At 43.5% G+C, this 57671-nt stretch carries 50 protein-coding genes and 1 pseudogene; 35 read left to right on the forward strand and 16 right to left on the reverse strand.

The annotated features are described in order from the left end of the window. Positions 1 to 457 (reverse strand): winged helix-turn-helix domain-containing protein (locus Xenpb_RS12725; protein ID WP_255523134.1); only part of this gene is annotated, 457 nt, incomplete at its 3' end. Positions 458 to 588: 131 nt separating this feature from the next. Here Xenpb_RS12725 and Xenpb_RS12730 point away from each other — a divergent pair. Then, the gene (locus tag Xenpb_RS12730; protein ID WP_255523135.1) at positions 589 to 783 is read left to right on the forward strand and encodes a hypothetical protein; all 195 of its coding nucleotides are present in this window, start codon (positions 589 to 591) and stop codon (positions 781 to 783) included. Positions 784 to 948: 165 nt separating this feature from the next. Here Xenpb_RS12730 and Xenpb_RS20035 read toward each other — a convergent pair whose 3' ends face one another. Further along, entirely contained in the window at positions 949 to 1398 is a 450-nt protein-coding gene (locus tag Xenpb_RS20035; protein WP_255523136.1) for a transposase, read from the reverse strand. 52 nt (positions 1399 to 1450) lie between these two features. On the opposite strand from Xenpb_RS20035, the gene Xenpb_RS20040 reads away from it, so the two are divergent. Both Xenpb_RS20040 and Xenpb_RS12740 read left to right on the forward strand, forming a co-directional pair. Further along, positions 1451 to 1585 (forward strand): hypothetical protein, encoded by a 135-nt coding sequence (locus Xenpb_RS20040; protein WP_255523137.1) that lies wholly within the window; start codon positions 1451 to 1453, stop codon positions 1583 to 1585. Positions 1586 to 2142: 557 nt separating this feature from the next. Further along, positions 2143 to 2679: a hypothetical protein gene (locus Xenpb_RS12740; protein WP_255523138.1), complete on the forward strand. Its 537-nt coding sequence runs from the start codon at positions 2143 to 2145 to the stop codon at positions 2677 to 2679. Positions 2680 to 2735: 56 nt separating this feature from the next. Here Xenpb_RS12740 and Xenpb_RS12745 read toward each other — a convergent pair whose 3' ends face one another. Further along, on the reverse strand, positions 2736 to 3101 hold the full coding sequence (locus Xenpb_RS12745; protein WP_187654673.1) for a DUF1090 family protein: 366 nt from the start codon (positions 3099 to 3101) through the stop codon (positions 2736 to 2738). 210 nt (positions 3102 to 3311) lie between these two features. On the opposite strand from Xenpb_RS12745, the gene Xenpb_RS12750 reads away from it, so the two are divergent. Both Xenpb_RS12750 and gorA read left to right on the forward strand, forming a co-directional pair. Next, positions 3312 to 4154, forward strand: a complete 843-nt coding sequence (locus Xenpb_RS12750) for a 23S rRNA (adenine(2030)-N(6))-methyltransferase RlmJ (RefSeq protein WP_187654674.1) — start codon at positions 3312 to 3314, stop codon at positions 4152 to 4154. Between the two features lie 150 nt (positions 4155 to 4304). After that, positions 4305 to 5657, forward strand: a complete 1353-nt coding sequence (gene gorA / locus Xenpb_RS12755; RefSeq protein ID WP_187654675.1) for a glutathione-disulfide reductase — start codon at positions 4305 to 4307, stop codon at positions 5655 to 5657. Positions 5658 to 5942: 285 nt separating this feature from the next. Here the strand turns inward: gorA and lsrK are convergent, their stop codons facing one another. Next, the gene (gene lsrK / locus Xenpb_RS12760; RefSeq protein ID WP_187654676.1) at positions 5943 to 7535 is read right to left on the reverse strand and encodes an autoinducer-2 kinase; all 1593 of its coding nucleotides are present in this window, start codon (positions 7533 to 7535) and stop codon (positions 5943 to 5945) included. 73 nt (positions 7536 to 7608) lie between these two features. Further along, positions 7609 to 8619 carry a transcriptional regulator LsrR gene (lsrR, locus tag Xenpb_RS12765; protein WP_222942969.1) on the reverse strand — a complete coding sequence of 337 codons (1011 nt, stop codon included), beginning with the start codon at positions 8617 to 8619 and terminating at the stop codon, positions 7609 to 7611. Positions 8620 to 8918: 299 nt separating this feature from the next. Here lsrR and lsrA point away from each other — a divergent pair, with 299 nt between their 5' ends. The 6 genes from lsrA to lsrG all read left to right on the forward strand — a co-directional run bounded on the left by lsrA (position 8919) and on the right by lsrG (position 14784). Further along, positions 8919 to 10436 (forward strand): autoinducer 2 ABC transporter ATP-binding protein LsrA, encoded by a 1518-nt coding sequence (gene lsrA / locus Xenpb_RS12770; protein ID WP_187654744.1) that lies wholly within the window; start codon positions 8919 to 8921, stop codon positions 10434 to 10436. After that, a complete protein-coding gene (lsrC, locus tag Xenpb_RS12775; RefSeq protein WP_187654677.1) occupies positions 10433 to 11443 on the forward strand; it encodes an autoinducer 2 ABC transporter permease LsrC in 1011 nt (336 codons plus the stop codon). The genes lsrA and lsrC overlap by 4 nt, the downstream gene beginning before the upstream one ends. Next, the gene (lsrD, locus tag Xenpb_RS12780; protein ID WP_187654678.1) at positions 11443 to 12483 is read left to right on the forward strand and encodes an autoinducer 2 ABC transporter permease LsrD; all 1041 of its coding nucleotides are present in this window, start codon (positions 11443 to 11445) and stop codon (positions 12481 to 12483) included. The genes lsrC and lsrD overlap by 1 nt, the downstream gene beginning before the upstream one ends. A gap of 29 nt (positions 12484 to 12512) precedes the next feature. Continuing rightward, complete coding sequence (gene lsrB / locus Xenpb_RS12785) at positions 12513 to 13532, forward strand: autoinducer 2 ABC transporter substrate-binding protein LsrB (RefSeq protein WP_187654679.1); 1020 nt, start codon at positions 12513 to 12515, stop codon at positions 13530 to 13532. A 66-nt stretch (positions 13533 to 13598) separates the two neighbouring features. After that, complete coding sequence (gene lsrF / locus Xenpb_RS12790; protein WP_187654680.1) at positions 13599 to 14483, forward strand: 3-hydroxy-5-phosphonooxypentane-2,4-dione thiolase; 885 nt, start codon at positions 13599 to 13601, stop codon at positions 14481 to 14483. Between the two features lies 1 nt (position 14484). Beyond that, entirely contained in the window at positions 14485 to 14784 is a 300-nt protein-coding gene (gene lsrG, locus Xenpb_RS12795) for a (4S)-4-hydroxy-5-phosphonooxypentane-2,3-dione isomerase (protein ID WP_187654681.1), read from the forward strand. A 132-nt stretch (positions 14785 to 14916) separates the two neighbouring features. Here the strand turns inward: lsrG and mobB are convergent, their stop codons facing one another. After that, positions 14917 to 15441 (reverse strand): molybdopterin-guanine dinucleotide biosynthesis protein MobB, encoded by a 525-nt coding sequence (gene mobB / locus Xenpb_RS12800; RefSeq protein WP_187654682.1) that lies wholly within the window; start codon positions 15439 to 15441, stop codon positions 14917 to 14919. After that, on the reverse strand, positions 15438 to 16040 hold the full coding sequence (gene mobA / locus Xenpb_RS12805; RefSeq protein WP_187654683.1) for a molybdenum cofactor guanylyltransferase MobA: 603 nt from the start codon (positions 16038 to 16040) through the stop codon (positions 15438 to 15440). The genes mobB and mobA overlap by 4 nt, the downstream gene beginning before the upstream one ends. A 180-nt stretch (positions 16041 to 16220) precedes the next feature. On the opposite strand from mobA, the gene Xenpb_RS12810 reads away from it, so the two are divergent. The 5 genes and pseudogenes from Xenpb_RS12810 to tnpA all read left to right on the forward strand — a co-directional run. After that, on the forward strand, positions 16221 to 16490 hold the full coding sequence (locus tag Xenpb_RS12810) for a YihD family protein (protein ID WP_187654684.1): 270 nt from the start codon (positions 16221 to 16223) through the stop codon (positions 16488 to 16490). Between the two features lie 37 nt (positions 16491 to 16527). After that, positions 16528 to 17517: a serine/threonine protein kinase gene (locus Xenpb_RS12815; protein ID WP_099114128.1), complete on the forward strand. Its 990-nt coding sequence runs from the start codon at positions 16528 to 16530 to the stop codon at positions 17515 to 17517. Positions 17518 to 17534: 17 nt separating this feature from the next. Further along, positions 17535 to 18158 carry a thiol:disulfide interchange protein DsbA gene (gene dsbA, locus Xenpb_RS12820; RefSeq protein WP_187654685.1) on the forward strand — a complete coding sequence of 208 codons (624 nt, stop codon included), beginning with the start codon at positions 17535 to 17537 and terminating at the stop codon, positions 18156 to 18158. A gap of 396 nt (positions 18159 to 18554) precedes the next feature. Beyond that, entirely contained in the window at positions 18555 to 21377 is a 2823-nt protein-coding gene (gene polA / locus Xenpb_RS12825) for a DNA polymerase I (protein WP_187654686.1), read from the forward strand. A gap of 113 nt (positions 21378 to 21490) precedes the next feature. Next, positions 21491 to 21745: pseudogene (gene tnpA, locus Xenpb_RS12830) on the forward strand (IS200/IS605 family transposase); the annotation flags it as partial. Positions 21746 to 22271: 526 nt separating this feature from the next. Here tnpA and yihA read toward each other — a convergent pair. Together yihA and Xenpb_RS12840 are read right to left on the reverse strand one after the other, a co-directional pair. Next, a complete protein-coding gene (gene yihA / locus Xenpb_RS12835; protein ID WP_187654745.1) occupies positions 22272 to 22895 on the reverse strand; it encodes a ribosome biogenesis GTP-binding protein YihA/YsxC in 624 nt (207 codons plus the stop codon). 102 nt (positions 22896 to 22997) lie between these two features. Further along, on the reverse strand, positions 22998 to 23891 hold the full coding sequence (locus Xenpb_RS12840) for a LysR family transcriptional regulator (RefSeq protein ID WP_187654687.1): 894 nt from the start codon (positions 23889 to 23891) through the stop codon (positions 22998 to 23000). Positions 23892 to 24080: 189 nt separating this feature from the next. Between Xenpb_RS12840 and Xenpb_RS12845 the strand changes: the two genes are divergently transcribed. The 4 genes from Xenpb_RS12845 to Xenpb_RS12860 all read left to right on the forward strand — a co-directional run bounded on the left by Xenpb_RS12845 (position 24081) and on the right by Xenpb_RS12860 (position 28093). Then, positions 24081 to 25040, forward strand: coding sequence for an AEC family transporter (locus Xenpb_RS12845; RefSeq protein ID WP_187654688.1), 960 nt, complete (start codon positions 24081 to 24083; stop codon positions 25038 to 25040). 284 nt (positions 25041 to 25324) lie between these two features. After that, positions 25325 to 25891, forward strand: coding sequence for a peptidylprolyl isomerase A (gene ppiA, locus Xenpb_RS12850; protein ID WP_187654689.1), 567 nt, complete (start codon positions 25325 to 25327; stop codon positions 25889 to 25891). A gap of 289 nt (positions 25892 to 26180) precedes the next feature. After that, positions 26181 to 26756, forward strand: coding sequence for an aminodeoxychorismate synthase component II (locus tag Xenpb_RS12855; RefSeq protein WP_099114132.1), 576 nt, complete (start codon positions 26181 to 26183; stop codon positions 26754 to 26756). Positions 26757 to 26875: 119 nt separating this feature from the next. Continuing rightward, positions 26876 to 28093, forward strand: a complete 1218-nt coding sequence (locus Xenpb_RS12860; RefSeq protein ID WP_187654690.1) for an aspartate aminotransferase family protein — start codon at positions 26876 to 26878, stop codon at positions 28091 to 28093. An 81-nt stretch (positions 28094 to 28174) separates the two neighbouring features. On the opposite strand, the gene crp is transcribed toward Xenpb_RS12860, so the two are convergent. From crp to Xenpb_RS12875, 3 genes are all read right to left on the reverse strand, one after another. Next, on the reverse strand, positions 28175 to 28807 hold the full coding sequence (crp, locus tag Xenpb_RS12865; RefSeq protein WP_004240730.1) for a cAMP-activated global transcriptional regulator CRP: 633 nt from the start codon (positions 28805 to 28807) through the stop codon (positions 28175 to 28177). Between the two features lie 492 nt (positions 28808 to 29299). Further along, positions 29300 to 30169 carry a phosphoribulokinase gene (locus tag Xenpb_RS12870; RefSeq protein WP_099114134.1) on the reverse strand — a complete coding sequence of 290 codons (870 nt, stop codon included), beginning with the start codon at positions 30167 to 30169 and terminating at the stop codon, positions 29300 to 29302. 78 nt (positions 30170 to 30247) lie between these two features. Then, entirely contained in the window at positions 30248 to 30466 is a 219-nt protein-coding gene (locus tag Xenpb_RS12875) for a YheU family protein (protein WP_047964418.1), read from the reverse strand. 137 nt (positions 30467 to 30603) lie between these two features. Here Xenpb_RS12875 and Xenpb_RS12880 point away from each other — a divergent pair, with 137 nt between their 5' ends. Further along, entirely contained in the window at positions 30604 to 31209 is a 606-nt protein-coding gene (locus Xenpb_RS12880; protein ID WP_187654691.1) for a LysE family translocator, read from the forward strand. A gap of 16 nt (positions 31210 to 31225) precedes the next feature. Here Xenpb_RS12880 and murP read toward each other — a convergent pair whose 3' ends face one another. Together murP and murQ are read right to left on the reverse strand one after the other, a co-directional pair. After that, on the reverse strand, positions 31226 to 32677 hold the full coding sequence (murP, locus tag Xenpb_RS12885) for a PTS N-acetylmuramic acid transporter subunit IIBC (protein WP_187654692.1): 1452 nt from the start codon (positions 32675 to 32677) through the stop codon (positions 31226 to 31228). A 26-nt stretch (positions 32678 to 32703) separates the two neighbouring features. Next, positions 32704 to 33615 (reverse strand): N-acetylmuramic acid 6-phosphate etherase, encoded by a 912-nt coding sequence (murQ, locus tag Xenpb_RS12890; protein ID WP_187654746.1) that lies wholly within the window; start codon positions 33613 to 33615, stop codon positions 32704 to 32706. Between the two features lie 508 nt (positions 33616 to 34123). On the opposite strand from murQ, the gene Xenpb_RS12895 reads away from it, so the two are divergent. From Xenpb_RS12895 to Xenpb_RS12910, 4 genes are all read left to right on the forward strand, one after another. After that, positions 34124 to 37594 carry an inverse autotransporter beta domain-containing protein gene (locus Xenpb_RS12895; RefSeq protein WP_222942970.1) on the forward strand — a complete coding sequence of 1157 codons (3471 nt, stop codon included), beginning with the start codon at positions 34124 to 34126 and terminating at the stop codon, positions 37592 to 37594. A 445-nt stretch (positions 37595 to 38039) separates the two neighbouring features. After that, positions 38040 to 41540, forward strand: a complete 3501-nt coding sequence (locus tag Xenpb_RS12900; RefSeq protein ID WP_187654694.1) for an inverse autotransporter beta domain-containing protein — start codon at positions 38040 to 38042, stop codon at positions 41538 to 41540. A gap of 367 nt (positions 41541 to 41907) precedes the next feature. Next, the gene (locus Xenpb_RS12905) at positions 41908 to 45381 is read left to right on the forward strand and encodes an inverse autotransporter beta domain-containing protein (protein WP_187654695.1); all 3474 of its coding nucleotides are present in this window, start codon (positions 41908 to 41910) and stop codon (positions 45379 to 45381) included. Between the two features lie 1391 nt (positions 45382 to 46772). Continuing rightward, positions 46773 to 47663 (forward strand): LysR family transcriptional regulator, encoded by an 891-nt coding sequence (locus Xenpb_RS12910; protein ID WP_187654696.1) that lies wholly within the window; start codon positions 46773 to 46775, stop codon positions 47661 to 47663. 211 nt (positions 47664 to 47874) lie between these two features. Here the strand turns inward: Xenpb_RS12910 and Xenpb_RS12915 are convergent, their stop codons facing one another. Beyond that, positions 47875 to 49830 (reverse strand): ABC transporter ATP-binding protein, encoded by a 1956-nt coding sequence (locus Xenpb_RS12915; RefSeq protein WP_187654697.1) that lies wholly within the window; start codon positions 49828 to 49830, stop codon positions 47875 to 47877. A 175-nt stretch (positions 49831 to 50005) separates the two neighbouring features. Here Xenpb_RS12915 and kefG point away from each other — a divergent pair, with 175 nt between their 5' ends. The 4 genes from kefG (at position 50006) to slyD (ending at position 53325) form a co-directional block, all read left to right on the forward strand. Then, positions 50006 to 50566, forward strand: coding sequence for a glutathione-regulated potassium-efflux system ancillary protein KefG (gene kefG / locus Xenpb_RS12920; RefSeq protein WP_187654698.1), 561 nt, complete (start codon positions 50006 to 50008; stop codon positions 50564 to 50566). Between the two features lie 2 nt (positions 50567 to 50568). Further along, positions 50569 to 52392 carry a glutathione-regulated potassium-efflux system protein KefB gene (gene kefB / locus Xenpb_RS12925; RefSeq protein ID WP_187654699.1) on the forward strand — a complete coding sequence of 608 codons (1824 nt, stop codon included), beginning with the start codon at positions 50569 to 50571 and terminating at the stop codon, positions 52390 to 52392. 14 nt (positions 52393 to 52406) lie between these two features. Beyond that, on the forward strand, positions 52407 to 52610 hold the full coding sequence (locus tag Xenpb_RS12930) for a YheV family putative zinc ribbon protein (protein WP_099114146.1): 204 nt from the start codon (positions 52407 to 52409) through the stop codon (positions 52608 to 52610). 172 nt (positions 52611 to 52782) lie between these two features. Further along, the gene (gene slyD, locus Xenpb_RS12935; protein ID WP_187654700.1) at positions 52783 to 53325 is read left to right on the forward strand and encodes a peptidylprolyl isomerase; all 543 of its coding nucleotides are present in this window, start codon (positions 52783 to 52785) and stop codon (positions 53323 to 53325) included. Positions 53326 to 53478: 153 nt separating this feature from the next. Here the strand turns inward: slyD and Xenpb_RS12940 are convergent, their stop codons facing one another. Continuing rightward, positions 53479 to 53697 carry a SlyX family protein gene (locus Xenpb_RS12940; protein ID WP_099114148.1) on the reverse strand — a complete coding sequence of 73 codons (219 nt, stop codon included), beginning with the start codon at positions 53695 to 53697 and terminating at the stop codon, positions 53479 to 53481. A 249-nt stretch (positions 53698 to 53946) separates the two neighbouring features. Between Xenpb_RS12940 and fkpA the strand changes: the two genes are divergently transcribed. The 6 genes from fkpA (at position 53947) to rpsL (ending at position 57618) form a co-directional block, all read left to right on the forward strand. Beyond that, entirely contained in the window at positions 53947 to 54711 is a 765-nt protein-coding gene (gene fkpA, locus Xenpb_RS12945) for an FKBP-type peptidyl-prolyl cis-trans isomerase (RefSeq protein WP_187654701.1), read from the forward strand. A 550-nt stretch (positions 54712 to 55261) separates the two neighbouring features. Then, a complete protein-coding gene (locus Xenpb_RS12950; RefSeq protein ID WP_187654702.1) occupies positions 55262 to 55981 on the forward strand; it encodes a transcriptional regulator in 720 nt (239 codons plus the stop codon). Positions 55982 to 55998: 17 nt separating this feature from the next. Beyond that, positions 55999 to 56394: a sulfurtransferase complex subunit TusD gene (gene tusD, locus Xenpb_RS12955; RefSeq protein ID WP_187654703.1), complete on the forward strand. Its 396-nt coding sequence runs from the start codon at positions 55999 to 56001 to the stop codon at positions 56392 to 56394. 15 nt (positions 56395 to 56409) lie between these two features. Then, positions 56410 to 56769 carry a sulfurtransferase complex subunit TusC gene (gene tusC / locus Xenpb_RS12960; RefSeq protein WP_187654704.1) on the forward strand — a complete coding sequence of 120 codons (360 nt, stop codon included), beginning with the start codon at positions 56410 to 56412 and terminating at the stop codon, positions 56767 to 56769. A 19-nt stretch (positions 56770 to 56788) separates the two neighbouring features. Then, positions 56789 to 57076, forward strand: a complete 288-nt coding sequence (tusB, locus tag Xenpb_RS12965; RefSeq protein WP_187654705.1) for a sulfurtransferase complex subunit TusB — start codon at positions 56789 to 56791, stop codon at positions 57074 to 57076. Positions 57077 to 57243: 167 nt separating this feature from the next. Next, positions 57244 to 57618, forward strand: a complete 375-nt coding sequence (rpsL, locus tag Xenpb_RS12970; RefSeq protein ID WP_010848548.1) for a 30S ribosomal protein S12 — start codon at positions 57244 to 57246, stop codon at positions 57616 to 57618. Positions 57619 to 57671: the final 53 nt, after the last annotated feature.

Genomic DNA, 57671 nt, shown 5'->3' on the forward strand with positions numbered 1-57671 from the left:
TGTAGGCCTCAATAAATTGTTGCTGTTTATCCGCATCAAATTTATGAGGGACGCCCATCGGTTTCTTATAGCTGAACCCCTGACGGTGAAGCCATTTCGTCATTCCGGCCACAGTGAAAGCAATTTGCCAACGTGTCCAGACATAGGCCGCAATTTGTGCGGTGGTATGCATCAAATTGACGGTCAGATACTCAACTAATTCTGTCGTTTGTTCGGCAGACAAACGGCTTTCAGAGCCCCCATTTTCAGGGGTGAGCTTTTCCTCAGAGAAATAATCTTTCAGATGACGACTGACGGTACTTTCATGAATACGCAAGGCCTGAGCAATCATCTGGGCTGTCCAGCCCTCGGAAGCTAAAAGAACGGCCTTGATACGGTCGCGTACCCGTCCATCACGAGTCGTATCATGCATTAATTCGAGGGCGTGTTTTTGGTCTGACGTCAGATGAATTTTCATGGGCATCAACATGATCTAATTTAAGTAAAAAATCAAGCATCTTCAATTACGATGGGTATAAAGAATATTCCTCTGAGAATGAGGAGTATTTAGAAAATAAAGCAATTAAATCTAAAATTGTAGATTTAATTGTGAAAGCCAAAGAGTGTGATGAAAATCAGCTTATTGATAAGGCATTCTTTTTACTTTTTGACAATACAGGATGCCAAGAAGATTTTGAGATTTTAAATGAAATCATTTCTCCCTTGTTTGATAAGAAAATTATTACCAAGGAATTGATCGAAAAGAATTTAGGTGAAAACTCTCCATTAGCAAGATGGTATTAATTACATTCAATATGATGATTTTTTAGATTAATATTCAGGCTGGAAGTTCTTTTCGATTCTCCGGCCTTATTCTTTTTTAAGAGTAGCTCAGTCCCTACTCTTAGTTGCTTGTGTAGTCACCAATCAGTTCCCGCATTCGTAGCTTAATCGTAAGCGTATGGGGAATTACACCTTGCTCATCGCAATCTCCCATGGCAGAAGTTTCTCTAAATCGGGGACTGGCTGGCAGAGTTCATCCAGACAGGTCATGGCATAATCAAAAGGGATCAATCCATTGGTTTTTGCCGTTTCAATGACACTGTAGAGGATAGCACTCGCCTGTGCGCCACATGGGGTATGGCTCGCTTTCCGGCCAATGACAAACGGTTTGATCGCTCTTTCCGCTGGGTTATTGTCAATCGACAGACGTCCATAGTCCAGATAGCGGATGAGTTTTGGCCATTGGTGACTTGTCTTGCTGGGCGCAGTGACTGCTTTGGCCGTAGGTGCTCTGGTGGTCGCTACTGGCGGCGCGGCACTGGTTGTTGTCGCAGTCGGTTCGATTTCCATTACCAAGGAAACCGATAGTGAATTCCTTATAGATGATATTACATATCTGTTTGAATATGCTATCAAGAAATTAAATGAAAAATATCTTGTTTATATATTTTCTATTGATGAATCAAAAATGGTTACCTATGAAGATCATGTAAATAAAGAAGTAACAGAATATCATACGCTTGGGGAAGCTATAAATCATTTGGAACTAAAAGGTATAAATATACAAAAGATGAAAGGCATGAAAGGAGTTTCACCATTTTAAAAATCGAGGAATTTTTACATCAATCACACTAATATGTATATATTACCAGTGTTTTTCTTAAAAATCCTACATACTTGATCCCGTCAAAACTATCAATAAATCACGTTAGCAATCATTTTCTTCATTTATTATTTGTTAACCATATTTTTCTATTTGAAATCAAAAAAATCGCTAGTACACTTACTATACTTTTTCGCTATCCAGAGTCTTTTTTATCGCGCTCTTGAAGGTTGAAAAACAGTAATAAATATCAGTTTTTATCTTGTAAAACCGCACTTAAGATACCAAGTAATAATTGTAAAACAGTTGCTTATAAGTGATGTGGAGCTGTCTCCACAATTCAAGATATACCTTTGTGACATAATGTAAACTTTGGAAAATATCAGCCTGCTGCTAAAAGGTTGAGGGGAGTTTTTTCTGGTTATGTTTGTCACGATGTCATAACAGAAGGGAGTAGTGATAACTGATGTTGCAAATCTAGCAAGTTAATTAGTTGATTTTCAAGGTTAAAATTCCATAGCCGTTTTCTCATATCAGATTTGATTATGAAGGGGGGAATGATGTTTTTCCATGTTGTCAACAAAAATAAGATTATCGTATTTGCTTTAATATTGGGAATTTCTATTTTATTTTTATCTTTTAATAACAGTCGATTAGGGATTATTGGTTACGCTGATAAACATTGCCAGAAGAATACCGCCTGTTTGATTGATATCAACAAAATTACCCCCTTTGACTGGGATAAAATGTACATCATTGATAAGGGCATGAAGCCTGAGGATATTGAGAATATCATCGGTGCGACATTTAATGAGAAGGCCAGTCTTTTTTATAAAATTATCTTTGTCAGAGATAAAAAGGTAGTTTATTCAGATGAATATCGTCCTTCGGATGAATCTTACAAGAAAAAGTTTATCAAGCCTAATTTTCATTATCCAGTTGAAAGAAAGGGGGATTATTTTAGTCACTATGCTGTCTCGAAAAATAATTCTATTCTTTCAGTAGAAATTGAACATAAGCCACTTGTGAGTGATAAGGTTTACTACAAAATTTCTCCTTCTAATGTGCAGCAAGTTAAGGGAAGGGATACGTAATTTTATCTGGCTTCTTTAGTAAAATGAGCAAAGTTACAAGATGAGGTGCAGGTTTGCTATTTCTGTTTGGCCTGCACTTTTTTTCCTATCTTTATTGTGCTGTTTTTAATGGATTTGCGAGGTGGTTTTTTGTTGTTTTTCCGCTTTAATGGCGCAGTGTTATCAGCCAAATTATCTTTTACCGCTTCAGATTTATTAGTTTTATCTTTTAGGCGTTTTTCCAAAGCACACATGTCTTTTATATTTTCTAAAGTTCGGGTTAGTCCTTTTATCAAGCGCTCGTCTTTATCTGCCTGAGCATATTGAAGCCGCCTTTCCAATGTTTGCTTTTTTATCTCACATCCTGCTTTATTTGGGGTCGCATAGGCAACACTCATACAGAAAACAATCAACACAAATATGATCAATGTTTTCGACATCATGAATTATTCCCAAGGTTATTGAGAGCGTTTATTCGAAATTTTATACTCTGATCTCGATTTGATCCTGAAAATTCGGCTGGTTCTACGCTGCGGGAGTGGCAGGAGGAGGCTTTTATCTTTTTTGTTGAGAATGAGGCTATAATGCCCCCTTTAGTTGTCTGGTAGGGCATCAGGCAAGTTATCAATATTCTGCTCTCGGGGTTAAATTGAATGTTAAGTTATCGTCACAGCTTCCATGCCGGCAACCATGCTGATGTGCTTAAGCACACGGTGCAAAGCCTTATCATTGAGTCACTTAAAACAAAAGAAAAACCTTTCCTATATCTGGATACGCACGCGGGCGCAGGCCGTTATCAATTGAGTGGAGAACATGCCGAGCGTACAGGGGAGTATCTGGAAGGTATTGCCCGTATTTGGCAGCGTGATGATATTCCTGAGGAATTGTCGGCTTACATTAAGGCAGTGAAGGCACTGAACCCAAATGGTTCGCTACGCTATTATCCAGGTTCTCCGTTGATTGCCCGTCATTTATTGCGTGAATATGATGAGCTTAATCTGAGTGAATTGCATCCCAGTGATTTTCCTTTGTTACGCACAGAATTTTCCCGTGACAGTCGTACCCGTGTCCTGAGGGAAGATGGTTTTCAACAGCTGAAATCAAAATTGCCACCAAAAAGCCGTCGTGGTTTTGTGCTGATTGACCCGCCTTATGAACTGAAATCAGATTATAAAAATGTCGTTTATGGCATTCAGGAAGGGTATAAGCGCTTTGCTACAGGTACTTATGCGCTGTGGTATCCCGTTGTACTGCGCCAACAGATTAAACGCTTAGTGAAGGATCTGGAAGCGACAGGTATCCGCAAGATTTTACAAATTGAACTTGGTGTGCGCCCTGACAGTGATCAACGTGGTATGACGGCTTCAGGCATGATTGTTATTAACCCACCATGGAAATTAGAACAGCAGATGAAGGCAGTATTGCCGTGGCTGCATCAGGTACTGGTTCCTGAAGGTATAGGACATACCTTAGTGGAGTGGATCGTACCTGAATAAGGGAAAGTTCAACGTGGCGTTATGACTCAATAGCCGAGGCCTATGGCAGTGAAAGCTAGAATCGTCCACAGACAGTGATAATTTTTTGTAATAATAGGCGCCAGGTTGAACTTAGCAGTAACTTAATTGATTAGACGGAAGTGACCTAAGATGAGTAAACATTACGATTATATTGCAATTGGTGGCGGCAGTGGCGGCATTGCTTCCATTAACCGTGCAGCCATGTATGGGCAGAAATGTGCCCTGATTGAGGCAAAAGCATTAGGTGGAACATGTGTTAATGTGGGTTGTGTGCCGAAGAAAGTGATGTGGCATGCTGCGCAAATTGCCGAATCTATTCATCAATATGGTCCCGACTATGGTTTTGATACTACCGTTAATCATTTTGATTGGAAAAAACTGGTTGCCAGCCGCACTGCTTATATTGATCGCATTCATCAGTCATATGAGCGTGTATTGGGCAACAATAAGGTAGATGTCATTCAAGGTTTTGCTCGTTTCGTCGATGCGCACTCCGTTGAAGTTAATGGTGAAAAAATTACGGCTGACCATATCCTGATTGCAACAGGTGGTCGTCCGATGTGTCCGAATATTCCCGGTGCGGAATACGGTATTGATTCAGATGGTTTCTTCGAGCTGGATGAGATGCCGAAACGTGTTGCTGTGGTGGGTGCTGGTTATATCGCCGTTGAAATCGCGGGTGTTTTGAATGCGCTGGGTAGTGAAACTCACCTGTTTGTTCGTAAATATGCCCCGCTGCGCTCTTTCGACCCTATGATTGTGGATACCTTGCTGGAAGTCATCAAAAACGAGGGGCCGACACTGCATACGGATGCAATATTAAAATCCGTGATGAAAAACAGTGATGGCAGCCTGACCGTTCAGTTACAGGATGGCAGAGAGCAGACGGTTGATACGTTGATTTGGGCGATTGGGCGTGAACCGATGACGGATAATCTGAATCTGGCTGCAACAGGTGTTGAGCTGAATGAGAAAGGTTATATCCAGGTCGATAAGTATCAGAATACCAATGTTAATGGCCTTTATGCCGTTGGCGATAACACTGGTGCGATAGAATTGACCCCAGTCGCCATCGCGGCAGGGCGTCGTTTATCTGAACGTCTGTTTAATAACAAACCGGAAGAGCATCTGGATTACACCAATGTGCCAACGGTGGTCTTCAGTCATCCGCCAATCGGTGTTGTCGGTTTGACGGAGCCGCAGGCAAAAGCACAATATGGTGACGATCAGATTAAGGTTTATACATCGTCCTTTACCGCAATGTATACGGCTGTGACACAACACCGTCAGCCATGCCGCATGAAGCTGGTTTGTGTGGGTAAAGATGAGAAGATTGTGGGTATCCACGGGATCGGTTTTGGTATGGATGAAATCCTGCAAGGTTTTGCGGTTGCGCTGAAAATGGGGGCAACGAAAAAGGATTTTGATAATACGGTTGCTATCCATCCGACCGCGGCGGAAGAGTTTGTCACCATGAGATAATGGGATTATTTAAGAGTAATCTCCATTTGATTGTTACTCGAATATCGCTTTCTCTGAAAACCATTCCCCTGCAATTGTAGAACATGCAATTAAAGGGGAGATGTATTGGTGCATTTTATTCGAATAGATGAGCAAGCTGCCAAGCTTGCTCTATTTGCCGATGCAACGTTCGTGGCGACTTGTTTGGTAAATGGACGTCCAACGGTACCTGAAGTTGTGATGAATGCGGTTGTTGATTGATTGTTTTCAAATTTGGCCTCTAATTGATAAAGAGGCCAACCTGAATCACAACCCTGGCGCTTTCCACAACGAAGTTGTCAAGCCATCATCCACCAAATGCAGTTGATCAGCATACACGGCCTGCCAATCTTTCTTTGCTTTCTGGTAAGTCTCATGATGGCTTAAGTTTGGTTGATATTCCCGTTCCCAGCGCACCAATCTTTCTCCGGTTGCAGGCAGTGAATCATATAAGCCAACACCGACACCGGCAGCAATTGCACAGCCCAGTGCCGTCGCTTCTTTAACCACCGGAACGCGTACAGGCAGTCCGGTAACGTCAGAGAGAATCTGGCACCAGAGTTTGCCTTTTGAGCCACCGCCCGCGAAAACCAGTGAATCCGCTTGGACGCCGGAGAAAGCGGAAACCATGTCGAGGTTACACGCTGAGACAATAGCGGCATTCTCTTCCAGCGCCCGGAATAATGTCGCTTTGTTGCACTTTTCCGGATCAATGGAGAGGTTAAGGAAGGATGGAGCGGCGTGATACCACGATTTAAACCGCATGACATCGGAGAAGATCGGCATGACGCCATGCGCACCAGCAGGAACTCTGGCCGCCATATCTTCCAGCAGGCTGTAAGCATCAACGCCCAGCCGTTCCGCCAGCAGTTTTTCTTCTGCGCAGAAGGCATCGCGGAACCAGCGCATGGTAAGGCCAGTGAAGAAGCTGATGGATTCTGCTTGTGCCATGCCGGGAATAACATGTGGATTGATGCGAATGTTCATGTTGGGATCGGTGATCGGCTCTGGCAGGTTGACGACTTGTTGCCAGAATGTCCCTCCGAGTACTGCGGTTTGGGCTGGTTTGACGACACCAATGCCGAGGCAGCCGAGTTGGACATCACCACCGCCCATAATCACGGGTGTGCCACTGTTCAGGCCGCATTCAGCCGCCGCTTTTTCGGTGATATAACCGAGTAAGGTTCCTGTTTCTTTGACGGGAGAAAGGATATCGGAACGCAGTCCGGCCATGTCCAGCAAGCTTGGGCGCCAATCGCGGGTGACTAAATCCAGCATGCCTGTTGTGCCGGCGTTGGAAGGATCAACCGCCAGTTCGCCACTCAACATATAAGCCAGCCAATCGCTGATCATCGTCAGCGTACTGGCTTGCCGATAGATATCCGCACGGTGATGTGCCAGCCAAAGCAGACGAGGCATTGCACCTAATGCCAGTGTTTGGCCGGAGTAACGGTAGACATCATACTCAAACGTATTGCCGTAAAGCTCCTTCAACTCGCTGACTTCATGGTTGGAACGTGCATCCACGTTGGCGCATGCCCAGATGGGATCGCCGTCGCGATTATAGAGGACGATGCCTTCCCGCATTGAACAGGCGGCAACACTCTGAATCGCATTGGCGGGCAGTTCTGCCTTTTGCAGCGCCTGCCGGATACATTGGCAGGCCAGTTGCCAGTTGGTTTTCAGGTCAAACTCCATGGAACCCGCAACATTCGGTACAGGCTGGTGTATCCACTCAGCCTGTCCAACGGCGATCTGATTCCCTTCAAGATCAAATATAACTGCACGGATACTGCCAGTTCCTGCATCAAGCGCCATCAGATATTTTCCTGATGGTTGAGCATGAGCATATTGATTCATGATGCTATCCTCGTCTGTCGTTATCTTCTTTTTATTCGATATGGCACAGGGATGGATAGATATTATTAGTCGATCAAGTCAGCATAGCCCGCGCGGTCTGTTCCTCTGTCACCAGTGAACTGATATAGCCTCCTTTCAGAGCAGCAACAATGGCATCCGCTTTTTCGATACCGCCTGCTACACCCATTACGTTCGGGATGGTTTTCATTTCTGGCAGTGAGATCCCTATCAACTCTTGATGGATCTCAATATCGCTGACCAATTCACCTTCTGCATTAAAGAAATAACCAAGAATATCCCCGACGGCACCTTTGCGACCAAACATCAATTGTTCCCCATCGCTGATATAACCGGAACGCATAATGGTTGCTTGCTGCTTTTGGTTGATTGCACCAATTCCGACAACAGCGATATCGGCTGCACAGGCGGCCAAAATCACATCCCGTACACTACGTTCTTCGCGGAATGTTGCCGCGACTTGATGGGTGGAGGCCCGCAGTGGTGCAGGAATAATGCTGACAGGACAGTCTGCATCAAGCTGGCCAATGCCGGTCATGTAAGGGCCAACACCGCCAGACAGCGTCACCAACCGAATTTGTTGGGATGAAATAAAACCACTCAGGTGTTGCAAAGTACACATGGGGGTTTCACCAAACCCAATCGCCAATAGTTGGTGAGGTTCAATCAGTGTCATTAACAGGTGAGCGGCTGCGATACCGAGACGCGCATTCAAGTTCACGCCGCCAAGAGCGGGTAACACACGAACTTGTTTAAGATTAAAGCGTTCTTGCAAAGCATTTTCTAATTCCAGACACCCTTCATAGCGTGAATTGATCTTAACGCGTATCACACCAGACTGGCGCCCTTTCTCCAGTAAGCGGGAAACTTTAAGACGGCTTAAGCCAAGCAATTCACCGATGTCCCCTTGAGTCAGACCATCGTGATAGTAAAACCAGGCAATACGGGCCATTAGTTCTTCTTCACTCATGCAATTTCCTGGATAGTTGTGACCTGAGTAGTCAATTTCCTCGGATAATACGCTTTTCTCTGATACTGATTGTTTCTGGCTTGATTTGATCGACATAACAACTTCTTTATCCACAATTAAAGGATAATCATTAATGCCACTAATGTGCTAGAGGCTTAAGCAATATTTTGAACATATTTTAATGTAGATCTAACTTTTTCACAAAATGTGATCTAATTATTGAAAAAATCTTAATGTTTGAATTAGAGTATTGAACAAATGTATTTAAAATAAATAAAAGTTCATATTTGGCATCGGTGTCAGAAACGCAAGCCCAAAATGCTATGAGGTATGTGATGTCACAGAGCAATACCGCTACTAATACCGATAATTCTCTTCCCCAGTACCATGAATGTATGCCGCTTTTGGCTGCCTATGGGGTCAGTAAGCAGTATTCTGGCTTGACGGTGTTGAAACAGATTGATTTCAAGCTGATGCCGGGACAGGTACACGCACTGCTGGGTGGAAATGGTGCGGGTAAATCAACTCTGATGAAAATCATTGCCGGTATTGAACAACCAGATGCCGGAGCCTTGATTGTAGATGGTACTACTGTCAGCCATCTGACTCCAGCGAAGGCACATCAACTGGGCATTTATCTGGTGCCACAAGAACCTTTGCTATTTCCCAGTCTCTCCGTTCAGGAAAACATTCTATTCCGTTTACCTAAGCATCAAGCCAGCACAAGTAGGATGCGGGAATTACTGACTCAACTCGATTGCCAAATTGATTTGAAGGCGGCAGCGGGCAGTTTGAATGTGGCGGATCAGCAGTTAGTAGAGATTATGCGTGGCCTGATGCGTAATTCCCGTATCTTGATTCTGGATGAACCGACAGCCTCGTTGACGCCCGCAGAAACCGAACGTTTGTTTGCGCGAGTACGGGAGCTACGGCAGCGACAGGTGGGAATTGTCTTTATCTCCCATAAGTTGCCTGAAATCCGCGAAATTGCTGATTATGTCAGTGTGATGCGAGATGGTGGTATCGCTCTCAGTGGCGAGATTGAACATTTTACAACAGATGCGATTATTCAGGCGATTACACCTGCGGCAAAATCAACGGCATTGGTTGATCAGAAATTACGTTCAAAAGTCCGCAAGAATGTGTCAGATAGCGGATCACAGATACCTGTTTTGGAAGTGACTTCTCTTTGTGGGGAAGGATTCCGTGATATTTCTCTGAGGCTACAAGCAGGAGAAATTGTCGGTTTGTCTGGCGTTGTGGGCGCGGGGCGTACAGAACTGGCGGAGACGCTATACGGATTGCGCCCGATTGCGAGTGGTGAAATTCGTTTTCGACAGCAAGTTATCAATAAATTGGATACAGCAGAGCGATTGCAGCGTGGATTGGTTTATCTGCCTGAGGATAGGCAGGCTTCCGGCTTGTTCCTTGATGCTTTTTTGAGTTGGAATGTGCGTTCGCTGACTCACAGCCGAAGCACTTTCTGGACGCATTCTTCCTACGATACCGGAGTACTGGAACGATATCGTCAAGCGCTCAATATCCGATTCCACAATGTAAATCAGTCAGCACGCACCCTGTCTGGCGGTAATCAGCAGAAGATTTTGATTGCGAAATGTCTGGAAGCCAAGCCTACGGTATTGATCATTGATGAACCGACGCGCGGTGTTGATGTTGGGGCACGTAATGATATTTATCAACTTATTCATAACATCGCCAGCCAGCAGGTGGCGATTCTCCTGATTTCTTCTGATATTGATGAAATTGTTCAACTGGCTGATCGCGTACTGGTCATGCATCACGGCGAACTCTGTGGTCAGCTTGATAAAGACCATATGAGTGTGGACAAGATTATGCACCTTTCTTTTGGCGAACTGATTTCTAACGCAAAAGCAGGGGGAGCGTCACATTGAAATTTATTCAGAACAACCGAGAAGGCACAGTATTAATTGCCATTTTGGGGCTGTTTGCTTTATTAGGGGGGCTGGATAGCCAGGTTTTCAGCTTCCAAACTGTCACTATGATTTTCGGTAATGCCCAAATTCTTATTTTATTAGCGATGGGCGCCACATTGGTCATGTTGACTCGCAATATTGATGTATCCGTCGGTTCAACAACCGGCTTATGTGCAGTAGTCATGGGGTTGTCGCTGAATGCTGGCCTTCCTTTGTCGGTTGCTTGCCTGATGACGTTGTTGATTGGAATGATAGCTGGGCTGATTAACGGTGTATTGGTGGCATGGCTGAAAATTCCGGCCATTGTTGCTACGTTGGGCACACTCGGTTTATACCGGGGGTTAATGCTGTTGCTGACGGGGGGTAAATGGATTGAGGGTTTGCCCGCTGAGGTTAAAGATCTCGCCAGGCCGATGTTATTTGGTATTTCACCGATTGGCTGGTTGCTGATGTTATTGATTCTGTCGATGGCATGGATGTTAAAGAAAACTGAGTTTGGTCGCGGGTTTTATGCTACTGGCGATAATCTGCAGGGCGCTCGTCAGCTTGGTGCTCCCGTCAATGGTATTCGCATCACTGCATTTGCCGTAAATGGCGTGATGGCAGCATTGGCAGGTATTGTATTTGTGGCACAGATAGGCTTTATTCCGAACCAAACCGGGGATGGACTGGAGATGAAAGCTATCGCTGCCTGCGTATTGGGTGGGATTAGTTTGCTGGGTGGCATGGGAACTGTCATCGGGGCGATTTTCGGGGCATATTTTCTGACGCAAATCGATAGTGTGTTGGTGTTGCTCAGGTTATCGGCCTGGTGGAATGATTTTATTGCTGGCCTTGTCCTGTTGGCGGTGTTAGTACTGGATGGTCGTTTGCGCAGTGCCGTTGGGAAGAATTTACGTCAGCAACGTTATGCTCGCTTCCTTGAACCGATAAAAAAACACTCTGCAAAAAACGGGAGGCCATAATGAATGTAATACAACGTTATGGCTGGGAAATGGCGCTTTTGGTGTTGTTGGTGGCGGAAATCTTGCTGTTTGGCATGGTTAACCCAAGGATGCTGGATATCAACGTGCTGTTGTTCAGTACCAGTGATTTTATCTGCATCGGGATTATTGCGTTGCCGTTAACGATGGTGATTGTCAGCGGTGGGATTGATATTTCGTTTGGTTCGATTATCGGCTTATGTGCTATTGCATTGGGCGTCATGTACCAAGCTGGATTACCGATGGTTGTTGCTGTTCCCTTAACTTTGCTGGTTGGTGTGCTGTGTGGTTTGATTAATGCAGCCTTGATTTTCTATACGGGCGTGAACCCTCTGGTAATTACGCTTGGTACAATGTACCTGTTTGGTGGAAGCGCCTTATTACTGTCAGGATTATCTGGTGCGACGGGTTATGAAGGCATTGGCGATTTTCCTGAGGAATTCACTGATCTTGCCAACCTGACACTGTTAGACCTGCCTGTCCCTCTGCTTATCTTCATACTTTGCACTTTGTTGTTTTGGTTGTTTATGCACCGCACGCATAGTGGGCGAAATGTTTTTCTTATTGGCCAGAACAACCGTGTCGCCCGTTATGGCGCGATCCCCGTGAATAGAACGTTGTGTTTGTTATATGCCCTGACTGGGCTGGCTTCAGCGATGGCTGCGATCATTTTAGTTTCCTATTTTGGCTCGGCGCGTTCTGACCTTGGAAGTTCGTACCTGATGCCTGCCATTACTGCCGTAGTACTGGGGGGAGCGAATATTTACGGCGGTTCTGGTTCAATTACGGGCACCGCGCTGGCGGTTTTGTTGGTGGGCTATTTGCAGCAAGGATTGCAGATGGTGGGAATTCCTAATCAAATATCCAGCGCTTTGTCTGGTGCCTTGCTGATTGCAGCAGTGATCGGGCGTTCTATCTTGCTGCATCGTCACCAAATTTGTAATTGGTGGCAACGTCGGCAGGCTTCTATTTCACAACAACATATTTTTGAAACGCAAAAGACGAATTTGAAACATAAATGAGATTGAAACAAAAATAAACGGAGATAGGCATGAAAGCACCAACAATGAAAAAACTGGCTTTGGCTTCTGCATTAAGTCTGGCGTGTGTTTCTTGGGCACAGGCAGCAGAGAAAATCGCATTTATCCCTAAATTGGTCGGTGTCGGGTTCTTTACCAGCGGCGGACAAGGTGCGGTGGAAGCAGGCAAGGCGCTGGGTGTTGAAGTCACCTATGATGGCCCGACAGAGCCGAGTGTTGCTGGGCAGGTTCAGCTTATCAATAACTTTGTGAATCAAGGCTACAACGCGATTGTGGTATCTGCCGTGTCACCGGATGGTTTGTGTCCTGCCTTGAAACGTGCCATGAAACGGGGCGTTAAAGTGTTGACGTGGGATTCAGACACATCACCAGAATGCCGTTCTATCTATATCGATCAAGGAACGCCAAAACAGTTGGGCGGGCTTTTGGTGGATATGGCTGCTAATCAAGTGAAAAAAGAAACAGCGAAAGTGGCATTTTTCTATTCCAGTCCAACAGTGACAGATCAAAATCAATGGGTAAAAGAGGCTAAGTCTAAGATTGCAAAGGAACATCCGAACTGGGAAATCGTGACTACGCAGTTTGGCTATAACGATGCTACAAAATCCTTGCAGACTGCGGAAGGTATTTTGAAAGCATGGGGAGATTTGGATGCGATTATTGCTCCGGATGCCAATGCGCTGCCTGCGGCGGCTCAAGCAGCAGAAAACCTGAAACGTCAGGATGTGGCAATTGTTGGGTTCAGTACTCCGAATGTGATGCGTCCTTATGTTGAAAACGGTACAGTCAAACAGTTCGCCCTGTGGGATGTGGTCAAGCAGGGTAAGATAGCCATTCATATTGCTAATGAGATTCTGCAAAAAGGCGATCTGAATGTGGGGGATAAATTGAATATTCCTGATATTGGCAATCTTGAGATTTCACCTAACAGTGTGCAGGGATACCGTTATGAAGCAAAAGGCAATGGTATTGTTGTTATGCCGGAGCGGGTGATTTTTACCAAAGACAATATCAACCAATACGATTTCTAACCAAGACGATTTCTGATTGATAAGGCTGACATAAGGCCTGACTCTGATACTTTTCTGGAGGGAGAAATGGCAGATTTAGATGATATCAAAGACGGTAAAGATTTTGGCATTGATACACCACAAAAGAATACGCTGTTTGAACTGAAAGGCTGTGGTGCGCTGGATTGGGGCATGCAGTCCCGTTTGGCGCGTATTTTTAATCCCACCACCAATAAAACGGTAATGCTGGCGTTTGACCACGGTTATTTTCAGGGGCCAACGACGGGATTGGAGCGTATTGATATTAATATCGCCCCGCTGTTTGAACATACCGATGTGCTGATGTGTACGCGCGGCATCCTACGCAGTCAGGTTCCTCCTGCCACCAATAAACCTGTTGTACTGCGCGCATCTGGCGCTAATTCTATTCTGACCGAACTCTCCAATGAAGCTGTTGCAGTAGCGATGGAAGATGCGCTTCGGCTCAATGTTTGTGCGGTAGCGGCGCAGGTTTATATCGGTTCAGAATACGAACATCAATCCATCAAAAATATTATCAAGCTGGTGGATCAAGGAACGCGTTATGGCATGCCAACAATGGCTGTAACAGGGGTCGGTAAAGATATGGCTCGTGACCAGCGTTACTTCTCGCTGGCAACCCGTATTGCGGCAGAAATGGGAGCGAATATTATCAAAACCTATTATGTCGATACCGGTTTTGAACGGATTGCCGCAGGTTGCCCGGTGCCGATTGTGATCGCGGGCGGTAAGAAACTGCCGGAGCTGGATGCGTTGAATATGTGCTATCAAGCGATCGATCAGGGCGCTTCCGGTGTTGATATGGGACGCAATATTTTCCAATCAGAAGCACCTGTTGCGATGCTGAAAGCGGTACAGGCAGTCGTGCATCACAATGAAAAACCCGCTCAGGCTTATGAGCTATTCCTGAACGAAAAAGCCAAAGGGGAATAACATGCACGTCACATTAGTTGAGATTAATGTCAAAGCTGACAAGGTTGACGAATTCATTGAGGTATTTCGGGATAATCACCTCGGTTCGGTTAAGGAACCGGGCAATTTGCGGTTTGATGTGCTGCGTGATGAGAATATCCCAACCCGCTTTTATATCTATGAAGCCTATGCCGACGAAGCGGCGGTTGCTGAGCATAAGAAAACACCTCATTACCTGCGTTGCGTCGAAAAACTGGAAGCGTTGATGACTGAACCGCGCAAAAAAACTACTTTTATTGGTTTGATGCCGGAAGGGAAGTAAAGATAAGAAGCTGTTTGATAGTCGAAATAACGCCCTTGACGTGGACGTCGGGGCGTTTGAGATTTTTTATAGCCAGTTTTGGTTGCTATTTGTGAGAGTGAATATCAAGTTTTAATCAGCCTGTAGCCACTGTTATTGATGTAGCCACTCGGCAATAAATGTTGCTACTTGTTCCGGCTGATTAATATCAAGCTGCGGAAGTGGTGTTGCCAGCGCGATATCGCTGGCAATGGCGATCACATAAGGATCGAGGATTTCATTAACGGTATGATTCAGGCCGTCGCGATAAAGTGCTATTTTGGGGATAGCTTCTTGTTTGAACCCTTCGACCAGAATGAGATCCAGCGAATTCGCATCGAATCGACGGGCGAGATAGTGCAGATCTAACTCCGGCAAATCGGGTGTTTCTGTCATCAACGCCCAACGCTGCTGGCTGGCGACCAACGTTTGGGTTGCTCCGGCCTTGCGTAGCTCATAACTGTCTTTACCTGGTTTATCGACATCCATATTGTGATGAGTATGCTTAATCAACCCAACACGGATATGTCGTTGGCGTAACAAGGGTATCACCTGTTTTAACAATGTCGTTTTTCCGGTTCCGCTATAAGCGGTGATACCCAACATAGGCAATGCTGTATTGTTGATGCTCTGATTCATGCGGTCTCCTGTAGGAGTACCCAATGCCGGTATTTCCAGTGATGGCATTCTTCTGGCGTATTTAAGTTTTTGAAAGCATGGGGATTGGGGAAATAGACGGCTTTTGCCTTAATCATCTGCATAAAGAACATGAGTTTTCTATCACCCAGTGCGAGATAACTTTCTAACCGGGGGATCAGACTGCGGTGCATTAATGCTAAGGTGGGATGGGCGCGTTCGCAATCATGTGCATAAGCAGCCCAGGCATGTTGTTTGTAGTGCCAAAGTTTTGCAACGAGATCTTCGGGAAAATCCGGTACATCACAGGGAACAAATACCACCCATTCATTGATGGCTTTCTTTAAAACTGCCAGCATACCTGCCAGTGGCCCGGAAAAATCGGTAACAATGTCCGGTATAATGGGATAGCCGCTTTGCTGATAGATGCCCTGATTGCGATTGGCATTAATCAACAGCTCATGAACCTGCGGCTGCAATCTTGTGGCAATGTGTTGATATAATGGTGCGCCGCTGAATTGCAGTAATCCTTTGTCATTTCCCCCCATGCGGGTAGATAACCCCCCAGCCAGAATTGCGCCACTGATTTTTTGATGCGTCATGTTAAATCACCTGATATTGGGCAATGAAATATTGAGTGTTCGGGTATATATAACCATTGAGAATCAATATCTAACGATGCTGCTTTGGTGGCAGTATAACTTTACGCTGGTTGACAGACCAATTCTTTCTCAGAACGATTATCCCTGCTAATTTGTATAGTTATTTATAAGGAACTAAAAATGAAGTATCACCGCCTCAATGAAGTTATCGAACTTTTACATCCAGTATGGAAGAATGAGCCGGATTTAAGTTTGGCGGCGCTTTTGCAAAAGCTGGCTGATGAAGCAGGGTTCACAGGACAGTTGTCTGAATTAACCGATGATATTCTGATTTATCACCTGAAAATGCGCGGTACGGGTAGTCAGGCAGAAATTCCCGGGTTGAAAAAAGATTATGAAGAAGATTTTAAGACCGCTTTATTACGTGCTCGTGGTGTTATTAAAAATTGATGGTGTTATTAAAGATTGATAAAGAGAGAACTGTGTTGTGACAGAATCGAAGGCTTTTAATTTTCAGAATATAACGCCAGATTTAATCATGGATGCGTTGACGCAGTCTGGTTTGTATCTTGATTCCGGATTAACTGAACTGAATAGTTACGAAAATCGTGTTTATCAGTTCATGGATGAGGATCGCAAACGTTATGTGGTGAAATTTTATCGCCCACTGCGCTGGAGCCAGCAGCAAATTCAAGAGGAGCATGATCTTGCGCATGAATTGCAGCAGGCAAATTTACCGGTTGCGGCTCCCCTGATGTTTGATGGGCAGACGGTGTTGAATTATGGCGGGTTCTTTTTTGCTATTTTCCCGAGCGTAGGGGGACGCCAGTACGAATCAGATAATTTTGACCAGTTGGAAGATGTCGGGCGTTTACTGGGAAGAGTACACCAAATTGGCCGTCAAAAAACGTTTTCGGCTCGTCCTACAATTAATCTTGATGAATATTTGTATCAGCCGTATCAATATTTGGCTGAATGTGAGCTTCTGCCTGCCGGACATAAGAAAGGTTTTTTGGCGGCACTGGATGAATTAAACAATACAGTTGTACATCAATGGAATGATAACTGGCAGGCATTACGGCTGCATGGTGATTGCCATGCTGGTAATATCTTGTGGCGTGATGAGGCATGGTTTGTGGATCTTGATGATGCCCGCAATGGCCCTGCTATTCAGGATTTGTGGATGCTACTCAATGGCTCAAGGCAGGAGCGATTGATTCAGTTGGATATTTTGCTTGAATCATATAGTCAGTTTACGGATTTTGACCCAAAAACATTGGCTTTGATAGAACCACTGCGGGCAATGCGAATGGTCTATTATTTGGCTTGGGTTGCTCGTCGCTGGCAAGATCCCGCTTTTCCCAAAGCATTTCCGTGGATGGCTGATAGTGATTTCTGGCATAAGCAAATGAATCTTTTTTCTGAACAAACCCGGCTGTTACAGGAACCACCTTTACAGCTCAACCCGATGTATTAATTTTTCTGGAGACCATTATGAAGAAATTTTGGCTAGCACTGGTGGGAGCGTTTATGGCATTTAATGCTTCTGCTTCCGGTTTTTCTGAAGGCAAACAGTATACGGAATTAAAAAATCCGGTTGCAAATCAGCCGCAGGTTTTGGAATTCTTCTCTTTTTATTGCCCTCACTGTTATCAGTTTGAAAACATTTATCATGTTCCTTCTACTGTTGAGAAAAACCTGCCAGCGGGGGTGACGCATGAACGTTATCATGTCGATTTTCTGGGGCCTCTGGGGAAAGATCTGACGGATGCCTGGGCGGTTGCGATCGTCATGAAGGTTGAAGATAAAGTCACTCCAATTCTGTTTGAGGGTATTCAGAAAACCCAGTCCATCAATAGCAAAGAAGATATCCGCAATGCCTTTATCAAGGCTGGTGTGTCTGGTGAAGAATATGATGCGGCATTGAACAGCTTTATCGTGCAATCTGTAGCTGCTAAAGAGCGTCAGGCAGCCAAAGATCTTGAATTGCGTGGTGTTCCGGCAGTTTTTGTCAATGGCAAGTACCTGATTAACAATGGCGGCATTGAATCGCGTTCGGAGCTGGACTACGGTAAGAAGTTCTCTGATGTAGTGAATTATCTGGTGACAAAAAAATAAGCCACAATGCAATAAGAATGCTGGTATTAATATAAAATAATACAAGTATTGTGTCAGCTAAGATAAAACTGGCACAATACTTGCTGAAAGTTCCCTTTCATAACATAAACTCCGGTAATATCCACAAGTCAGTGATTTTTAAGTAGTTGTAATATTTTTTTCACATTCACCGTAATTCATTGATTTTTACCTTCTGTTCTTCATTCTTTACAGTGATAAACATAAATCTGGTTTATGTGCCATTTTTTTGTGCACAAAGTTATCCACAGAGAACTCATCAGAATATTTGTCAGAAAATGCAGGTTAGCACGAGAAAATTCTCGCAAAATTCGTCTATATCGGCACAGTATGGCATTCTATTCTTTATTCATCCCACAGAACGACGAAGAAAATTTTATGGCACAGATAGCAGACAATCCCCTGATTTTGGTTGATGGTTCTTCATACCTTTATCGTGCATACCATGCGTTTCCTCCACTGGCAAACAGTGTAGGGGAACCAACGGGCGCCATGTATGGCGTGCTGAACATGCTGCGCAGTTTGATTATGCAGTATAAATCCAGTCATGTGGCGGTCGTGTTTGATGCCAAAGGCAAAACGTTCCGTGATGAGTTATTTGCTGAATATAAATCCCACCGTCCACCAATGCCGGATGATTTGCGGGCGCAGATTGAGCCATTACACAAAATGGTTAAAGCAATGGGACTGCCAATTCTGGTTGTACCGGGCGTTGAGGCTGATGATGTTATCGGTACATTGGCGTTGCAGGCTGAAAAAGAAGGTCGCTCTGTCCTGATCAGTACCGGCGATAAGGATATGGCTCAGTTGGTGACGCCGAATATCACGCTGATTAATACCATGACCAACACTATTCTGGGGCCGGAAGAGGTAGTGGAAAAGTATGGTATTCCACCTGAACTGATCATCGATTTCCTCGCCCTGATGGGGGACTCTTCCGATAATATTCCTGGTGTACCGGGGGTCGGTGAAAAAACGGCTTTGGGACTGTTGCAGGGCATTGGTGGATTGAATGAGATTTACGCCAGACTTGATGAAATTGCCACACTCAGTTTCCGCGGCGCTAAAACGCTGGGCGGGAAAATGGAGCAGCATAAAGAGGTAGCTTACCTTTCCTATCAATTGGCAACGATTAAAACGGATGTGGAATTAGATAAAACCTGTCTGGAACTTTCTGTTGCGCCGCCGGATGCGGATGAGTTATTGGCACTATTCAGACATTATGAGTTTAAACGCTGGATCAGTGACGTACAGAATGGCAGTTGGTTGGAAGGTAACGGGCAGAAACCTGCCGTTGTGGGTTCGAAGGCTGAAGCTGCGGCAGCCGCGCCAAGTGCCGTCAAAATTTCACCGGAAAGCTATCAGACCATTCTTGATCGCCAATCCCTTGATGAATGGATTGAGAAACTGAAACAGGCTCCGGCATTCTCTTTTGATACTGAAACTGATGGCCTTGATACCCTGACCGCCAATCTGGTGGGAATGTCTTTTGCCATTTCGTTAGGTGGGTTAGCGTTAAGTGGATCAACGTTAGGTGAATCAGAGGTTGAAGCCGCTTATCTGCCGCTGGGCCATGATTATCTGGATGCTCCCCAACAACTGGATCTGGATGAAGTTCTCACAGCATTAAAACCGCTGTTGGAAGATGCAAGCCTGCCTAAAATAGGCCAAAACCTGAAATTTGATCGTGGCGTTTTGGCACGTTATGACATTACTCTGAACGGTATTGTTTTTGACACCATGCTGGAGTCGTATGTTCTGAACAGCGTAGGGGGCAGACATGACATGGATAGTCTCGCGGAGCGTCATCTGGGCTATAAGACCACGACATTCGAAGAAATTGCGGGTAAAGGTAAAAAACAGCTAACGTTCAACCAAATTCCGTTGGAAGAAGCATCAAAATACGCGGCAGAAGATGCGGACGTGACTTTACGGTTACATCAGGTGATGTATCCACAATTAGAGAGCGTGGAAACACTGAAAAAAGTTTTCCAGGACATTGAAATGCCATTAGTGCCTGTGCTTTCCCGTATGGAGCGGACAGGGGTATTGATTGATGCTCAAACGTTGGCAGAACATTCTCTGGAAATCGCTGCACGTTTAGATGAGTTGGAAAAATCAGCTTATACATTGGCGGGTGAAGAATTCAATTTGGCTTCACCTAAACAGTTACAAGTCATTTTGTTTGAAAAGATGGACTTGCCTGTCTTGAAAAAGACCCCGAATGGGGCGCCATCAACAAACGAGGAAGTACTGGAAGAGTTGGCGGAGCACCATGAATTGCCGAGGGTGATTCTGGAGCATCGTGGTTTGGCGAAACTGAAATCCACTTATACGGATAAACTGCCCCAAATGGTTAATCCGCTGACAAATCGTGTCCACACTTCGTACCATCAGGCGGTAACGGCGACAGGGCGTCTTTCTTCCCGTGATCCAAACCTGCAAAACATTCCTGTGCGTAATGATGAAGGTCGACGCATCCGCCAGGCATTTATTGCGCCAGAAGGTTACCGCATTATGGCGGCGGACTATTCACAGATCGAGTTGCGGATTATGGCGCATTTGTCACAAGACAAAGGCTTGCTGAAGGCGTTTGCACAAGGTAAGGATATCCACAGTGCGACCGCTGCGGAGGTGTTTGGCGTGCCGTTGGAGCAGGTGACCAGCGAGCAACGTCGCAGTGCGAAGGCGATTAACTTTGGTTTGATCTATGGCATGAGTGCGTTTGGTTTATCCCGCCAGTTAGGTATTCCACGTGGCGAAGCACAACGTTATATGGATCTCTATTTTGAACGCTATCCGGGTGTGCTGTCTTATATGGAGCGCACGCGTCAGCAAGCCGCTGAACGTGGGTTTGTTGAAACACTGGAAGGGCGTCGATTGTACCTGCCAGATATTAAATCGCGTAATGCCATGCGCCGTAAAGCGTCAGAGCGTGAAGCCATCAATGCGCCTATGCAGGGTACAGCAGCGGATATCATCAAATTGGCGATGATTGCCGTGGATAATTGGATTGTCAGCGAGCAGCCAAATGTACGGATGATCATGCAGGTTCACGATGAACTGGTGTTTGAAGTGCATGAGTCTGAACTGGAGGCAGCGGAGGAAGCAATCAGAAAGTTGATGGAACAAAGTATGCAGCTTGGTGTTCCATTAAAAGTGGATGTCGGGATTGGTGATAATTGGGATCAGGCGCACTAATCACTCAGATTTTCAATTTATTGATTTTTTAAGAACCGCAAAGATGCGGTTCTTTTTTATTTATGGCTTTAGCCAGTTTAAGATGCGTTAGCGTCTTAAACATAAAACCACCCGCTATCCCCCCAAAAATAAGTGTTTCAAATTTTATGGGGTACTTAAAAGGCAAAAGTTCACTGATGATATTTGATAAGCACGCGAACTTAAAATATAAGTTTGGCAATAGAAAGTTTTGGGCGGAAGGATACTATGCCAGTACGGTAGGGTTGAATGAAGCCACAATCCGCAAATATATCAGAGAGCAAGAGAAGTCGGACTTAATGCAGGACAAATTAAGTACACGAGAGTCTGAAGACCCCTTCAAGGGGTAAGCCAAAGCAGCAAAGACACTTAGCTTGAACGCAGAGAAAGCAGCGTCATTTAGGCGCAGTCGGTAATATGCCCTTATAGGGCTAGAGCAAACCACCCGCTATGCGGGTGGTTATGATTGAGTGATTTTTATGAAAGCACCGTTGATTTTATAAACAAGGAATACCCGGATCACACCGTGAGAAGGCTTGTGACAACAATTTAGGTTAGGTTTGAGATTAGATCTAGATCTCACAATTATGTAATTAAAATACATAAATGATGGCGTTATAACCTGATTTGATTAAATAATAGAAGCTGAATCGAGGCATTTTATGAAAATTAATTACAAAAAAGTCTTTTTTTGATTAGAGGAATAGGGTAAAGTTGTCGGCGTAGGGTACAGAGGTAAGATGTTCTATCTTTCAGACCTTTTACTTCACGTAATCGGATTTAGCTGAATATTAGCTGCCCCAGTCATCTTTTTTGACTGGGGCGTTTTTTTATGTCCGGTTTATACAGGCGAGAATGTGGTGAATGCAGCGGATGTTATTCCGCTTCAATGGCAGGTTGATTGAACCAAAGATCAAGTTTTTGTTCGAGTTTATCGATACCGAACTTTTTCAGAGCAGAGAAGTATTCGACCTGAACATCACCATCCAGAGAAGTCAGTTCCTGACGGACTTTCGCCAGTTGGCTTTTACGGGCACCGGATGCCAGTTTATCGGCCTTAGTCAGCAATACCATGACAGGAACCTGCATCACGACAGCCCATTCGATCATCTGCATATCCAGATCTTTCAGCGGGTGACGGATATCCATCAACACGACCAGCCCTAACAGGCATTCACGTTTCTGGAGATATTCTCCCAAGGCTTTCTGCCACTTGCGCTTCATTTCTTCTGGCACTTCAGCGTAACCATAGCCCGGCAAATCCACCAGACGGATACCGTCTTCCACTTCGAATAAGTTGATCAACTGAGTACGGCCGGGGGTTTTACTCGTGCGCGCAAGGCTTTTCTGGCGGGTCAGTGCATTCAGGGCACTGGATTTACCCGCATTTGACCTACCGGCAAACGCGACCTCAATGCCCACATCTTGAGGCAGGTGGCGAATGTCAGGTGCACTCGTGACAAAGTGGGTCATGTGATAGTTGTAGCTTTTGATGGTCAAAATGGTCATCTCCCTGAGGAATACACGAAAATAGCGCGGTGATTATACCGAGAGCTGCTGCTTGTGGACAGGCGTAACTTTATTTTGACATTTTTACCGCTATTATTCTGATAATGAACAGCGCAGATAATCAGCAAAAAGCGTGTGTAAATTGCCCTGTGCTGCAACATGCAAAACAAGCTGAATAGCTGGAACGCAGGGCACGCCATGTTGGGTTGATAATACATACAGGCCATCGGTTAATGCTCTGCGTGGCAATAGCCCAACCCCTAGCCCGTGTTCTACTGCATTCCTTATGTTTTCAAATGAGGAACTGACATATGCAAAGAAATACGGTTTATTTATATGCTCCAATGTTTTTATAGCATATTTGCGAATAACGCAGCCCTCGGGAAAAATAACCAGAGGAATTTCCTGGAGCTCATTGAAATATACAGCTTTTGAAGCAACCCAGTGCAATGAATCAATGAGCAGAATGCTTTTATTATTGGCGTTGGTTGGCTGCCCTGCTATTTCTTTCGTAATGGCCATATCTAGTTGCCGTTTTTCCAATAAAGCAGAAAGTACAGGCGATGACCCTGTGGTGATCTCTATTTTTAATTCGGGTTGTTCAGCCAAACACCAAGAAATCACTTTGTGCAGGTTTGCAATGCTGAAATCGTCAGGTACACCGAGTGCAATTTTGCCTCTTAACTGGAATTTTTTCACTGATTGTAGTGCTTGGGTCATACGAGAAAGAATATCCTTTGCCGCAGGTAAAAGCTGCTTTCCCTCATCCGTTAACCCAATAACATAGCCCTGACGCCGATCGATTAAACGACAGCCAATATCTTCTTCAAGCCGTTTAATGCTGAGACTAAGTGTAGATTGTGTACGCCCCAATTCTTCGCCAGCTTTAGCAAAACCGCCATGTATAGCAACAAACACAAAGGCACGCAGTTGTTCAAGTGTTATACCGCGCCCATCAAAACGATCAGTACGAATATCCAGCTTCATAGAGTTGCTCTTGTTACCATTATTGATAAATTCAATGATAAGAAAAAAATTATTTATTTAACAATACTGCATGATTGTTGCAACATGACCAAAAAGTTAGCCAATATTTATTTTAAATAGCTAGACAAAATCTAATACACCAGGGAATTTCCGAAACGTTATATAAAAATTCATGTGGAATCACCTCAAATGCTTATGATAGTCGCACCAATATTTCTGGTTATATTTATCGGGTATTGTTTTGGGCGCTTGCGTCCTGATAGTGGGCTTTCTGATAAATTAATCAATGATTATGTGCTTTATATCGCACTCCCTGCTCTATTGTTCCTTGCCATTGCCCGTGCAGATATTAGTGAGCTGCAACAATGGGGATTTATAGCGGCAAGTCTTGCTGGTATCGGTGCTGCGTATGTTTTAGGAATGCTGGTGGCAAAAATCATGGGGGTTAGTTTGCCGCAATCGTCGATCTTAAGCATGGGTGCGTGTTACGGCACAACCGGATATATGGGTGTTCCAATCCTGATTTCTGTCTACGGTGAATCCGCTGCACTTCCTGCTGCTATCGCTACGATTTTGCATAATATCCCTGCTATTATGGCAGTCATCATTACTTACGATATTTTTTCTGCACGTCAATCGGGCAGCAAAATATCTATTAGCCAAAGCCTCGTTGGTGCACTAAAGACAACATTGAGCAACCCCCTGACACTTTCAGTTATTGCGGGATTGATCTTCGTTTGCTTTGGTATTCCTGTTCCAAAATTCTTGCAATCATTTGCGGAGTTTTTAGGTAATGCCGCAGGCCCAACGGCATTATTTGCTTTAGGGTTGGGGTTATCCCGGCTTAAAGTCAAAGAGCATATCAACAGCGGTGCGTTAAAATTAGCTGTGCCGATGTTGTGCCTTAAACTAGGCATACAGCCACTGATTACATTTATCTGTGCTTACTATCTATTTGGTATGCAGCAGGCAGATAATATCTGGCTGATTGCCGCGATTGTCATGGCTGCACAGCCTATCGGGGCGGGAGTTTATGTTTTTGCCAATAAATATGGTTTCAAACAGGAAGTTATTTCCCTTTCCATTATCATCTCTCTACTTATTGCACTAGTGACAATACCAACCATTTTGCAATGGCTTCCTGCCTAAACCTGGATGGAAATTTCAGTTCCCATCCCCGCCACTCATTAAGTGAATCAATGTGATTTGATGCCCTTTAGCCCGGAAAACGCCTCAATATAGAGGTTATTCTTAAATTAACTCTCGCGCAAATATGCGAATATAAGAGCCGAATAGATAGATTTTCCCCCTATTTCCCTAAAATACTCGTAAATGTAGGTAAATCTTTGGAACTTAGTGCTATTGGGAATTACACTTAATAAGTTTTGTTGTTATGAATTTTATTGTTGACCTCAAAAATAAAGGAACCATCAATGTTTAAACGTATTTTTGTGTCGCTTATGACTGCATGTGCTATCAGTGCAGTGGCTGTTCCAGCATTGGCTGCCGAAACTCACGTGAAGCTGGTAACATCAGCCGGAGAAATCGAAATTGAGTTGGATAGCAACAAGGCGCCAATGACCACCAAGAATTTTGTTGAGTATGTCAATGAGGGATTTTATAACAACACTATTTTTCATCGTGTTATTCCCGGTTTTATGATTCAGGGTGGGGGCTTCACAAAAGATATGAAGCAAAAAACCACCAGAGCGCCAATTAAGAATGAAGCAGATAATGGTTTGCGTAACCTGCGTGGCACTATCGCCATGGCACGTACCGCAGATAAAGACAGTGCGACCAGCCAGTTTTTCATTAACGTGACTGATAATGCTTTCCTTGACCATGGTCAGCGTGATTTTGGTTATGCCGTCTTTGGTAAAGTCGTAAAAGGTATGGATGTCGTGGATAAAATTTCTCAGGTCAAAACAGAAAATGTTGGGCCTTACCAAAACGTACCTGTGAAACCTATTGTGATTTTGTCAGCCAAGGTTGAGTCTTAATCGTTTTAGCAAGAGATAATTCGGTATTCGGGTGATCATTATTGATTGTTTGAATACCGTTCGTATTCTCTCCCATCTCCTTTCTCCACCGTTGTACACTATAGTAGTATAAGTAACGTAGCTGGTTAGGGATTCTCTGTGCCACTATTTTAAAAATCCTTCTGTGGTATGATGACTCCCCCGTTGCCGTTGATACTGCTTTACCTGATTTTACCGTAATACAGAATGTATAATGCCCCAATGGGGTAGGGCAACTTATAAGACTATAAAATCAGTAGGATATACTCCTATGTTATTAATAATAGATAATTACGATTCTTTTACATTCAATTTATATCAATATTTTTGTGAATTAGGGACAGAGGTTTTAGTTAAGCGTAATGATGAGTTACAGCTTGAAGATATTGAAAAATTAGCACCTACACATTTAGTGATTTCTCCCGGGCCTTGTACGCCAAATGAAGCAGGGATTTCTCTGGAAGCAATTTCACATTTTGCCGGGAAACTGCCTATCTTGGGCGTGTGTTTGGGGCATCAGGCGATAGGTCAGGCTTTTGGTGCCAGCGTTGTCAAAGCCCGTGAAGTGATGCATGGAAAAACTTGCTTGCTCCACCATTGTCAGCAAGGGGTATTTAAGGGATTGGATCATCCACTGACCGTCACACGCTATCACTCGTTGGTTATTGCTGCTGAAACTCTTCCTGCATCATTTGAAGTGACAGCATGGAGTCAGCGCAATGGCGATGTGGATGAAATTATGGGAATACGTCATCGTACTTTGCCACTGGAAGGGGTGCAATTTCACCCGGAAAGTATTCTTAGTGAGCAGGGGCATGAGTTATTGAATAATTTTCTTAAGTATTAGTCAGGTATTATCGGTCATCCCTCACTCGTTTTTTTATTTGCCTCTAATTGATTTTTTATTCATATTTAGTGATTATTATTTCACTTCGGTGTGGCAAATAGAAAAATAAGGTGGGGGAAATGCTAGAAAACACAGCAAATAGCCGGAATACTTATGATCAGGTTATGTTGCCAATTTATGCGCCAGCGGATTTTATTCCTGTCAAAGGGCAAGGTAGCCGGGTCTGGGATCAGCAGGGCAAAGAATATATCGATTTTGCCGGTGGTATCGCTGTTTTGGCTCTGGGGCACTGTCATCCGGCCTTGGTGGCGGCTCTGAAACAGCAAGGTGAAAAATTGTGGCATGTCAGCAATATTTTCACCAATGAACCCGCCTTAACTTTAGCGAAAAAGTTGATTGATGCAACGTTTGCACAGCGAGTATTTTTCGCTAACTCCGGAGCGGAAGCCAACGAAGCAGCATTTAAGCTGGCCCGTCGTTACGCGATTACCCGCCATCATCCCCATAAAACCAAAATTATTGCTTTTCATCATGCGTTTCACGGACGCACGTTTTTCACCGTTTCGGTGGGAGGACAGCCGAAATACGCCGAAGGATTCGGGCCTAAACCGGCCGATATAGTACACGTCCCTTTTAATGATCTGGATGCTGTCAGAGCGGTAATCGATGATGACACCTGTGCTGTTGTTCTGGAGCCGATTCAGGGAGAAGGCGGTGTTACGCCTGCAACGACAGCGTTTCTTCATGGTGTGCGGAAGTTATGTGATAAGCATCAGGCGCTTCTGATTTTTGATGAAGTCCAGAGTGGAATGGGGCGTACAGGCAAGTTGTATGCTTATCAGCATTACGGCGTCCAACCGGATATTCTGACGACGGCAAAAGCATTGGGAGGAGGCTTTCCGATTAGTGCGATGCTAACGACAGATACGATTGCGACGGCGATGGAAACAGGCGCGCATGGAACAACTTATGGAGGAAATCCGTTGGCTTGCTCTATCGGTTGTGCCGCTTTGGATATCATCAACACACCAGAAGTACTGGCGGGAGTGGAAAAACGCCACGATATGATCATTCATGCACTGGAAAAGATAAATCAAAAATATGGCATCTTCCATGAATTCCGTGGAAAAGGGTTGCTTATTGGCGCTGTATTGAAAGTGGAATATCAAGGCAAGGCCAGAGAAATATTGCACCAAGTGGCAGAGCACGGATTGATGCTATTGAGTGCCGGAGACAGTATCTTACGCTTTACGCCATCATTAATTATTGCTGAGGATGAGATAACAGAAGGTATAGCGCGGTTGGATATGGCAATATCGCGATGGTTAAATCAATAAAATAACGGCCGGGAAAAGCAACAAAAAAAGCCAGTGCGGATGTAATAAATTGCACTGGCTGAATTTCAGGGTTGTCGGGAACTAACGTGTTCCATAAACAACAATGGTTTTACCATGTGCGGAGATCAGGTTTTGATCTTCCAGCATCTTAAGAATGCGACCAACTGTTTCACGGGAGCAACCCACAATCTGCCCAATTTCCTGACGGGTAATTTTGATTTGCATACCATCAGGGTGAGTCATGGCATCAGGCTGTTTAGCCAGATTGAGCAGCGTCTGGGCGATACGGCCTGTAACGTCCAAAAAGGCCAGATTACCTACTTTTTCGGAAGTTGTTTGTAGACGACTTGCCATCTGAGCAGATAAACGCATCAGAATGTCAGGATTAACCTGAATTAACTGGCGAAATTTCTTGTAGGAAATTTCAGCCACTTCACAGGCGCTTTTGGCTCGCACCCATGCAGTACGTTCTTGCCCCTCTTCAAATAATCCAAGTTCACCAATGAAATCCCCTTGATTTAAATAAGAGAGGATCATTTCTTTACCTTCTTCATCTTTTATTAGAACAGCAACCGAACCTTTAACAATGTAGTAAAGCGTTTCTGCTTTCTCACCTTGATGAATAAGCGTGCTCTTGGATGGATATTTGTGAATATGGCAGTGTGACAAAAACCATTCAAGAGTAGGGTCTGTTTGTGGCTTGCCGAGAACCATTCGCTTTATCCTCTGTTGTTATTTCTGCCTTTATGATGTGAGAAACAGATGGTTTCTCTTCAGGCTAGCTTTATAAAGTCAATAGCTTAACATATTAACTTGCTGAAAAACTGACAAGCAGGAATTTTATATGGATTATAAGAATACCAAAGTGATGGCATATTGATCTCACCCCATATAACTTGCCAATCTCGCTTGTAACCTTGTTTGTAACACAGGAAAACGTTTCTGTCTTCCCCTGTATCGCTTCAGCATATTAAACTGGTTGCCAGATTACCAGAAATCTGTTTAGAGAGGTTATTTTATTGACAATGTATTTATTAATTCTGGACAGCGTTTCCGTTATGATGAGCTTTATGTAGCTTCACTGTTCTGGCTAAAACTGATTTTTATCAGCCACTTTATTATTGTAAGAACGACTTATTTATTTAAATAAAACAGGCAACATTATTTTTTGTTGCCTGCTTTATTTAAAATAAAAAGCAGTTTATGTCATGAAATTTTTTGGCCTTCCAGTAATTGCTTAACGATTGGCGCCATAATTAACTCCATCGCCAGTCCCATTTTTCCACCCGGAACAACAATGGTATTTATACTGGAAATAAATGAACCCTGAAGCATCGCCAGTAAATATGGAAAATCAATTTGAGTCAGGCCACGGAAACGAATCACGATAAAACTTTCGTCCAGTGACGGAATAGCCTTGGCAGAGAAGGGGTTAGATGTATCAACCGTGGGAACGCGCTGGAAATTTATGTGAGTGCGTGAAAACTGGGGGGTGATATAGCGGATATAGTCATCCATTGAGCGGACAACGGAATCCATAACGGCTTCTCTGGAGTGCCCGCGTTCGCTGGTGTCACGGATGAGTTTCTGTATCCATTCAAGGTTAACGATAGGCACAACACCAATCAGCAGGTCAACATGGCTGGCGACATTGTGTTGTGGCGTGACAACACCGCCATGCAGACCTTCATAAAACAGGATATCTGTATTTGATGGCAGGGGTTCCCACGGTGTGAAAGTGCCTGGTACTTGGTTATAGGGTACGGCTTCATCGTAGGTATGGAGGTATTTTCGACAGCGCCCGCTGCCTGTTTCCCCATAATCAGAAAATGTTTTTTCCAGCATGCTGAAATCATTGGCTTCTGGCCCAAAGTAACTGATATGCCTGCCCTGTTCTCTCGCTTTGCGGATCTCAGCATCCATTTCAGGACGAGTGTAACGATGGAAACTATCCCCTTCAATGGTTGCGGCAGTCGCGCCAATTTGCTGGAAAATCTTGCGAAACGCCACACTGGTGGTCGTTGTTCCGGCTCCACTGGAGCCAGTAATTGCAATGACAGGATGTTTGGCAGACATGAACAGACTCCTTATCAATAAAAATTGAGTTATCTTTATTTTAATCAGACGGTTAGAGTGAATAAAACAAGTCAGGCTTTATGGGCGGAACATCTCTTTGGGCATGATATTGACGGTTTCATGTAACTCAGACCATACCAGCAGAACCTCACCTCGTTCAAGCTGGCGTTTAACATCCTGTACTTTTTGTTCAAGTGTTTTTTCTTGTTCGCCGTAATCTGTGCCTTCCCGCAAGACAAAACTTTCTATCAGGTTAAGTAGTGTTTCAGTTTCCAGTTGTTGCCACGGAATTATCATTGTGAATGTTCCTGATGATGTTGTAATGGTTAGTCATAATGAATTGATTTCATGATTAGTCATCTTGTGTGTGGAATAACATACTGTTATTTTTCTTGAAAGGAAATGTTGACCATTTGGGTGAGGGGAAACTACCCATGACTGTAAGCCTGATCTTATCTCTCAGTACGTTTATGTTTATTTCCGCAGTGACGCCGGGTCCAAACAATATGTTGTTGACATCATCGGGCGCCAATTTCGGTATTCGTCGCTCCATTCCGCTTTGCTTGGGTATTGTTTTGGGGATGCAGACAATTCTGTTGCTGTCCGCTTTTGGTGTCGCTGCGTTGTTACTGATTTATCCTGCCATACATATCGGCCTGAAAGTGCTCGGTAGCCTGTATTTACTCTGGTTAGCCTGGAAAACAGCGACTTCGCATTATAAGCGCTTGGATACCTCAATGCCGTCAATGCCACCTATCAAAATTTATCAGGGGTGGCTGTTGCAGTTCCTGAATCCCAAAACATGGTTGATGGGATTGGGAGCGGTCAGTAGCTACAGTCTGGCAGGAGAACAATATGGCTACTCCATTTTAACCATTAGCATAGTGATGTTATTTTCCAGCATTACCGCAGGTGCAATCTGGCTTATGCTCGGTTCACTGATTGGCCGATTGCTGCAAAGCCGCCACTCGTGGTTTATGTTCAATATTGCAATGGGCATTCTGGCCGCCGCTTGTGTGCCTTTAATATGGTTAAATTAAGGCGGGTTTGGCTGAATCAGTCCAGATCGATATTTTTGCTCCCGAAGAATATCGTCAGCATAAAGCCAGCGATATAAGCGACAATCAGCCCTGCACCATATATTGCCATCCCGGTAAATATACCGCTGTTGGATGTCATTAAGGGCAGGGCGACCAGCCCGGAAGGGCCGAAAACACTATTTAACCCGACAGGCCAGCCCCACCAGGCAATCAGACCGATAAAAAATCCCCCTGCCGCACCACCGAGGCAAGCGGTGACAAAAGGCTTTACGCGGGGGAGGGTGACACCATAGATCAAGGGTTCCCCAATCCCCAGAAAGCCCGGAATGATGGCACCTTTAATTTGAGTGCGAAGTAATGAGCCTTTTTTGGCTTTCACATATAACGCCAGCGCAGAACCTACCTGACCGGCTCCGGCCATTGCCAGAATGGGAAACAGAGAGTTGAATCCTTGCGCATCCATCAAAGCAAAATAGACAGGAACGAAGCCCTGATGCACGCCAAACATGACCGCGATTAAGAACAAGCCCGCCAGAACAGCCGTACCGAATGGGTTGCCATTCAAATTCATAAACAGCCATGACATCGCAGTAAACAAGTAACTGCCGACGGGCATAATAATGATAAAGGCAACGGCTCCCATGATAAGCAGGGTGATAGCGGAAGTCAGGATCATATCCAGATCAGATGGCATGATTCTGCGGATCTGTTTTTCTACCCAAGCACCGAGAATACAGGCGATCAGCACGCCAATGATATTGCCCCGGGGATCGATGGAAAAGCCAAAGAAGTTGTTGATACCAGAATAGAAACCGCTGGTGGCTTCGGCGTTATAGCCCAGTACAAACAGGGATGCGATGATGGCACCGTTAACGCCTGAGCCGCCAAAGGCTTTTTGTGCATTGTAGCCAATCAGGATGCTCAGAAAACTGAACATGCCTTTGCTGAAGATTTTCATATAGCCGACCATTTCCACCAATATGGTGTTGGGATTTTCGGCTCCTTTGATAAAAACTTGCTCCAACAAGGTAGCAAAACCTAATAACAGACCAACGGCGATAAACCCGGGGATTAAGGGAGTAAAGATGGTGGCGAATTTAGCCAGAAATTTATGAACTGAGCTGGTTTGCTTTTCTTTAAGGTGTTTCTTGTTGGAAAGGGCTATCTCTTTTAATGTGTCAGAATGTAGTCCTGAATGGCTGAGATGATGTGATTCACTTAATAAAGTATTCATCATGTCCGCCGCTGTCTGGGCCTTACCGGGGCCAAGGACAATCTGGAGTTGATCATCACTTTCTATAACACCCAATACCCCGATAATACTTTTTAACTTGGTCTTATCAGCAAGTGAGTCATCGTGCAGAGTCAGCCTCAGGCGTGTCATGCAATTCCCGCAGTGAGCAACATTACCTGCTCCGCCAATGGCGTGAAGTATTTCGACCAGTATGTCCTGATTAATTTTAGCCATTTAGAACCCCTTAAGAGAGGTAATGATTATCGGTCTTTCGTGATAGCGATAGCTGGCCGGATAAATCCTTGGTGCTCTGCCAATAACACTTTGGCTTCTTCGGCACTGGCACCCGATAAAATCATCACAATTGCGGTCTTGCAGTGACCATCACAGGCATTCAGGGCATGTTCTGCTATTTCCCTGCTGCACTCAGTGGCTGCCATGACAATATTTTTCTGACGTTCGATTAATTTGGCATTGGTGGCTTCCACATCGACCATCAAATTTCCATATACTTTGCCAATGCGGATCATGGCACCTGTCGTAATCATATTCAGTACGAGTTTTTGTGCCGTACCTGCTTTCATACGGGAAGAACCTGTCACCACTTCCGGCCCTACGACAGGTGTGATAGCAATATCAGCCAATTGCACCATTGGGCTGTCTGGATTGCAACTGATGCAGGCTACGGTGGCACCGACCGATTTGGCATATTCCATTGCGCCTAATACATAAGGCGTCCGACCGCTGGCAGCGATCCCCACCAGTACATCTCTCTGATTAAATTGTAGTGCCTTAAGATCATCTGTGCCTAATTGACGATTATCTTCGGCATTTTCTACCGCCTTTAGAATGGCCTGATGCCCACCAGCAATTAACCCGACTACTTGTTCTGGTTTTGTGCCATAAGTTGGGGGGCATTCACTGGCATCCAAAATACCTAAACGCCCGGATGTTCCCGCTCCGCTATAGATTAAGCGTCCACCCTGGCGAAAGGCTTCGGCGACTTTATCAACGACACCGGCAATTTGGGGCAGGGTTTTCTCAACGGCGATAGCGACTTTTTTATCTTCATCGTTGATAACGCGCAGCATATTGAGCGTCGATAACTGATCAATACAGGTACTGGCGGGATTGCGACTTTCAGTCACCATTTTGCTCAAGTCAATTTTCATCATTTTTCTGCCGTTATGCCATGAGAAGTCGGGAAGTGATTTGATATCTATTGGGAACGATTGCGTATAAACGCTAGGCTATCGTACTAACAATTTGAGATAAAATATAGACGCTATTTATTCAGCAGCATGAAAGGCATGCAGTAATTACTGCTAAGTTTCTATCTATAAATCTATCTATAAATCTATCTATAAATAATGACCAATAAAATATATTAAGAATAATAAGATTACTTTTGGTTATCAGGCAATAATAATTTTTCATTACGCATAATGATAAAACTTTTCCTAATGTATGTTAAGTGCATAGAAATATTGTTTTTTTTAAGTTTATCTGACGTCTAATACTTAAAAGCTGCTCAATGGCTCATATTTTATGAGGTGTTTATATATGGACTCGTACATGAGTAATAAGTTCATTCGATTTGGGGTTTTTATATATTCTTTATTTTTACCCTTTATATCCGTGAGTGCTCTGGCTGTGGGTGAAAGCCAACCTGAGCATCAGATGAAAGAAAGATTTTTACCGAAAACAGAAAATGAAGAGAACAGAGATAATAAGGAAGATGTAAAAGCGGAGTTGATTGCCCAAGGCCTCCAAAAGGTTAGCGGCATGTTGTCATCCTCGCCATCGCAACTGACCGAACAGGCCAAATCTTACGCGCTGGGTAAATTAAATAGCACCGTCACCGGTGAGGCACAAAAATGGTTGTCTCAGTTTGGTACAGCAAAAATTAATCTTTCCATGGATAGAAAAGGCAAGCTGGATAATAGTTCATTAGATTTTTTGCTCCCGCTTTATGACAATAAAGCGGATTGGCTGTTTTTCTCTCAGGTTGGTTATCGGAATAAAGACAGCCGGAATACCATAAACTTCGGTCTGGGGGGGCGTTATTTCACTCCCGGTTGGATGTATGGTTTAAATACGTTCTACGATTATGACCTCACTGGTAAGAATAAACGCATGGGATTAGGAGGCGAAGCCTGGGCAGATTACGTCAAACTTTCTGCCAATACCTATTTGCGTTTGAGTGACTGGCATCAGTCTATGGAAGATAAAGATTTCGAAGAACGCCCTGCCAATGGCTTTGATCTCAATGGTGAGTTTTTCCTGCCTGCTTATCCCAATCTGGGGGGGAAATTGAGTTATGAGCAGTACTTTGGCGATAACGTTTCTCTGTTCAATCGCAGCACCAAGCAGAAAAACCCCAGCCTTGCCCGGTTCGGGTTGAGTTATACGCCTATCCCGCTGGTGACAATGGGCGTGGACTATAAACATGGCAGTGGCGGGCGCAGCGAAACCTTATTTCTGGCCAATCTGAACTACAGATTTGGTGTGCCTCTGGGGGTTCAGCTCTCGACAGATAGTGTTGCTTCTATGCGTACATTGGCCGGAAGCCGTTATGATCTGGTTGAAAGGAATAACAACATTGTCCTGGATTACAGGAAGAAGGCCATACTGGAAATGATGTTGCCTGATACCATCACCGGATACAGCGGTGAGAAAAGGCGAATAGCCGCAGATATCAGAGCGGATAAACCCATTAAAAAGGTAACCTGGTCAGCCGATGGGGCATTCAGTAATAATGGGGGCGGTATTTCTGAAAATGGTCAGACTATTGACCTCACTCTGCCGAATTATGATCCTAAAGGTACGAACAGTTACGAGATTTTTGCCGTTGCAGAGGATGAAACAGGTAAGCAGTTCGAGAGAAAAATACGCGTGATGGTTGAACCCATATCGGTGAAGACAAGCATTACCCCCAACCGCCCTGTCGGTGCTGATGGTTTGTCACCGTATACATTGACCGTCACCCTGAGTAGCGGAAAAGATAATCACCCACTCAGTAATACCGAATTTAAGGAGGCTCAATGGAGCTATGAATACCCGGGTATGCCGAAAGAAGGTGATAATGTGGCGATGCCCCAACTTGAATCGCAGACTAATATAACCAACCAGCAGGGCCAATTAATTGCAAAATTAATTTCCGCTGTAGAGGCGAAAGATATCAAGGTATATCTCGAAATTCCGGGATTATCTAAGATACTGGTAAATAAAACGGAGTCCATTAATTTTGGTCAACATTCATTCCAACTGACTCAAATGGGATCAGCACCCAATGGTCCTGTTCTCATTAGCGATTCAAAAAATCTAAACAATTCAAACAATGCTTACACCTTTAAAGCTGTGGTAGTCGATGCGTTTGGTGCTCCAATAAAGGGAAATCCAGGAAAAGGAAACGATGGCTTCAAGATTAAGTGGGTTACGGAGCCGAGCACTGATGTCATCATAGACAGTTCCTCTGTGGTGGATGAACAAGGGCAGCTTTTTGCCACAGTGAAGAGTACTAAAGCTCAGACTGTTAAGGTAGGCATTGCGATTAAAGCGAGTGATCCGACTCCGATGCCGGGTTCAGATAATAGCTCAGAAAATCACTCATATGATCCCCCTGTCTATTTTGCTCCTGTAGATTTTGTTGACGATAAGCAAAAACTGGGCGTTACATTTGATTTTGATCCGTCATCTACCTCACTCAAAGCAGATGGCAGCCAATACACGGTGACTGCGACAGTGACCGGTAAAGATGGAAAGCCTTATAAAGACCAAACTGTAGCCCCTGTCTGGAACATAATCTCACTTTCTGCTGCACCTGGTGCAACAATAACCGCAGCGGACAGTAAGACGGATAGTCAGGGAAAATTAAAGGCAGTATTGCGTAGTACGCAGGGAATTAAACATGCCAAAATAGGACTCACCCTCAATGGCGGAGTAGAAATACAATCTCAGCCTTTTGACTTTATTCCAGAGGATCCTTCTGATGCTGCAATTAAAGGTTCGGTGGAAGTATCGCCTGAGGGAGCACTGCCTGCGGATAGGAAGAGTAAAGCTACCTATAAAGCATTGATGATAGAAACTAAAACGGGGAATCCGATCAAAAACCAGACCTTTAAAGATGTTTCCTGGGAAGTGGTGCCTGATGGTAAGAAAGGCAAACCAGAGAGCTTAAGATTTATTGATGTGCAGAACACGACCGATGATCAGGGGTATTTAACCGCATCTTTGGTCAGTAGTGCGGGGCTTGACGGTGTGGTGGCACAAGTATCCGTTAATGTTAATAACAAGCCTCAGGCTGCGAAAGCTAAGCCAGTGAATTTCAATGCGGTGGAAAGGGAAACCGTGATAAGGACCGCTGATAAGTACAATAGTTTTTCTTTGGGAAGGCCCGTTACTGTCAGTGATCAGGTGAAATTTGTATTTGCTCATATAAATGACTCTCATGGGCTACAGATAAGTGAGCTTGATCCACAAACATTCGATGTTCAATATAATGTTCCGGCAGGCTCTTCTATTGAGGTAGATACCAGTGGAACGGAGAATGTCTTATGGTTCCCGCCTCAAAAATTCAAACCTGAGCCAGTAAAAGTCACCGCTGACGTTACTAATAAGACAACAGGAGAAAAGTATCTTTATTCATATCAGTTCAATCCGCTGAGATATGTTTTTGTTACAAAGAACACTATGACTGGTACGCTCGCTAATCCTCTGGGGGCTGGGGATGTTGTAAACACGGTATGTGAGAATCTTGAATCAAAAGAATCTTTGTCGGATATCAAAAATGTCAAATCCGTTACTATAGATATGTTGGGGCAATTCGTGAATGTAACTTCCGGAAATACTATCTCTAGTGACTATAAGGATCTCCGAAGTATTATTCCTCAAGATCAATATAAAGATCAATCTCAAGATCAATCTCAAGATCAATCTAAAGATCCCAGTATTCCTATTCAAGTAATTAGTGGTATTAATGGTGATATTATTTTGAGGGGAGGAAATTTCGTGCCTCGTTTATTCATGCTTCAATTCATACCGACTGGGGGGCCGGCGATCTATGGATGGGTTAATCAAATTCCAATTAAACCATATAAAGATAAACAGGGCAGAAAATTATTCTGTGTGCTCCCACAATCCTTAATCTAGCCGGGTGATTACTATATTTTGAAACAGGCTCATTGATGAGCCTGTTTTTTTATCATCTGGTAACAAAATTTTATTTTACGTTGGATTGGGAGGGCGCTATTTTTCGCCTGACAGGGAACCGTTATGAATTAGTTGAAAGAGATAATAACAAGATTTTGAATGACAGGAAAAAGTAGGGGTTGCAGGTCATCCTGCGGTTTTCAGGTGCAATAAAAATGCTTACCAGGATAGGCGTTAACAACTTAAGATAAAATATATTAAGAATAATAAGATTACTTTTGGTTATCAGGCAATAATAATTTTTCATTACGCATAATGATAAAATTTTTCCTAATGTATGTTAAGTGCATAGAAATATTATTTTTTTTAAGTTTATCTGACGTCTAATACTTAAATGCTGCTCAATGGCTCATATTTTATGAGGTGTTTATATATGGACTCGTACATGAGTAATAAGTTCACTCGTTTTTTGGTTTTTATATATTCTTTATTTTTACCCTTTATACCCATGGGTGCTCTGGCTGTGGGGGAAGATCAATCTGAGCATCAGGTAAAAGAGAGATCTTTACAGAAAACAGAAAATGAAGAGCACAGAGATAATAAGGAAGATGTGAAAGCGGAGTTGATCGCCAAAAACCTCCAAAGGGCTGGCGGTCTTTTGTCATCCTCGCCATCACAATTGACCGAACAGGCCAAATCTTACGCACTGGGTAAATTAAATAGCACCGCCACCGGTGAGGCACAAAAATGGCTGTCTCAGTTTGGTACAGCAAAAATTAATTTTTCCATGGATAGAAAAGGCAAGCTGGATAATAGCTCAATAGATTTTCTGCTTCCGCTTTATGACAATAAAGCGGATTGGCTGTTTTTCTCCCAGCTTGGCTATCGGAATAAAGACAGTCGGAATACTGTAAACTTCGGTCTGGGGGGGCGTTATTTCACCCCCGGTTGGATGTATGGTTTAAATACGTTCTACGATTATGATGTTACTGGTAAGAATAAACGCATGGGGTTAGGGGGTGAAGCCTGGGCAGATTACGTCAAACTTTCTGCCAATACCTATTTGCGTTTGAGTGACTGGCATCAGTCTATGGAAGATAAAGATTTCGAAGAACGCCCTGCCAATGGCTTTGATCTCAATGGTGAGTTTTTCCTGCCTGCTTATCCCAACCTGGGGGGGAAATTGGGTTATGAGCAGTATTTTGGCGATAACGTTTCTTTGTTCAATCGCAGCACCAAGCAGAAAAACCCTAGCCTTGCCCGGTTCGGATTGAGTTATACGCCTGTCCCGCTGGTGACAATGGGCGTGGACTATAAACATGGCAGTGGCGGGCATAGCGAAACCTTATTTCAGGCCAATCTGAACTACAGATTTGGTGTGCCTCTGGGGGTTCAGCTCTCGACAGATAACGTGGATTCTATGCGTACATTAGCCGGAAGCCGTTATGATCTGGTTGAAAGGAATAACAACATTGTCCTGGATTACAGGAAAAAAGCCATACTGGAAATGATGTTGCCTGATACCATCACCGGATACAGCGGCGAGAAAAGGCAAATAACCGCAGACATCAGAGCGGATAAACCCATTAAAAAGGTAATCTGGTCAGCCGATGGGGCATTTTATGAGAATAAGGGCGATCTTCCTTCCGGAAGTGGTCAGACTATTGACCTCACCTTGCCGAATTATAATCCGAAAGGCACAAACCGTTACGAGATTTTTGCCGTTGCGGAGGATGAAACAGGTAAGCAGTCCGGAAAGAAAACTATACGTGTGATGGTTGAACCCATATCGGTGAAGACAAGCGTTACTGCTAACCGTCCTGTCGGTGCTGATGGCCAGTCATCGTATACATTGACCGTCACCCTGAGTAGCGGAAAAGACAATCACCCACTCAGTAATACCGAATTCAGGGAGGCTAAATGGAGCTATGAATACCCGGATATGCCAAAAGAAGAAGATCTTACTGTCAAGGACCCCAACATTGAACCGCATTCTTATATAACCAATCCACAGGGGCAATTGATTGCAAAATTAACTTCCGCTCATAAGGCAAAAGATATCAAGGTATATCTCGAAATTCCGGGAGTACCTAAGATACTGGTAAATAAAACGGAACCCATTAGTTTTGGCCAATATACACTTCGCCTTACTCAGATGGAGTCTGCACCGAATGGCCCTGTTTTCATTAAAGGTTCAAGCAACCCAAACAATGCTCACACCTTCAGGGCTGTGGTAATAGATGAATTTGGTGCCCCGTTTGCTGGTAGCTTGGACCAAGATTCCTCTATTAAGTGGGTTACAGAGCCGAGCACCGATGTGATCATACAAGATTCCTCTGATGTAGCTAAACAACAAGGGCAAATTTTTGCCACAGTGCAGAGTACTAAAGCTCAGACCATTAAGGTAGGCATTGTGATAACCAATGTGGACACGTATGGAGCGAATGGTCAAGGGACGCTAAATCAACAACTCCTATCTGATGCACCTGTCTATTTTGGTAATCCCGTAGTTTTTGTTGATGATGAGCAAGAACCGGTCGTTACATTTGATTTTGATCCGTCATCTACCTCATTCAAAGCAGATGGCAGCCAATACACGGTGACTGCGACAGTGACCGGTAAAGATGGCAAGCCTTATAAAGGTCAAACCGTAGACCCTGTCTGGAACATAATCGCACTTCCTGCTGCACCTGGTGCAACAATAACCGCAGTGGATAGTAAGATGGATGGTCAGGGAAGATTAAAATTAAAGGCAGAATTGAGTAGTACGCAGGGAATTAAAAATGCCCAAGTAGGACTCACCCTCAATGGTGGGGTAATACAATCTCAGCCTTTTGACTTTATTACAGAGGAGCCTTCTAATGCTGTAATTAAAGGATTGGTAGAAGTATCGCCTGAGGGAGCACTGCCTGCGGATATAAAGAGTAAATTTGCCTATAAGGTATTGATGGTAGATTCGTTAACCGGGAATCCGATCAAAAACCAGACATTTAAAGATGTTTCCTGGGAAGTGGTGCATGATACACGCGACCAACCAGAGGGGTTAAAATTTATTGATGTGCAGAACACGACCGATGATCAGGGGTATTTAACCGCATCTTTGGTAAGTAGTGCGGGGCTTGACGGTGTGGAGGCACAGGTAACCGTTAAGTTTAATGGCAAGTCCCTGACTGCGAAAGCTAAAAAAGTGCATTTCAATGAGGTAGAAAGGGAAGCACATGTATCGGTTATTGACCCTAATACTCAAGCGACCTCTAACAGCCTCTCTTTTGGAAGACCTTATAATATCGCGGGGTTTGCGCAATATGCATTGACTTTTAGAGCCTACGGAATATACGGAGTGCAAGATACAGCGTCGTATAATAGTTATCATCCTGATAAATACGATGTTCAATATGATGTTCCGGCTGGCTCTTCTATTGAGGTGGGTACAATTGGAACGCAGAATGTCTTATGGTTCCCGCCTCAAAAATTCAAACCTGAGCCAGTAAAAGTTACCGCTAAGATCACGAATAAGAAAACAGGAGAAAAGTATATTTCTTCATATCAATTCAATCCTAAGAGATATATTTTAATTCCAGATCATGGGGTTGGAGACTATCAGGACCCCAGGGATAAAAACAATTCATGTGAAACTCTTGAACCAAGCAAAGCTTTTAATCTCAGTAAATTAAGATCAGTCTCTCCGGATATGCTGGGTTATTTTAATTCTAAACCTAACAAATATTCTGTTCAGCGTGATTATCCAGATAGTGGAAATCTTTTCCCACATGATGGTCACGGTAATTATTTTCAACTAATAGGAGAAGAGGGTGGTGAAAAAACAGTCTACATATATGTTGCTCATAGTACAGATTTTTTAGGACATGACTCTATCATGAAGAGGGAAAAGGACAATAAATATTCAAGTAGATTGATTTGTATACACCCACAATCCAGCATCTAACTGGATAATTATTACACTTCGAAACAGGCTCACTAATTGGGCCTGTTTTTTATCATCAGATAGCAAAAATTTACATTTTATTTGAATCCGACAAATATTGACGGGATCATTTCAATCAGCATCTTTCTTTTAAAATGGAATTGAATTATGTCAAGGTTTTTTCCTAATGAATGAAAATTGAATCTCTCACATTTTATCAGTTTTTCATTATGGAAGTTATAGAGGATAATTTTATGTTATCGATTGATAACTATTTTTCATGATAAGAGCTGAAATGTTTTCTAATATATGAAATTAAGGAAATAGCCTCATTTTTTATTGAGTTAGTTTCAAGCTTGAATAATGAAATTTTTTGAGGAACTTTTATATGTCATCATATATTAGTAAATTTATTGTTTTTTTTACTTTTCTTTATACATTAGTGATGCCTTCTGCAATGATGTACGCCTTTGCAGAGGGTAACTTCACTGCGGATAAAACATATCATCAGGCAATAGACAGAAAAGAAAATATAGATTTCCGGGGCCAAAAAACCAGTAAAAAGTTTTTGAACCCGAATGCCGATCACGAAGGTGATTTTAAAAAAAACAATAATAACTCAGAATCTGACATACCAAATGCGATCACCGATAACATCCAGACGGTAAGCGATATGCTGTCTTCTTCTCCTTCTGAGCTGGCTGAGCAAGCTAAATCTTATGCGTTGGATAAATTTAATAACACCATCACCTCTGAGGCTCAAAAATGGTTATCACAGTTTGGCACAGCCAGAATTAACTTTGGGTTAGATAAAAAAGGAACTCTGGAAAATAACTCTCTCGATCTATTACTTCCGCTTTACGATAATAAATCCGATTGGCTGTTCTTTTCTCAATTTGGTTATCGCAATAAAGACAGTCGCCATACTCTTAACGTTGGTTTGGGAGGGCGCTATTTTTACCAAAATTGGATGTATGGCCTGAATACATTTTATGATCATGATTTCACAGGTAAAAATCAGCGCTTAGGGTTGGGAGGCGAAATTTGGAGCGATTATATTAAGCTTTCTGCCAATACTTATTACCGTTTAAGTGATTGGCAGCAATCACAGCATTTTAAGGATTACCATGAACGCCCGGCCAACGGTTATGACATTAGTGGTGAGTTTTTCCTGCCTGCTTATCCCAATCTGGGTGCTAAATTAGCCTACGAACAATATTTCGGTGATAACGTTACGTTATTCAATCGTGATACTAAACAGAAAAACCCCAGTTTGGCTAAGTTAGGTCTGACTTATACTCCGATCCCACTATTTACAGTAGGCGTTGATTATAAACAAGGAGAAAGGAATTATACAGAAACTCAGTTTCTGGCAAATTTAAACTATAAACTGGGTGTTCCTCTTCATGCACAATTGTTGCCAGAAAACGTGGCCTCTATGCGGACATTGGCAGGTAGCCGTTATGATCTGGTAGAAAGAAATAACAATATAATTCTGGATCACGTAAAGCAATACAAAGTGGTCTTGCCAAACAACGTCACAGGATATAGCCATAAAGAACAATCTGTAGCAGTGACAAATAATTCCGGTGATAAGATTACATGGGCAAAAAACCAAGAGCTTAAAGAGTTTGAAAAAAATGGCGGAAAACTCTCTTTGAATCCGGATAATAAAATAGCGCTTATATTTCCCGAATATCAATCAGGTACTGGGAAGGGCAATAATTACCCTATCAATTTTGAAATATTAGAAAATGGTAACCCTCAAAAAATCCATCATGCAAAAATGACCGTGCATGTCAGGCCATTTGTGGTGAAAGAGATGGCGTTCACTCCCCCTGATGGAACCGTCTCCTCTGATGGAAAAACGCCCTATATTTTTACCCCGGTAATGACTTACGATACGGTCAGTAATGATCCTCTGCCTCCGAATGTATTCATTAAAAATGTTCAGTGGACAACTGTACCACCTATTGGTGATACATCGGGCTTAAGTTGGGGTAAACCCGATATCACTTCAACAACAAACAAGCAGGGACAATTGCAAGCGGCTTTAACCAGTAGCAAGCCAATAATAGGTAATGTAAAAGTGTTCCTGCAAATGGATGGCATGCCTAAAGCGCAGCAGGTGGCCACAGTGAGCTTTGAAGGTAGCTCTTCTCCTTCTTATGTTGATCGCATTGAAGTTTCACCACCATCAAAGGTGCTGATCGCAGATACTAATCAAGTTTATGAATACAAAGCATTGATTTTGAATAGTTATGATCAAACTCCTGTAAGACACCAGAAAATTACCAATGTAAAATGGGATAACAATAACGGAAGTCATGAACTCAAACTGAAAGGAAGCGATACAACAGATGGCGATGGGTATCTGACGGCAACCTTGGATATGAACAGCGTTGTGGGTGCTCAGGATGTACTGGTTACACTTGCCATTGAAAATAACGCGCCGGTTTCGGCACAACGCAAGGTCTCTTTTTATCCGAATGGCTCTGGATTCAGGGTTAAAGGTTTTATGCTGTATACCGACCTTCCCGGGCCTTTGTACGCTGATGGTAAGAGTCACTATACCATGACTGCCACTATTACAGATGAACAGCATAACCTAGTGAGAAATAAGGAAATCGGTGTGAAGTGGGTTGTGGGTGATAAATACAATCGCAATCGAGAGGATAGCAGTCTTATTCTTCAGCCAAGCAGGGGAGTTTTCGCTAAACAAAAAACGGATGATCAGGGAAGAATAACCGCAACTTTGAGCAGTACAAAGCAGATAGACGGAGTGGTAGTTACCCTCTTCGTTGGTTCCTCTTCTGATACTGTTGTCTCTCCTATTGCTACCTCAGTGGACGTGAGTTTTGAAAAAGTACGTCAGGATTACCATATTGAAAATAATTCTATCAAAGTTGAAGGAACTAATTTTAATTTGCCTGCTGATAATGAGAAGGAATATACCTTTACGGCTGTTGTGGTAGATAAGAGTGGAAAGTATGTTCCACATAAGAAGATTACCAATGTGGTTTGGAGAACCAATAAAGAAGCTGACGGACTCAGCTTGAAAGAGAAGAGTTCAACAACGAATGAAAAAGGAGAATTAACGGCCACCTTGAGAAGTAGTATGCCAATAGATGATGTACTTGTTTCACTTGCTATTGAAGGGCAAGAACCCGTTCAGATAAATCAGCCTGTAGCTTTCAAAGTGGCACGTATTTCAATACAGCAACCTGATCAGGACTTAGTGGTTAATACGCCCTTTCGTTATACCGCAACTATCAGGGAAGCTAATGGTCAACCAGCCAAAGGTAAGCAAGTAAGTTGGAGCTTTACGTCGAGTTCCAATGACTCAATCAAGCTCACTACTGTGGGTAGTACAATAACGAATGAGGAAGGGCAGGTAACCGCAAGCCTGATAAGTACTGCTGCGGTTTCAGATTTGATTGTTACGGTTTCTGCTGAAGGTAATACATTGGGCTCACGGCCTGTAAAAGTTGGATGGCCGACATTTGAGGAACTGGTATTAGAACAACAAAATGGAACCGTATCGCCCGGAGGGTCGTATAATTTCAAAGCCAAGGTATCCTTTCCGGAGAGCGATCATGAATATTGGAATCAAGATGTTAAATTCCAATGGATGATTCAAAGTCCTACAGATAAGGGGCTGACTTTGTCACCAACCGGCGAGGTCACTGTTAAACAGGGAATATTGCGGGCGGCCTTGGAGAGTTCAAAGGATTTGCCTCCGGTAAAAGGTGCGGTAGTTTGTCTTACTATGATAGGAGCTCCGTCATCTTCAATGAAATGTGCAGGCCCTGTGGATTTTGTTGCTCCCTCAGATGAGTCCCTTGAGATAAAAAAACCTTGAGGTAAATTTTGATCGCAGGAAACTTCTGATGGGAAATGGTTAGCATCATTATCAATCACAGGGATTGTGAAATAAAATAACAGTCACGGCATTATATGCGTAGATCCGGGTATACTGGATCTACGCAATCATTTTGATGAAGCTTTCCAGAGGAAAGGGGCTTTAATAAAGATGCAGATCAGGAAATAAAATTTTACTAAGGAGACTAAATGTTCTTTCCCGAAAAATGCGGGATGGTAAGACGCTGAATGAATTATTTAAAGGTATAGAAATACGTTTTCTTCCAGAGTAACGATGCTGTACTTATTATGTTGATTCACCATTCATTTTCTTGGTTGTTTAATTGATCTTTCTGATCTTTTAAGATTATTCACTTAATAAGTGACTATATTATGGCAAATCCAAGAATGCCTTTATATTCCCTTTTTTTGCTTTATCACAAAGAACTTCTTTATAAAAATCATCTGGTTGCTGCTACATACAAAAAGCGATACATTTTCTCTATAAAATAATATGCCAATACAGAATATTCCGATATAAAAAATATCAAAAACTTGAAATAAGAGTAGGGATATTTCATCAATAACAACACGCTATAATACCCTCTGTTCACATGCTATTTTATTGATATTATATTTGTTGCGAGACGTTTTTTTACTCGTTTTATGATGATGGCCATCATTATTGTTGTATTTAATATAATACTTTAAATTGAAAAAATCTCTTATTAACACGCAATAAGAGTAAATGTTTAAAAAGCCAAAAAAGTGAAGCGTGAGGTAGCTATTAATAATATAATGGATTTGAATTAACTGCTATTTATTGCATTATACGAGTAAGTCAGACATATATTCTTTTCTTTATCTCTGTTAATTAAATTATTCACACAATAGTTTCGTAGTATGATATTTTAACTTTCATGGTTTTTGGTATTACCTTGTGTAGGTTGCCAATAAATAATAGTTATCAACTGATAACTTGATGCTTATTATTTAGTTTCTGGTGGTAGCCCTAATTGTATGACATATAAAATAATCAGTCATGGATTTATTTGTATGATGTATTTCCAATTTATTTCAAGTTTCACCATCATCAATAAGGCTGTAATTTGAAAAATGAAAAGGAGTGTTGGACATTACGGATAACAAGAGATTACCTGGTTTTGTATTACTAAAATGAGTTATTTAGTTACAAATTGAAATTATTTTATTATGGAATTAATTCATAATAATAAATCTTTTGCGAATTGTATCCTTATTAACTAACATTTCATTAGTTAACACTTTGACCGATTGACCTGATAAAACCTTTGGCAAAACACGAAGTTAAAATGCTATCACCATGAATCTGTAATGTTTTGTAGTTATTTAACAATCATTGGGCGAAAGAACATGGATATACGCAATCTTGAAGCTTTTATCGTTTTGGCTGAGACTCTTAATTATCATAAGGCTTCAGAGAGGCTTTATCTTTCTCAGCCTGCCTTGACGAAGAAAATACACGGGTTGGAAGATATTCTTGGTGCTTCACTATTTACAAGGGGGCCAAATGGAACAAGATTGACAGATTTCGGGCAGAAGACGCTGGAAAATGCCAGAAAATTCTTAACTCACTATGAACATTTCAAAAGTCAGGTTCATTTTGATTCAAAAGAAGATATGATCAGACATTTATATATCGGCTCCTGTTTTCCTATCCATAATTATTCTCAAATAGAGAAGCAGGTTACGGAAAAGAAAGGGAATGTTGTACTGGCATTTGTGACAGGACTGTCAGTTGAGCAACAGGTCAGTTTATTGAATGCAGGGATGTTACATGTTGCGGTGATGCCTTTAGCATCTATTGCACCATTGGAACCGAAAAAGGTGTTTACGGAAAGGTTAGTCTATATCTTCAAAAAAAGGAGTAACCTGATATCTAAGTTCAGAACGGCTTTAAGTAAGTTTGGAAATGGGATTTCTCCGATAAATCCGTCAGAAAAAAAAGAGGTGGCTGAGTTAACGGATTATCTTAATGTTTTTCCTGTTTATACGGGTGAAAATATGCATTTGTTATTAAAAACAAATGATATTATGTTGATAATTGAAATGATTACAAAAAATAGTGCCTATACATGTGTGCCTAAGAGGATTATTAGTGCTATTCCTGAGTATTATCTGAATTTTCTGGAAATTGTTGAAACAGATAAAAAAATTGACCTTGGAGTGGTATGGGCAAAATCAATAGATGATCATTTAGTTGATGATGCTGAAAATTTTTCCACATTGGTTGCTGATGTATAATCCAATGAGCAACGGTGGTTTTCTATCGGATATCCACCATTTATTCTCTTGTGAGAATGAAGTTTGGTGTATGACTTTTTAAAAATTCTCTTATTTTTTTTTTGTCAGTCCAGTAGAGAATAATATTTTCAGAGTTTGGACAAGCGTAATAGGGTAAGAGAATAGGGAGTAATCGGGCATTGAATGGTAATGCCCGATTATACTCAAGAAATTAGTTAACATCTTGACTTGCATTAAATACTTCGGTCATTTTCTCAAGCTGTTCCTGAATATCTAACCATTCCATCTCGATATTTTCTAGTTCAGATTTTGTTTGTGTCTGTTGATGCAGACATTCGGTTAGTTCAGTTTTTCGGTCATTTTCATAGAGTGTGTTATCTGATAGCTTTGCTTCCAGATCTGCCAACTCCGTGCTTAGTTTTTCCATCTGCTTTTCAAGGGCGGTAAGCTGTTTACGCAATGGCTGCGTTTGGTTACGGAATTCTGCTTCACGCCGTTTTTGATCTTTACGCTCTTGAGCACTGTAATTTGCAGTTCCATTCGCTAAAGTGTCGGCATCAGCTTTCTCTTTTTCCTGACTGTCACGCATTTGTTGGCGTTGCAGTTCAGTCAGCCACTGCTGATAATCGTCTAAATCACCGGTGAAAGGCTCTGCTGCACCGTCATGCACCAGATAAAGCTCGTCCGTTGTGGAGCGCAGTAAATGCCTGTCATGCGATACGACGACCAGCGCACCTTCGAAATCAATAAGTGCTTCCGTCAGAGCCTGCCTCATGTCGAGATCAAGATGGTTGGTCGGTTCATCGAGCAGAAGCAAGTTCGGGCGCTGCCAGACAATGAGCGCTAATACCAGACGGGCTTTTTCACCACCGGAAAAACGTCCGCTTGGATCAGCCACCTGATCGCCTTTAAAGCCAAATCCACCAAGATAATCCCGCAGTTGTTGCTCCGTCTCTTGTGGCGCGATTCGGGCTAAATGCTGCAATGGCGATTCGTCCACACGCAGGTATTCCAACTGGTGCTGTGCGAAGTATCCCAGTTTGATGCCTTTTGATAAGGCAATTTCTCCTTGCTGTGGCGCAAGTTCGCCTGCCAGCAGTTTGATCAGCGTGGATTTCCCTGCACCATTGCGGCCCAATAAGCCGATACGTGAACCCGGTACGAGGTTTAATTTGATCGAATTCAGTACGGTTTTATCGCCATATCCGGCACTGACTTTTTCCATGATCAAAAGTGGATTTGGCAGGCTGTCCGGTTGGCGGAAGCTGAAATGGAAGGGATTATCAACATGAGCAGGGGCGATAAGCTCCATGCGTTCCAGCATCTTGATGCGGCTTTGTGCCTGCTTCGCTTTGGTGGCTTTGGCGCGAAAGCGGTCAATATAGCTCTGCAAATGAGCCACTTTTTCTTGCTGGCTTTGGTATAGCGCCTGTTGCTGAGCAAGTTTGGCGACGCGTTGCCGTTCGAAAGAGGTGTAGTTCCCCGTATATTCGTACAGATCCTGCTGCTCAATGTGCAGAATTTTATCAATAATCGGATCGAGGAAATCCCGATCGTGGGAAATCAGGATCAAAGTTCCGGCATAATTTTTCAGCCACTTTTCCAGCCAGATGACCGCATCCAGATCAAGGTGGTTGGTCGGTTCGTCGAGCAACAGCAAATCGGAACGGCAAATCAGTGCCTGTGCCAGATTGAGGCGCATTCGCCAGCCGCCAGAGAATGACCGGACTGGCTGTTCCAACTGTGCCGGAGAAAAACCCAAACCGTGCAATAGGCTGGAAGCTCTGGCCCGGATTGTCCACGCCTGAATAGTATCAAGTAAGCCATGAAGATGGGCGATAGCGTGACCGTCATTCTGTTCGTTGGCGATTTGCAGCTCTTGTTCCAGTTGCCGGAATTCACGGTCGCCATCAATCACATATTCCAGTGCTGACGTTTCCAGAGCGGGTGTTTCCTGATTTACCCAAGCCAGTGACCAGTTATTGGGAAATGTGACAGAACCATTCTCTGCCTGAAGTTCATCTTTCAGTAGTGCGAGCAGGGTAGATTTACCACAACCATTCTTGCCCACTAATCCTACTTTCTGGCCGGGGTTGATGGTTGCATTAGCATTGTCCAGCAGGATACGAATGCCACGGCGGATTTGCAGTGAAGAGAAAACAATCATAGATGTTGTCTATATATAATGTGTTAAGTTAATAATTAGGTTATATATCCTTCATCTTTCAATTTGCTGTCTTGTGAGCCGCAATTCGAAATCTATCGGGTATATGTATTCAATTTGATAGCTTGGCGTGCATGGTAGCGGAAAATATGTGTCCTGACACGTCTTAGGGGGATTGATGTTATCGCCTAGCGTATTGCCGCCTAAAGTGTTGCTGTTATATACCCATCCCGAACCCCTGAATTCAGTTGCCAATAAGGTTTTGTTGCAGCCAGTTCACGAGTTGGAACATGTCACGATCCACGATCTCTATGGCTGTTACCCCGATTTTTTTATTGATGTAGCCTGGGAGCAAAAATTGCTGCGTGAGCACAAAATTATTGTATTCCAACATCCTCTGTATACTTATAGTTGCCCTGCGTTATTAAAAGAGTGGATGGATCGCGTATTGAGCCGGGATTTTGTCAGCGGGGCTGAACATGCGTTGAGAGGAAAATACTGGCGCTCTGTCATCACGACAGGGGAACCGCAAGGTGCTTACCAGAGAGGGGGATATAATCTTTATCCGTTGGAAGAGATTCTCCGCCCTTTTGAATTGACGGCATTAATGTGCCAGATGCATTGGTTATCGCCAATGATAGTTTACAGTGCCAGACGCCAACGGCCCGAAGCTCTCGTGAGTCATGCGGATGCTTATCGGGAATGGCTGAAAGCGCCATTGTCTTTGGGAGGACTGTGACCATGGAGACTTCAGCGCTGTTAAGCGCCGGAACACTGTTTTTATTTGCTGCTGTTGTGGCTGTTCCACTCGCCCAAAAATTCAAAATCGGGGCCGTATTAGGCTATCTCATTGCAGGAATCGCACTTGGCCCGTGGGGGCTAGGGTTTATCAAGGATGTTGATGAGATCCTGCATTTCTCTGAACTTGGCGTGGTTTTCTTGATGTTCATTATCGGCCTTGAGTTAAATCCTGCAAAACTTTGGCAACTCAGGCGATCGATCTTTGGAGCAGGTACAGCACAGGTAACATTCACTGCGCTGGTACTGGCCTCATTTCTTTGTCTGATGAATTTTTCATGGCAGGCTGCGGTTATTGGAGGTATTGGGCTTGCGATGTCATCCACTGCGATGGCGCTGCAATTAATGAAAGAGAAGGGAATGTCCAAGAATGAAGGCGGGCAGCTCGGTTTTTCCATTTTGCTGTTTCAGGATATGGCAGTAATCCCCGCTTTGGCGATGATCCCATTACTGGCCGGAGGATCTGGTTCCAGTGATTGGTATCGCATTGGCCTGAAAATTGCTGCTTTCGCCGGTATGTTAGTGGGAGGAAGATATTTACTGCGTCCCCTGTTCCGGTTAGTGGTGAAATCGGGTGTCAGGGAGGTGTTTACTGCCGCTGCATTGCTGGTTGTATTGGGAGCGGCGATTTTCATGGAGACATTGGGGTTTTCAATGGCACTCGGCACTTTCATTGCCGGTGTCTTGTTAGCGGATAGCGAATATCGCCATGAATTGGAAATCTCCATTGAACCATTCAAGGGATTGTTGTTGGGGTTATTTTTCATTTCTGTCGGTATGTCCCTCAATATGGGAGTCTTACTGACTCATCTGTTCAGTGTCTTGCTAAGTGTCACGGGCCTGGTGCTGATAAAAGGCCTCATACTTTATATTATCGGCAGAATATCCGGTTTAAAAAAACCATCGTGCGTACAATTCTCCGGCGTACTCAGTCAGGGAGGCGAATTTGCATTCGTCTTATTTTCTGCCGCGCTAGGGCAGGGAGTGTTGGATCAGAATCAGATATCACTCCTGTTAGTTGTGGTGACATTATCAATGATGACAACACCCTTGGTAATGCAGTTGATTGAAAGCATGCTGGCGCGCCGATATAACGAACAGGAAGGGCATAATTCACCGGATGAACATAGTGAACAACCATTTGTGGAAGATAATGATCCACAGGTGATTTTGGTGGGATTTGGGCGCTTCGGGCAAGTGGTCGGGCGTTTGCTGATGGCGAATAAAATCCGCATCACAGTATTGGAACGTGAAGTGAGTGCAATCAGTACCATGCGCCGTTATGGCTATAAGGTGTATTATGGCGATGCGAGCGAACTGGAGCTGTTGCGTTCAGCGGGAGCCGCCAAAGCCAGGGCGATTGTCATTACCAGTGATGAACCGGAAAATACGATGGCGATCGTCCATTTGTGTCAGAAGCATTTTCCTCACCTGAATATTCTTGCACGCGCAAGGGGGCGTCTCGAAGCCCATGAATTGTTGCAAAGTGGCGTGAAAGATTTTAATCGGGAAACATTTTCCAGTGCATTGGAATTGGGACGGAAGGTACTGATTAGGTTGGGTATGCACCCACATCAGGCGCATCGCGCACAGCAGCATTTCCGGCGATTGGATATGCGTATGTTACGTGAACTGATGCCGCATCTGCATGGGGATGTCGCACAGATATCCCGCGTAAAAGAAGCTCGCAGGGAATTGGAAGAATTGTTTGAACGGGAAATGATTAATGAGCGTCGCCAGCCGGAAGGATGGGATGAGAATGAATAGCGTTGGGGGGAATTATGTCAACCAGTCGTAAGCGTTTTATTGCGGGGGCAGTTTGTCCGAAATGCCAGTCACAGGATACGTTGGCTATGTGGCAGGAAAATAAGGTTGATATCGTAGAATGTATCCGTTGTGGTCATACGCAGAGGCAAACCGATGAAGCTGTTACTTCCCATGTCAGGGAGCAGGAACAGGTTATTGGCATTTTCACACCACAGTGAATAACCGTAAGTACAGAGAACAACAGTAACTAAATGTATATGCAATAAATTGTGGATAAATTTTGCCGTCGCTAGGTACAGGGGCGTAGAATTCCGTTACAATTGCCAGCATTTTTTGAGTTGTAAAAACTTTCCCTCACGGGTTTTTCCCTTCGGGTATGTAGGAGTTGTCATGAAAGTAGCAAAAGACTTGGTGGTCAGCCTGGCTTATCAAGTAAGAACAGAAGATGGTGTTTTAGTTGATGAGTCCCCGGTGAGCGCACCGTTAGACTATCTGCATGGCCATGGTTCTCTGATCAGCGGGTTGGAGAAAGCACTTGAAGGTCGTGAGGCGGGTGAACGCTTTGATGTCAGCGTAGAAGCTGATGATGCTTACGGTCAGTATGATGAGAATCTGGTTCAGCGCGCACCAAAAGAGGTGTTTGTTGGTGTTGAGGATGTTCAGGTTGGCATGCGTTTTCTGGCAGATACCGATCAGGGGCCTGTCCCGGTAGAAATTACCGCAGTGGAAGGCGATGAAGTTGTTGTTGATGCGAACCACATGCTGGCGGGTCAAAACCTGAAATTCAATGTTGAGATTGTAGCGGTTCGTGAAGCAACCGAAGAAGAATTGGCACACGGCCATGTACATGGTCAGGGTGGCTGCGGTGGTCACGATCATCACCATGATCACGATCACGGTGAACACGGATGCTGTGGCGGTGGTTGCCACTAATTTTGCTCAGGCTGAATTAGCAGAAAAAAGGGAAGCGCGGTTTGGGCTTCTCTTTTTTTATCTTATCCTTCAGCCTTCCCTGGCCGACACTGTCCCAGATTATCAGGCGAGTAATGCCAGGAATAGTGTCAGGAATAAATGTCAGGAATAGTGTTAATAATGCGGAGGAGGCGTTTCTTCTGAAAGTGGCGCAATGATCGATGTCTGGTGGGTTTTCAGACGATCAGCCATTAACCGGAGTTGCTCTTTCAACTGCTCAGTTTCTATCTGCTGTTTTCTGACTTCTTGATTTAACTCTTCAATAGTGGCTTCCTGATAGGCCAGTTTAGTTTCCAGTTGCTCAAATCTTTGTTCAACTTCGGATAATTCCATTATTTTTCCTCCTGCTTCTGGGCAATTTAAATAACATGATGAAGCGATCATTTGGTTCAGGTTGGCACTATAATACGCAAAATATCCGGTGAAAGAGGATTTCACGAAATTTCTTCACATTAATGTTGTCTTAATGATTTTCAGATCAAGGCATAGCAAATATTGTCATTGGTTTCCGTGGGCAGTTATAGTAAATGTGATGTGTAACTGTACTAACGGTGAACCCACCCAAATTTATTGGAGAATAGGATGAAATCATTGTTTAAAACATCTCTGCTGGCAACAACTCTGGCACTTGCATTTAGTGTACCTCAGGCCTTGGCTGCTAATACAGAAACCAAAAGCGAAGTAAAACTGAATAGTGCGTTTAAAACGGTAGAGCAGCAAAATTCTTATGCTCTGGGGGCTTCTCTGGGTAGCTACATGGCAAACTCATTAAAAGAGCAGAAAACGCTTGGCATCAATATAGAAAAAGCGCAATTGCTGGCGGGTGTTGAGGATGCTTTAAATAGTAAAAGTAAGCTGTCTGATGAGGAAATTCAGGAAACTCTGCTTTCTTTTGAATCTAAAGTGAAAGAGGCCGCCCGGGCTAAAGCAGAGAAAGAAGCCGGTGAAAATGGTGAGAAAGGGGATAAGTACCGTGAAGAGTTCGCTAAGAAAGCTGGCGTCATGAAGACTAAATCCGGGCTTCTCTACAAAGTTGAAAAAGCAGGAACGGGTACGACGCCTAAAGAAAGCGACACGGTGGTTGTTAACTATAAAGGTGCTTTGATTGATGGTCAGGTTTTTGATAGCTCATATGAGCGCAAAGAGCCTCTGTCAATTCGTTTGGACAGTGTGATCCCAGGCTGGAAAGAAGGCTTGCAGCATGTGAAAAAAGGCGGAAAAATCACATTGGTTATTCCACCTGACTTGGCTTACGGTCAGGCAAGTTTACCTAAGATCCCGGCTAACTCCACTTTAGTTTTTGACGTTGAATTACTGGATATTAAGCCGGCTGCCAAGGCAAAATAATTTCCCTAATAATTAAGATAGTACATTGGCAGGGGCTTAGTGGCCCCTGTTTTATACCCGTCTTCTTTCAAGTCTATCTTTCACCTTTCGATTTACTGCTGGTATTTACCTCTATTTGATTAGTAATAAGTATGAGTAAAGAAAAATGAATTTGCCTGCTTATTATTCCCTGGAGAATTAAATAAAATATCTTAGTCATATTCAGATATAAAGCTGTGACAGGCCCCTGAGGTATACTCAGTAACAGCTTGACGTCAATTGAATGTGGTTTTAACGTCATTATTCTGAATAGAATAGAGATATTTTAAATGCTTTCTGTTTAAAGCTTGTTTCATATGGCTATTTTATTTGCCATTTTGAATTTGGGCTGTACTCGAAATTTCCATGTACTTCGTGTACGCTCCGGTCTCTATGTAGTCCGTTTTCAAACTGCCTGCAACAGTAGGTAACTATTGAGATAAGCCTGAGTTGCAGTAATGTGATTTTATAATAAATCTCGCCCTGATATTTTTGGTGAGGCAAAGTCTTAGCTTGAAGGATGGTGTATTACATGTCTACCCCGCTATTAACCGGTGATAACATATCTACTGATAACAGTGATATTGATTTACTAGAAAACCAACCGTTTAGTGAAACGGATCATGAAATTTTAAATTCTTACGAAGCTGCTGTTGATGGCCTGGCTATGTTGATTGGTGGGCATTGCGAAATAGTTCTTCATTCACTGGAAGACCTTAAATGTTCAGCTGTCAGAATAGCCAATGGGGAACATACTGGTCGTAAAATCGGTTCCCCGATTACAGATTTGGCGTTGCGGATGCTGCATGACATTACAGATGAAGACTGTAGTGTTTCCAAGGCGTATTTCACGCGGGCAAAAAGTGGTTCTTTGATGAAATCTATCACAATTGCCATTCGCAACCGCCATCGTCGGGTTATTGGTCTTTTGTGTATCAATATGAATCTGGATGTACCTTTCTCGGAAATTATCCAAACCTTTATTCCAGAGAAGACTCATGAAGTTGCTTCAAACGTTAACTTTGCTTCTTCCGTGGATGATTTGGTTGCACAGACGTTGGAATTCACGATTGAAGAAGTGAATGCTGATCGCAATGTTTCCAATAATGCGAAAAACAGACAGGTAGTGCTTAACCTTTATGAGAAAGGTATTTTTGATATTAAAGATGCCATTAACCAAGTCGCTGATCGTTTGAATATCTCCAAACATACGGTATACCTTTATATTCGCCAGTTTAAAAATGGTGAATGAGTTAGTCCGGAGAAGTAATGTCGTCACTGTCTTATTGCCTGCTGGTCACAGGGCCAGCTTACGGTACTCAGCAAGCCAGCAGCGCTTATCAATTTGCTCAGGCGTTGATTGCCGCCGGGCATAAACTGCATAGCGTGTTTTTTTATCGCGAAGGCATCCAAAATGGTAATCAATTGGTCGCTCCCGCCAGTGATGAATTCGATTTGGTCAGGGCTTGGCAGGCATTGGCAGTCCGGCATCAGTTCAATCTGTTTATTTGTGTTGCGGCTGCGTTGCGACGTGGGGTTGCAGACGAACAGCAAGCCAGTGAATTGAATCTTCCTGCTGCAAATCTGGCGGATGGATTTGAACTCAGTGGCCTAGGATCACTGGCAGAAGCCATGATGCTGTGTGACCGCGTAATACAATTTTAGGGGGCATGGGTATTGATGAAAAAGATTGCTTTTGTTTTTACCGAAGCTCCCCACGGTTCTTCCGCAGGCAGGGAAGGGCTGGATGCGTTGCTCGCGACATCAGCATTAACTGAGCAGATCGGTGTATTTTTTATTTCTGATGGTGTGTTTCAGTTACTGGCTAACCAGCAACCGGATAAAATCCTGGCTCGTGACTATATTTCAACATTTAAAATCCTACCCCTCTATGACATTGATAAATGTTATATCTGCCTTGATGATTTGGTGATTCGGGGGGGAAGTCCTGCAAGCAATTTTGTGCTGGAGGCTGAATTTCTCTCCGCAGCCGCCATTCGGGAAATGCTGACGGGTTATGATGTTGTGTTGAAATTTTAATCTATTGTAGGCAGATAACATGTTATATACTGTCAGTCGCTCACCTTACCATGATGACTTCAATGCAATGCTTGGCCTTGTCTCGGATACCGATGATGTTCTGTTAATTCAAAATGGTGTGTTGCTGGGCATCAATGAGAATCGTTATTTGGCTGAGTTGCTCCGTAGCGGGGCGGGCATTTATGCCTTAAAGGAAGATCTGGACGCACGGGGGCTGTTTGAACAAATTTCAGACCGTGTAAAAGTGGTTGATTACAGCGGCTTTGTTAGCTTAACGGTCAAACATCAGCAAAATTTTGCCTGGTAAATATGAATTGCGCTTTTCAGCCATTTTGCCAGCATAGAAAAACTGTATATTTCTTGACACCTCGTCAAGTCAGCAATAAAATTCCGCGTCCTCCCGTTTTGTCATTATGACTGCGAGAGGGTAAAATCCGTGTTTACGAAGCAAAAAAACCAGGAGCTTTTTTAATAATGGCAACTATTAACCAGCTGGTTCGCAAATCTCGTAGCTCGAAAGTTGTGAAAAGCAACGTTCCTGCTCTGGAAGCTTGCCCGCAAAAACGTGGCGTATGTACTCGTGTATATACCACCACTCCTAAAAAACCAAACTCCGCACTGCGTAAAGTATGTCGTGTGCGTTTGACTAACGGTTACGAAGTTTCTTCCTACATCGGTGGTGAAGGCCACAACCTGCAGGAACACTCCGTTATCCTGATCCGTGGCGGTCGTGTTAAAGACTTGCCAGGTGTGCGTTACCACACTGTTCGCGGTGCACTGGACTGTGCCGGTGTTAAAGACCGTAAACAAGGTCGTTCCAAGTACGGTGTGAAGAAGCCGAAGGCTTAATGGTTCTCCGTTAAGTAAGGCCAAACCTTTTTCACTTTAATGTCAAAATAAAC

The organism is Xenorhabdus sp. PB62.4 (genome assembly GCF_014467285.1).
GTDB lineage: Bacteria > Pseudomonadota > Gammaproteobacteria > Enterobacterales > Enterobacteriaceae > Xenorhabdus.

Coding starts and splice junctions, on each gene's coding strand:
- Xenpb_RS20040 (WP_255523137.1), top strand. CDS start 1,451: ATGGTTACCTATGAAGATCATGTAAATAAAGAAGTAACAGAATATCAT.
- Xenpb_RS12740 (WP_255523138.1), top strand. CDS start 2,143: ATGATGTTTTTCCATGTTGTCAACAAAAATAAGATTATCGTATTTGCT.
- Xenpb_RS12745 (WP_187654673.1), bottom strand. CDS start 3,101: ATGATGTCGAAAACATTGATCATATTTGTGTTGATTGTTTTCTGTATG.
- Xenpb_RS12750 (WP_187654674.1), top strand. CDS start 3,312: ATGTTAAGTTATCGTCACAGCTTCCATGCCGGCAACCATGCTGATGTG.
- gorA (WP_187654675.1), top strand. CDS start 4,305: ATGAGTAAACATTACGATTATATTGCAATTGGTGGCGGCAGTGGCGGC.
- lsrK (WP_187654676.1), bottom strand. CDS start 7,535: ATGAATCAATATGCTCATGCTCAACCATCAGGAAAATATCTGATGGCG.
- lsrR (WP_222942969.1), bottom strand. CDS start 8,619: ATGTCGATCAAATCAAGCCAGAAACAATCAGTATCAGAGAAAAGCGTA.
- lsrA (WP_187654744.1), top strand. CDS start 8,919: ATGCCGCTTTTGGCTGCCTATGGGGTCAGTAAGCAGTATTCTGGCTTG.
- lsrD (WP_187654678.1), top strand. CDS start 11,443: ATGAATGTAATACAACGTTATGGCTGGGAAATGGCGCTTTTGGTGTTG.
- lsrB (WP_187654679.1), top strand. CDS start 12,513: ATGAAAGCACCAACAATGAAAAAACTGGCTTTGGCTTCTGCATTAAGT.
- lsrF (WP_187654680.1), top strand. CDS start 13,599: ATGGCAGATTTAGATGATATCAAAGACGGTAAAGATTTTGGCATTGAT.
- lsrG (WP_187654681.1), top strand. CDS start 14,485: ATGCACGTCACATTAGTTGAGATTAATGTCAAAGCTGACAAGGTTGAC.
- mobB (WP_187654682.1), bottom strand. CDS start 15,441: ATGAATCAGAGCATCAACAATACAGCATTGCCTATGTTGGGTATCACC.
- mobA (WP_187654683.1), bottom strand. CDS start 16,040: ATGACGCATCAAAAAATCAGTGGCGCAATTCTGGCTGGGGGGTTATCT.
- Xenpb_RS12810 (WP_187654684.1), top strand. CDS start 16,221: ATGAAGTATCACCGCCTCAATGAAGTTATCGAACTTTTACATCCAGTA.
- dsbA (WP_187654685.1), top strand. CDS start 17,535: ATGAAGAAATTTTGGCTAGCACTGGTGGGAGCGTTTATGGCATTTAAT.
- polA (WP_187654686.1), top strand. CDS start 18,555: ATGGCACAGATAGCAGACAATCCCCTGATTTTGGTTGATGGTTCTTCA.
- Xenpb_RS12840 (WP_187654687.1), bottom strand. CDS start 23,891: ATGAAGCTGGATATTCGTACTGATCGTTTTGATGGGCGCGGTATAACA.
- Xenpb_RS12845 (WP_187654688.1), top strand. CDS start 24,081: ATGCTTATGATAGTCGCACCAATATTTCTGGTTATATTTATCGGGTAT.
- ppiA (WP_187654689.1), top strand. CDS start 25,325: ATGTTTAAACGTATTTTTGTGTCGCTTATGACTGCATGTGCTATCAGT.
- Xenpb_RS12855 (WP_099114132.1), top strand. CDS start 26,181: ATGTTATTAATAATAGATAATTACGATTCTTTTACATTCAATTTATAT.
- Xenpb_RS12860 (WP_187654690.1), top strand. CDS start 26,876: ATGCTAGAAAACACAGCAAATAGCCGGAATACTTATGATCAGGTTATG.
- crp (WP_004240730.1), bottom strand. CDS start 28,807: ATGGTTCTCGGCAAGCCACAAACAGACCCTACTCTTGAATGGTTTTTG.
- Xenpb_RS12870 (WP_099114134.1), bottom strand. CDS start 30,169: ATGTCTGCCAAACATCCTGTCATTGCAATTACTGGCTCCAGTGGAGCC.
- Xenpb_RS12875 (WP_047964418.1), bottom strand. CDS start 30,466: ATGATAATTCCGTGGCAACAACTGGAAACTGAAACACTACTTAACCTG.
- Xenpb_RS12880 (WP_187654691.1), top strand. CDS start 30,604: ATGACTGTAAGCCTGATCTTATCTCTCAGTACGTTTATGTTTATTTCC.
- murP (WP_187654692.1), bottom strand. CDS start 32,677: ATGGCTAAAATTAATCAGGACATACTGGTCGAAATACTTCACGCCATT.
- murQ (WP_187654746.1), bottom strand. CDS start 33,615: ATGAAAATTGACTTGAGCAAAATGGTGACTGAAAGTCGCAATCCCGCC.
- Xenpb_RS12895 (WP_222942970.1), top strand. CDS start 34,124: ATGAAAGAAAGATTTTTACCGAAAACAGAAAATGAAGAGAACAGAGAT.
- Xenpb_RS12900 (WP_187654694.1), top strand. CDS start 38,040: ATGAGTAATAAGTTCACTCGTTTTTTGGTTTTTATATATTCTTTATTT.
- Xenpb_RS12905 (WP_187654695.1), top strand. CDS start 41,908: ATGTCATCATATATTAGTAAATTTATTGTTTTTTTTACTTTTCTTTAT.
- Xenpb_RS12910 (WP_187654696.1), top strand. CDS start 46,773: ATGGATATACGCAATCTTGAAGCTTTTATCGTTTTGGCTGAGACTCTT.
- Xenpb_RS12915 (WP_187654697.1), bottom strand. CDS start 49,830: ATGATTGTTTTCTCTTCACTGCAAATCCGCCGTGGCATTCGTATCCTG.
- kefG (WP_187654698.1), top strand. CDS start 50,006: ATGTTATCGCCTAGCGTATTGCCGCCTAAAGTGTTGCTGTTATATACC.
- kefB (WP_187654699.1), top strand. CDS start 50,569: ATGGAGACTTCAGCGCTGTTAAGCGCCGGAACACTGTTTTTATTTGCT.
- Xenpb_RS12930 (WP_099114146.1), top strand. CDS start 52,407: ATGTCAACCAGTCGTAAGCGTTTTATTGCGGGGGCAGTTTGTCCGAAA.
- slyD (WP_187654700.1), top strand. CDS start 52,783: ATGAAAGTAGCAAAAGACTTGGTGGTCAGCCTGGCTTATCAAGTAAGA.
- Xenpb_RS12940 (WP_099114148.1), bottom strand. CDS start 53,697: ATGGAATTATCCGAAGTTGAACAAAGATTTGAGCAACTGGAAACTAAA.
- fkpA (WP_187654701.1), top strand. CDS start 53,947: ATGAAATCATTGTTTAAAACATCTCTGCTGGCAACAACTCTGGCACTT.
- Xenpb_RS12950 (WP_187654702.1), top strand. CDS start 55,262: ATGTCTACCCCGCTATTAACCGGTGATAACATATCTACTGATAACAGT.
- tusD (WP_187654703.1), top strand. CDS start 55,999: ATGTCGTCACTGTCTTATTGCCTGCTGGTCACAGGGCCAGCTTACGGT.
- tusC (WP_187654704.1), top strand. CDS start 56,410: ATGAAAAAGATTGCTTTTGTTTTTACCGAAGCTCCCCACGGTTCTTCC.
- tusB (WP_187654705.1), top strand. CDS start 56,789: ATGTTATATACTGTCAGTCGCTCACCTTACCATGATGACTTCAATGCA.
- rpsL (WP_010848548.1), top strand. CDS start 57,244: ATGGCAACTATTAACCAGCTGGTTCGCAAATCTCGTAGCTCGAAAGTT.